28 protein-coding genes and 1 rRNA gene (1 of these 29 only partly in view) are annotated in these 40,949 nt (G+C 54.4%); 16 read left to right on the top strand and 13 right to left on the bottom strand.

The window, feature by feature from the left end; translation table 11 throughout:
- Positions 1-15: 15 nt before the first annotated feature.
- Both rrf and rlmM read left to right on the top strand, forming a co-directional pair.
- Positions 16-131 (top strand): 5S ribosomal RNA (rrf, locus tag D467_RS0110755).
- 193 nt (positions 132-324) lie between these two features.
- Positions 325-1,392, top strand: a complete 1,068-nt coding sequence (rlmM, locus tag D467_RS0110750) for a 23S rRNA (cytidine(2498)-2'-O)-methyltransferase RlmM (RefSeq protein ID WP_155826475.1) — start codon at positions 325-327, stop codon at positions 1,390-1,392.
- A gap of 149 nt (positions 1,393-1,541) precedes the next feature.
- Here the strand turns inward: rlmM and D467_RS0110745 are convergent, their stop codons facing one another.
- Positions 1,542-1,829: an antibiotic biosynthesis monooxygenase family protein gene (locus D467_RS0110745; protein WP_018917529.1), complete on the bottom strand. Its 288-nt coding sequence runs from the start codon at positions 1,827-1,829 to the stop codon at positions 1,542-1,544.
- Positions 1,830-1,858: 29 nt separating this feature from the next.
- Between D467_RS0110745 and tusA the strand changes: the two genes are divergently transcribed.
- Positions 1,859-2,110 carry a sulfurtransferase TusA gene (gene tusA, locus D467_RS0110740; protein WP_018917528.1) on the top strand — a complete coding sequence of 84 codons (252 nt, stop codon included), beginning with the start codon at positions 1,859-1,861 and terminating at the stop codon, positions 2,108-2,110.
- 93 nt (positions 2,111-2,203) lie between these two features.
- Here the strand turns inward: tusA and D467_RS0110735 are convergent, their stop codons facing one another.
- The 3 genes from D467_RS0110735 to D467_RS0110725 form a co-directional block, all read right to left on the bottom strand.
- A complete protein-coding gene (locus tag D467_RS0110735) occupies positions 2,204-2,899 on the bottom strand; it encodes a hypothetical protein (RefSeq protein ID WP_018917527.1) in 696 nt (231 codons plus the stop codon).
- Between the two features lie 111 nt (positions 2,900-3,010).
- A complete protein-coding gene (locus tag D467_RS0110730) occupies positions 3,011-4,009 on the bottom strand; it encodes a DUF3080 family protein (protein WP_018917526.1) in 999 nt (332 codons plus the stop codon).
- A gap of 3 nt (positions 4,010-4,012) precedes the next feature.
- Positions 4,013-5,431, bottom strand: coding sequence for an MATE family efflux transporter (locus D467_RS0110725; protein ID WP_018917525.1), 1,419 nt, complete (start codon positions 5,429-5,431; stop codon positions 4,013-4,015).
- A 139-nt stretch (positions 5,432-5,570) separates the two neighbouring features.
- Between D467_RS0110725 and D467_RS0110720 the strand changes: the two genes are divergently transcribed.
- On the top strand, positions 5,571-6,155 hold the full coding sequence (locus tag D467_RS0110720; protein ID WP_018917524.1) for an elongation factor P hydroxylase: 585 nt from the start codon (positions 5,571-5,573) through the stop codon (positions 6,153-6,155).
- Here D467_RS0110720 and D467_RS0110715 read toward each other — a convergent pair.
- Together D467_RS0110715 and D467_RS0110710 are read right to left on the bottom strand one after the other, a co-directional pair.
- Entirely contained in the window at positions 6,152-6,631 is a 480-nt protein-coding gene (locus tag D467_RS0110715; RefSeq protein ID WP_018917523.1) for a hypothetical protein, read from the bottom strand. The two genes, D467_RS0110720 and D467_RS0110715, sit on opposite strands and share 4 nt — an antisense overlap.
- A gap of 13 nt (positions 6,632-6,644) precedes the next feature.
- Positions 6,645-7,496 carry a TatD family hydrolase gene (locus D467_RS0110710; protein ID WP_018917522.1) on the bottom strand — a complete coding sequence of 284 codons (852 nt, stop codon included), beginning with the start codon at positions 7,494-7,496 and terminating at the stop codon, positions 6,645-6,647.
- Between the two features lie 244 nt (positions 7,497-7,740).
- Between D467_RS0110710 and D467_RS0110705 the strand changes: the two genes are divergently transcribed.
- From D467_RS0110705 to D467_RS0110685, 5 genes are read left to right on the top strand one after another with little or no spacing between them, the layout of a single operon-like run.
- Positions 7,741-8,970: an ABC transporter substrate-binding protein gene (locus tag D467_RS0110705; protein ID WP_026285721.1), complete on the top strand. Its 1,230-nt coding sequence runs from the start codon at positions 7,741-7,743 to the stop codon at positions 8,968-8,970.
- A gap of 37 nt (positions 8,971-9,007) precedes the next feature.
- Positions 9,008-10,564 (top strand): fatty acyl-CoA synthetase, encoded by a 1,557-nt coding sequence (locus D467_RS0110700; RefSeq protein ID WP_018917520.1) that lies wholly within the window; start codon positions 9,008-9,010, stop codon positions 10,562-10,564.
- Between the two features lie 2 nt (positions 10,565-10,566).
- Positions 10,567-11,709, top strand: coding sequence for an acyl-CoA dehydrogenase family protein (locus D467_RS0110695; RefSeq protein ID WP_018917519.1), 1,143 nt, complete (start codon positions 10,567-10,569; stop codon positions 11,707-11,709).
- A 45-nt stretch (positions 11,710-11,754) separates the two neighbouring features.
- A complete protein-coding gene (bktB, locus tag D467_RS0110690; RefSeq protein WP_018917518.1) occupies positions 11,755-12,942 on the top strand; it encodes a beta-ketothiolase BktB in 1,188 nt (395 codons plus the stop codon).
- 41 nt (positions 12,943-12,983) lie between these two features.
- Positions 12,984-14,636, top strand: a complete 1,653-nt coding sequence (locus tag D467_RS0110685) for a fatty acid--CoA ligase (protein ID WP_018917517.1) — start codon at positions 12,984-12,986, stop codon at positions 14,634-14,636.
- On the opposite strand, the gene D467_RS0110680 is transcribed toward D467_RS0110685, so the two are convergent.
- Entirely contained in the window at positions 14,637-15,635 is a 999-nt protein-coding gene (locus D467_RS0110680; protein ID WP_018917516.1) for an AraC family transcriptional regulator, read from the bottom strand.
- A gap of 144 nt (positions 15,636-15,779) precedes the next feature.
- On the opposite strand from D467_RS0110680, the gene D467_RS0110675 reads away from it, so the two are divergent.
- Positions 15,780-17,699 (top strand): ATP-binding cassette domain-containing protein, encoded by a 1,920-nt coding sequence (locus tag D467_RS0110675; protein WP_018917515.1) that lies wholly within the window; start codon positions 15,780-15,782, stop codon positions 17,697-17,699.
- A gap of 69 nt (positions 17,700-17,768) precedes the next feature.
- On the opposite strand, the gene D467_RS0110670 is transcribed toward D467_RS0110675, so the two are convergent.
- Positions 17,769-18,221 carry a universal stress protein gene (locus tag D467_RS0110670; protein WP_018917514.1) on the bottom strand — a complete coding sequence of 151 codons (453 nt, stop codon included), beginning with the start codon at positions 18,219-18,221 and terminating at the stop codon, positions 17,769-17,771.
- 147 nt (positions 18,222-18,368) lie between these two features.
- On the opposite strand from D467_RS0110670, the gene D467_RS0110665 reads away from it, so the two are divergent.
- Positions 18,369-18,914, top strand: a complete 546-nt coding sequence (locus D467_RS0110665; RefSeq protein WP_018917513.1) for a hypothetical protein — start codon at positions 18,369-18,371, stop codon at positions 18,912-18,914.
- Here the strand turns inward: D467_RS0110665 and slyA are convergent, their stop codons facing one another.
- Complete coding sequence (gene slyA / locus D467_RS0110660; RefSeq protein ID WP_018917512.1) at positions 18,915-19,403, bottom strand: transcriptional regulator SlyA; 489 nt, start codon at positions 19,401-19,403, stop codon at positions 18,915-18,917.
- A 73-nt stretch (positions 19,404-19,476) separates the two neighbouring features.
- A complete protein-coding gene (locus D467_RS0110655) occupies positions 19,477-20,631 on the bottom strand; it encodes a DUF5924 family protein (RefSeq protein ID WP_018917511.1) in 1,155 nt (384 codons plus the stop codon).
- Positions 20,632-20,903: 272 nt separating this feature from the next.
- Here D467_RS0110655 and fadB point away from each other — a divergent pair, with 272 nt between their 5' ends.
- Both fadB and fadA read left to right on the top strand, forming a co-directional pair.
- Complete coding sequence (gene fadB / locus D467_RS0110650; protein WP_018917510.1) at positions 20,904-23,081, top strand: fatty acid oxidation complex subunit alpha FadB; 2,178 nt, start codon at positions 20,904-20,906, stop codon at positions 23,079-23,081.
- Positions 23,082-23,105: 24 nt separating this feature from the next.
- Entirely contained in the window at positions 23,106-24,284 is a 1,179-nt protein-coding gene (gene fadA / locus D467_RS0110645) for an acetyl-CoA C-acyltransferase FadA (RefSeq protein ID WP_018917509.1), read from the top strand.
- Between the two features lie 76 nt (positions 24,285-24,360).
- Here fadA and D467_RS0110640 read toward each other — a convergent pair whose 3' ends face one another.
- The 3 genes from D467_RS0110640 to D467_RS0110630 all read right to left on the bottom strand — a co-directional run bounded on the left by D467_RS0110640 (position 24,361) and on the right by D467_RS0110630 (position 28,080).
- Positions 24,361-24,831 (bottom strand): flavodoxin family protein, encoded by a 471-nt coding sequence (locus D467_RS0110640; protein WP_018917508.1) that lies wholly within the window; start codon positions 24,829-24,831, stop codon positions 24,361-24,363.
- Positions 24,832-24,973: 142 nt separating this feature from the next.
- Complete coding sequence (locus tag D467_RS0110635) at positions 24,974-26,314, bottom strand: HlyD family type I secretion periplasmic adaptor subunit (protein WP_018917507.1); 1,341 nt, start codon at positions 26,312-26,314, stop codon at positions 24,974-24,976.
- On the bottom strand, positions 26,311-28,080 hold the full coding sequence (locus D467_RS0110630; RefSeq protein WP_018917506.1) for a type I secretion system permease/ATPase: 1,770 nt from the start codon (positions 28,078-28,080) through the stop codon (positions 26,311-26,313). The genes D467_RS0110635 and D467_RS0110630 overlap by 4 nt, the downstream gene beginning before the upstream one ends.
- Before the next feature lie 632 nt (positions 28,081-28,712).
- Between D467_RS0110630 and D467_RS0110625 the strand changes: the two genes are divergently transcribed.
- The 3 genes from D467_RS0110625 to D467_RS0110615 form a co-directional block, all read left to right on the top strand.
- On the top strand, positions 28,713-39,956 hold the full coding sequence (locus D467_RS0110625) for a carbohydrate-binding protein (RefSeq protein WP_155826474.1): 11,244 nt from the start codon (positions 28,713-28,715) through the stop codon (positions 39,954-39,956).
- Positions 39,957-40,215: 259 nt separating this feature from the next.
- The gene (locus D467_RS0110620) at positions 40,216-40,587 is read left to right on the top strand and encodes a thiol-disulfide oxidoreductase DCC family protein (protein WP_018917504.1); all 372 of its coding nucleotides are present in this window, start codon (positions 40,216-40,218) and stop codon (positions 40,585-40,587) included.
- 49 nt (positions 40,588-40,636) lie between these two features.
- Positions 40,637-40,949 carry the 5' portion of a hypothetical protein gene (locus D467_RS0110615; protein WP_244147822.1) on the top strand. It continues 245 nt past the right edge of the window, so only the first 313 of its 558 coding nucleotides appear in the window; the start codon lies at positions 40,637-40,639; the stop codon falls past the right edge of the window.

Below are 40,949 nucleotides of genomic sequence, written 5' to 3'. Positions count from 1 at the left end.
ACATTGACAGTTACGCCTGACGACCATAGCGAGCGTGAACCACCTGATCCCTTGCCGAACTCAGTAGTGAAACCGCTTAGCGCCGATGGTAGTGTGGGGTCTCCCCATGCGAGAGTAGGTCATCGTCAGGCACTTATTGTGAAAAATCCCCCGCGGCTTGCGCCTCGGGGGATTTTTTTTGCGTGGAATTTAAAGCGCCGTTTAACGGCCAGTAAATTTTTAGCGGATAGGCTTGGTGTTTATTATAAGTGCTATGATGCGTCCCCAATGACTACATCAAACGGCTATTGCTTTTGAGTGATGGGCGCAAATAGAGGTGAAGTGGTGAGTGAAACGGTACCTACGTCGTGGTTAGTCTACTGCCGTCCTGGCTTTGAACATGACGCGCTGGCTGAGATGCAGCATCATGCAGAGCTTGAGGATGTCACCTGTGAACCTGCTTACGGGGAAGGGTGGGTTAGCCTAACGCGCACCGACGATGAGCCCGTTAATGATTTACACCGCCAGGCCGCGTTTAAGAAGCTTATCTTTGCTCGCCAAAGTTTAGCCGCCTTACCGGCGCTTACTTTGTCACGCGATGACCGGCTGACCGCTATTTTAGATCAGGTAAAAGCCAGCCGCTGGAGCTTTGAAGAAATCTGGCATGAAACGCCCGATACCAATGATGGTAAAGCATTGGCGGGGCTTATTAAGGCCCTTACCAAGCCACTGCAAAGCATGCTGAAAAAACGCGGCGCGCTACGCGGCAAGGCGGGCGGGCGTCGGCTACATATCTTCTGGACCGATGGTGATCGTGTTCAGCTGGGTATGAGTTTCCCCGGTAATCGCAGTGAGCTGCTTAACGGTATTCGCCGGTTGCGCTTTCCAACGCGTGCGCCAAGTCGCTCTACGCTTAAACTTGAAGAGGCGTGGCACGAATTTATTCCCCGTGAAGAGTGGGATGAGCGCCTGGGGGATCATATGCAGGCTGCCGATTTGGGCGCCGCACCGGGTGGCTGGACATGGCAGTTGGTACAGCGCGGTATGTATGTATATGCCATTGATAACGGCCCGATGGATAAGCAGCTGATGGCCACCGGTCAGATTGATCATCTAAAAGAAGATGGCTTTACGTGGGAGCCGCCCCAGCGTCTGGACTGGTTGGTGTGCGACATAGTGGATAAGCCTGTACGCGTGCTCGCCATGGTGGAGCGCTGGTTAACACGCAAATGGTGCCGTGAGGCCATTTTCAACCTGAAACTGCCCATGAAAAAGCGCTGGGATGAAGTAAACCGCTGCCTGTCAAAGCTGGACGATGCCCTGGAAAGTGCCGGCGTCCGTGCAACGGTCACCTGCCGGCACCTTTATCACGACAGAGAAGAAGTGACTGTGCACGTAAGGCTAGCCCATTAGGCGATTATTAGGCCCTGTCTGAAAAGTGCCTGCGCTCGATAATACGGCGTTAAAAATCGGCTCAGAATACTCATTTACACGAGTAAATTCCGTGTCTTCGCCGATTTTTGCCTTGTCTTATCTTCGCTCGTCTACTTTTCAGACAGAACCTAGTAGCCCGCTTCGTAGATACGGACAGTCTCGTCTTCTGTTAAGAGCGGTAAAATACGCTGCATGGCAGTGGCGCGTGCTTCACTGGCGTGCCATTCTTTCCAGGCACGTAAGTCGCGCCACTTGGTAATCATTAAACGGCGATCAGTATGGCCTTGTTGTACCAGCGTTTCGCCGCTGACAAAGCCCCTAACGCCAAGAGAGACACGCATGGCTTCTCGCGCTGCTTGTTCATACTCATCTTCCAGGCCGGGCATAATGCGTCGTTCGATGATAACTTTAATCATGCTATCTACTTCCTAAACCGAGGATATGAATGGCTGACAATACCGAAGCCTCACCCCGTCATGACACTCTGCTGGACACTACCGGCCTGTATTGCCCTGAGCCTATTATGCTGATGCATAACAAAGTAAGAGACATGGATTCAGGACAAATTCTCAAGGTCGTTGCAACCGATCCGGCTACTACGCGCGATGTCCCCAAGTTTTGCCAGTTTTTAGGCCATGAGCTTGTGCAGAGCAGTGAGACAACCGACGGCTATATTTACTTTATACGTTTAGCCTGATGAAGTGCAGCCTGTGCGAGGCAAGAATCGACTAATGGCGAATGAACCCCGCACGGCGCCTTGCTCATCAATAAGCCTGTTTCAAGAGGTGGTTCATTCTTCAGGAACCACCATCATCGCTAATGCTTCAAGGGTCGCAGGATCTTCTTCAAGAATGCGGTTGGCGATGTGGCGTTGAAAGAAATATACGCTTTGGTGGTGGGCGCGGGCGCAATAAAGGCAGTTATCGCCTAATAGAATTGGCGTCATCGTCGCCTTTTGCTCATCGGCTAATAAGGCATCAACTGAACCGTCGCTGTATAAGCGCCACCCGTAAACAGGCTTCATATGCCAGGGAGCATTGGGGTGGTTCATACATAGCGCATGAGTGCCTAAAGTATCGGGGAGCTGTTGGATAAGCGTGACTTCGCCAGACGCCTCATACTCAAAGTAATCCGCGGCAGCCGTCAGCTCATAATATTTATGATCAGGAGGGGTATCGAATATCTCTTCCGTTTCCGGGTCACGATAGCCAATAAAAAAGCCGTTTTCCTGACTATTGACCTCTTGGCAGGCGGTGAGCGTTTCCATCCACGGCACTAGCCCCACGACATTGCCATCTTCTCTTAGCCCCCAGGCTAAGATAGGCATGCCATAAAAGACATCGGGACTTTCCGAGAGTTGATAGACCATTTCCAAGCCATCTAACTCGGGAGCCAAACGAACCAAGCTTTTTTGCGCCTGCTGACGCTGACGCGCGGTAGCCAGGTCAATGACCTGGGCAGAGCGGGGTGACTGGGATACGCCCATGATGTCCCTCCTTGTGCTGCGTGGTCACGACATTGACAAACAATAAGATGCTTACCGCATAGTTCACCAATAGCACAGGTTGACCGCTAGGTTAAGAGGAAATCGAATAATTTAATCGTTTACGCAAACGGGGTGCTTATCTCTAAGCATTTGATGGTGTTCTCTGGCCTGAAGGTACTGCTGCCAGGGAGCCTGGGGATGACTAAGCGAGAGCCACTGAGCCTGATAAGACTTTATAGCGTCAGGTGGCTCGACAGGCTGGCTGGTGATGAGTGTATTAATAGCCGTTAGCCACTGTTTCGCGCTGTCTTCAAAGCTATCGAGCGTTTGCATGTCCCACGGCGTTAGGCACGTTTCACTCGTTGACTCATGTTGAATTAAAAACTGGTTAGCATCTTGTAAGCTTTGCGCGGCCAGCAACAGCGTGCGCAATATTTCGGCAGTCAAAGAGCGCTCTTGTAAATGCTTAAGATGGTTTTCAAGCCGGGAGGAGTCCTGCTGCCAGGATTGGCTAAACTGGCTATCTACCATCTGCTGTAAATAAACAACCGTGGCAAACTGCTTATCAAGGTTGGGAAGGCCGCTAATCACCAGTGGATGGCTTGCCCGTGAAAAGCTATTAATCCACTCCTCAGAATCAAAAATTGCGTTCCAACTAACGGCGGGCAGCTGAGCTGTTTTGAGGAGGGTCAGCTGCTCAAGGCGCTCTCTATCTTTTTCACCTAAGTGATCAGGAATATCGCTTTCCCAGCATGCATCTAGACGTTGCCATAGCTCGCGTTCATATAACCAGTGCTGGCTTGGCGGCGCCACACGGCCTAGCTGATTATTACGCGCGGCAATGAGAGAGGTGATCTGGCACTCGCGCAGTGCGTAGATGTTTAACATGCCATCACGGGTTTCTGCGACCGGAATCAACCGCTCCCGGCGTTCAGGAAACGCGCCGATATTGGGTATTTCCGTGCGTTCAATTGCTTTAGAGGACAGGTCTTCGGCAAGCTGCTGATGATAGGCTATCCATGGCTGCTCGGCGTCCTTGCCCTGACAGCCTGCCAGCAGCAGGCTTACACATAGCGCCAGCCAATACCGAGTCCTCATCCAGTGAGGCATGATTTACTCCTGTCGACTGATCCATTTTAAACGCCAGCCGAGTAGAACCGTTGCGGTACTTAACCCGGCAATCAAACCGATCCAGTACCCGTGAACCCCGAGCGGTTCAGACACACCGTTGATGCCATGAGCACCCAGCCAGTGGCCGCCGCCTAGGCCCACAATCCAATAGGAAAGCACCGTGATGACCATGACGATACGGGTATCTTTATAACCCCGTAGCGCGCCTGCAAGGTTCACCTGCAGGGAATCCGACAGCTGGAAGATAACCGCTAACGCCACGATGGAAAGCGCAAGCGCCTGTATCTCTGAGTTCGAGGTATACAAAGCAATCACCGGCTTTGCCGTTACCCACAAAAAGAGGCTGTTGAAGGCTGCAATGAGCACGCTTACCACAACGCCATTCCACGCGACCTGACGGGCCAGAAACGGGCGATGCCTGCCCAGTGTATTACCCACGCGTACTGTTAGCGCCATACTCAGCGACAGCGGCAACATAAACAGGATAGAGGTGTAGCTTAGCGCGATTTGGTGAGCCCCTACGGTTACCTCTCCTAAGCTTGCGACAAATAGGGCGATTAAGGTGAAAAGAGTCACCTCAACAAAAATGGCCACGCCAATCGGCATGCCCACAAAGATAAGCTCTTTAATGCCTGCCAACTGAGGTGGAGTAAAGCGATGCCATAGCGACACGTTTTTATAAGCACGTCCACGGCGGGTATACAGCAGCATGGTGAACATCATGGTCCACATGGAGATTGCGGTCGCGATACCACAGCCAAAGGCGCCCATAGCCGGTATTTGCTGCAGGCTATCAGGCACGCCGCTGCCCAGCAGGTCAACCAGACCATCGCCGCCGTAAATCAGCAAATAGTTAGCTGGAATATTCACAAGAAGGCCAATAACACTGATCCACAGTGATGGCCGCGTATGATTCATGCCGTCTGAAAAAGCACGTAACGCCTGAAAAAGCGCGATGCCGGGCATGCCAAAGGCCACAGCGGAAAGGTAGGCCGCTGAATCCTGCGCGACTTGAGCTGGTACATCCATTAATTCGAAAATGGGCATGACGCTGGTTCTAAGCAGAATCGCGGCGATAATGCCCAGTACTAAAGCCACCCATAATCCCTGATGCACCGCCGGGCGAATGGCATCGTTGCGCTGCCCGCCGAGGTGATACGCCACAATCGGCGTAAGCCCCATGAGCGTACCCGTCATGAATAGCATCAACGGTGCCCATAAGCTTGTACCCACGGAGACCGCTGCCAGCGACGTAGCGTTAAAGCGTCCCGTCATCATGACATCGACTACCCCCATGCCCGCCTGGGCAAGCTGCGCGCCACAAATGGGCAGCGCCAAGGCAATCAAGGCACGTGTTTCGGGCCAATAAGTGGTTTTGATGTCGTTAGCAAAGCGGGCCAAGGAAAGGCTCTCCGTCAGTAAAGTAAGCTATAAAACGCCGCTAGATTAGCAGGACTCGCTGGTTTTTGCCGTTTAGACTTCAGCCTACCTAACGAGGGCCGTTATACTAGGCAAAAAGGGCTTAAATAACGAGGATATTGTGGTTCACACACAAGACAAGTGGTTGCTTGAAGACATTACGGCACTCTTTGATGGCATTTTTATGCCGCGCTACCAAACCCGGTTAGTGCGCGGTAAGGATGAACCACTTTATCGGCCTGCTGATGAACAAACGCCTTATCATCAAATCATCTTTGCGCGGGGGTTTTACGCCAGCGCCCTGCATGAAATCAGCCACTGGTGTATTGCCGGTACCAAGCGCCGTCAGCTGGAAGACTATGGCTACTGGTATTTGCCCGATGGGCGCAATGCCCAGGAGCAAAGCGCTTTTGAGCAAGCCGAAATTGCCCCTCAGGCGTTGGAATCACTGTTTGCCGACGCGTGTGGGCGTACCTTTCATGTCAGCGTGGACAACTTGGGGGGTGATGTTGAAGTGGATCGTGACGCATTTGCCAAGAAGGTAAACGCCCGAAAACAGCGCTATTTACAGGAAGGCCTGCCCACGCGCGCCAACGCCCTTTACGTGGCGTTGACGTCGTTTTATCAGCGCGAAGAGTCACTTGCCGCTGCGATTGCCCAAGGCCAGGCGGTTCTGGATCAAACGCCTGTGGCCGTTAATGCTTAATCCGTATCGGTCAACCGCTGGTGCAAGGAAAGCATGACTTCAAGCTCATGCTCTGGGCGCATGGGCTCCAGGCCCAACTCGCTGAAGGTCTCGCGTCGCTGGCGGTGCCATTCGCCCGGCTCAAGTGAGGGGTAGAGCACCGGGGCAGGGGCTAGCTCAACAAATGGGTCCAGCCCGTAAGTATCAAACAGCCGTGCAAGTGCGGCTTCTTCGTCGCCGTTATCGCTTGTGTAAAGCGTCGCCGAAAAATGGTCGTTCTCGAGCTCGCGAATCACTTCAAGGGGGCTAACGCCCAGGCTCTCAAGCTCCTCGATGCTATAAGCGCCCATGGCATTGGTATCTTCCTTGATCCAGCTGTCGTCTGGTTGAATCAAGGTTTCTTTAACGCGCCCGTCGGGTAGTGACCAAGCAATGGCAAGGGGAAGGCCGTCGTCTTCGCCCGTTTCAATGGCAATAAATCCTGGGTAATCGGCCACGCTCGTACTCCTTTCAAGATTCTGTGGGCAGGCGGAAAAAACGCTGTGCAGTTCGTGTCGTGGCGCTGCCTAGTTCAGCTTCGCTGATACCGCGCCACTCGGCAATTTCTTTTACGATCCACGGTAGAAGCGCTGGCTCATGGCGGCGTCCCTTTAGCTTAGCGGGCAGGTTGCGGGGCAGCAGGTAAGGGCAGTCGGTTTCCACCATCAAGCGCTCCAGAGGAATATCATTAACCAGCGGGCGCAAATGATGGCCGCGACGCTCGTCGCAGATCCAGCCGGTCAGGCCAATATGCATATCCAGGTCAAGATAGCCGTGCAGCGTATCGCGGTCAGCGGTAAAACAGTGCACGACAGCGTCGCTGATATCATCGCGCCAAGCGGTGAGTATTTCGCGCATTCGCACGCCTGCATCACGCTCGTGTAAAAAAAGCGGCAGGCCACTTTCCACGCCCAGCGCCAGCTGCGCTTCAAACGCATGCTCTTGTTCGGCTGGTGTGGAAAAGTTGCGATTAAAATCCAGCCCGCACTCGCCCACTGCAACGACCTGGGGTAACGCATGTAGCGCCTTCATCTTGTGCGCCAGTTCTGTACTCCAGCCGCTGGCATCGTGCGGGTGAACGCCCGCCGTTGCATACAAGCCTGGGTATTGCTTCGCAAGGTTTACCGCCTGCTCGGCATGGGCCAAGTCTGTGCCGGTCACAATCAGCGTTTTGACCTGTGCCGCCTGAGCGCGCGCAATAACATCGTCAAGATCGCGATCAAAGCTCTCGTGCGTCAAATTAGCGCCGATATCCACCAGCGGTGAAGGAGAACGAAACTGAAGCGCTTCAGGTAAAAAACTATCGACAGTCGATGAAGCCAAGCGTCACTCCTTTGTCGAGAAAGTAAAAACGTCGAAAAAGCAAAAACGCCATTGTAACGCTAAGCGCAAGTATCGACTAATGCGCGAAGATTCCCTCGGGTGTCAGCAGCGAATGGCACGAATTGCAAAAAATCTGGCTTGATAGGTAAACAGGCGAAAGGTGTTTACTCCTACTATGGAGAAAGCCATGCACTAAAGCGTACTTAAGGCTTATCCAATAACAACAACACATAGGTAAAACGCTATGCGACTATCACGCCATTTTGCTATTTCCACCCTATCTTCAGCGGTTCTACTAGCGAGCTACATGCCAGGCGTCGCTGCGAACGAGGGTATTTCTGACAATGAGATCCGCATTGGATACTTAGCCGACATGTCAGGTGTCTACCGTGACCCGATCGGGCCGCTAGGGCAAGACGCTATTGAAATGGCAATTGAAGATATAGGCGGTAGTGTGCATGGCGCTAAAGTGGTGGTCTTTAGTGCGGATGACCGTAACAGCCCTGATGTGGGATCGAGTGTTGTACGCGAGTGGATTGATGAGCGTAACGTCGATATGGTCACGGGGTTGGTCGCTTCATCGGTCACATTAGCCGCTGTCAAACTACTCGAAGACGCCGATAAGCTGGGTTTGGTGAACGGTGCTGTTTCGTCAGGCGTTACGAATGAGCACTGTTCTCTCAACCATATTCATTGGGTTTACGATACCTGGGCCATGTCCAACGGAACGGCCAAGGCGATTACCCAAGAAGGATACAAAAACTGGTACCTGCTAAGTGCAGACTATTCGTTTGGCCATTCGCTTGAAGCAGACGTTGAGCGCGTTGTCACACAAAACGGTGGCACGGTGGTTGGTCGTGCCAGACACCCCTTCCCAAATAATGATTTCTCTTCATTCATGCTGCAGGCCCAGGCATCGGGTGCTGACGTAATCGCATTAAATAATGCCGGAGGCGACACTATCAATGCGGTGCAAACAGCCGGTGAGTTTGGCATCACGCAGGCAGGGCAAATCCTCGCCGGCATGGTGTTATTCAGTACGGATGTGCGAAGTATCGGTTTAGCCAACGCCCAGGGGCTGCAATTTACCAAAGCATGGTACTACGACTTAAATGATGAGACCCGCGCATGGGCTGAACGCTTCCGGGAGCGCACCGGCAGCATGCCTACCATGGTGCATGCAGGGCTTTACTCAAGCACCCGCCATTATCTGGAAGCCATCGAAGCCACAGGCACTGACAATACCCAATTAGTACGCCAACAAATGGTGGATACACCGATCAACGATATTTTCGCGACCAATGGCTACATTCGTGAAGACGGACGTATGGTGCATGACATGTACCTTGTTGAAGTGAAAACCCCCGAAGAATCTGCAGACGAAGACGACCTCTTTCGCATTGTGCGCACGATTCCTGCAGAAGAGGCATTTCGGCCGCTTTCTGAGAGCGTATGCCCATTGGTGAATAGCTGAAGTGTTGCCAACGAAACAAAAACATAAAGGTCTTGGCATGTCTGATACACATTTGATTCAGAGAAATACGATTGGCGCTGCGTTAAATCGTAGTGCTCGAAAATATTCACAGCAGCCCGCGCTGACGTTTGGCGAACGTATATGGAGCTATCAAGCTCTTAACGACGCTGCTAATAATGTGGCTAATAGCCTGTTAGCGGCTGGTCTTGCCCCCGGTGACCGGCTGGCCGTATACGGTAAAAACTCGGATGCCTACGTAATTGCCTGGCTGGCTGCCACCAAGGCAGGCCTTGTGCATGTGCCTATCAACTTTGCGCTGAGCAGCGATGAGCTGCGCTATATCCTTGAACAGTCTGGAGCGAAGGGGCTGCTTAGTGATATTTCCCTGGCAGAAAAAGTCGCGCAGGCAACACAAGATTTCGGATTGGTGCTAAGTGGAACGCTGCATGCCGCAAATCCTACCCCCCAGGAAAGCAGTTTTGACGTATTGGCCATGGCGTGTTCAACGCAGGCAACAAATGAGCCAGAGGTGGCGCTGGAGGGGGCTAGCTTAGCGCAATTACTCTACACCTCGGGTACAACCGCGGCGCCAAAAGCCGCAATGATGAGTCACCAAGCGTTAATGGCTGAATATATGGCGTGTATGGTGGAGCTGGATATAACGGGCAGTGAGGTGATGCTGGCAGCGCTGCCGCTTTATCATTCGGCACAGATGCATGTCTTTTTAATGCCAGCTTTGCTATTAGGCGCATCCGTTTATCTACTGGAAGCGCCGCTGCCTGAGAGTTGCCTTTATGCTATTGCCGAACAAAAAATTGCCTCGTTCTTTGCTCCTCCCACGGTTTGGATCAGCCTGTTACGCCATGCCAATTTTGATCAGTTTGATTTAACCAGTCTGAAAAAGGCTTATTACGGCGCCTCTATTATGCCGGTACCGGTACTGCAAGAAATGCAGCAGCGTTTCCCTGGCGTTGGGCTTTATAACTGTTATGGACAGAGCGAAATTGCGCCTCTGGCGACGGTCTTGCGACCAGAAGAGCATCTTGAGCGCCCCGCCTCCGCCGGGAGGCCAATATTAACGGTCGAAACCCGAATAGTGGATCTGGAGTTGAATGATGTTGCGCCTGGTGAACACGGCGAAATTGTTCACCGTTCTCCGCAATTGATGACGGGGTATTGGGATAAGCCCGAAATGACTACAGAGGCTTTTCAAGGCGGCTGGTTTCACTCCGGCGACATGGGGTATTTCGATGCAGAAGGGTACTTATATGTTGTTGATCGTATAAAAGATGTCATTAATACCGGTGGCATATTGGTGGCCAGCCGCGAAGTGGAAGAAGTGCTGTTTAAACATCCCGCAATTTCGGAAGTAGCAGTAGTTGGCCTGCCTGATGACAAGTGGATTGAAGCTATTACGGCAGTGGTAGTAGTGAAGGAGGGACAATCCGTTAGTGAAAGCGAGCTTATCCATCATGCCAAAAGCTCAATAGCTCCTTATAAAGTCCCCAAGCGAGTGGTGTTTGCAGAAGCGTTACCAAAAAGTACCGCCGGTAAAATTCTTAAACGTCATTTGCGTGAAGAGCTCAAGGAGTAAACATGGACGAGCAAGCGACGGGGCTGTTTCACTCCATGATTTCGCGCTGTTTAGCGCAAGAAGTCGCTCCTTTCTATGAACAGTGGGAAGCCGAGGGTGAAATACCTCGTAGCCTTTGGAGAGCGTTAGGAGCCGCAGGTTTTTTGGGGATCGACCTAGATGAGACTTATGGCGGCGCAGGCGCGGATATCGCTATTACTCAGTTGGCACTAGAAGAGATTTCTCGGCAAGGCTTTGGTGGGCTTGCCAGCGCCTACAATATTCACGCCAACATCGTAATGCCTTACTTACAAAATTTAGGCACAAGCGATCAGTGTCAAAAATGGTTACCTGCTATGGTGCAAGGCGAGTGTTTAGGAGCCATCGCCATGAGTGAACCCCACGCAGGTAGTGATTTGGCCGCGATGAAAACCCGCGCTACCAAAACCCCTGAAGGCTGGGTATTGAACGGCAGTAAGCTGTTTATTACCAATGGCCAGGTGGCGGATATGGTGATTGTATGCGCAAAAACCGATCCGAGTGCAGGAGCAAAAGGGGTCTCATTGTTTTTAGTGGACACTTCGTTGCCTGGCTTCTCGCGTGGTAAACCCATTAAAAAGATTGGCCAGCATGCCAGCGATACGGCGGAGCTGGCGTTTGATCAGCTGGAGCTTACCAATGATGCCCTGCTCGGCGATGAAGGCGCCGGTTTCCGCTATCTAATGCAAGAACTTCTACGTGAGCGTTTAGGGGTGGGCGCTCAAGCGCTGGGGGCGGTCGAGGGCGCTCTGGCATTGACTCTTGATTATGTTGCCCAACGCCAAGCTTTTGGCCAACGGGTGGCCGATTTTCAGAATACCCGCTTTACGCTGGCAGAAATTAAAGCACAGCTTGATATGGCACGTGCCTACTTTAATCACTGTGTTGCCAAGTATCGCCAGGGCAGCATGAGCAGTACCGATGCGGCAATCCTGAAATTACAGCTAAGTGAGTTGCAGTGTCGCGCCGTTGATCGCTGCCTGCAGTTATTTGGCGGCTACGGTTATACCCACGAATACCCAATTTCAAGATTTTATTTGGATGCACGTGTGCAAACGATCTATGCCGGAAGCTCTGAAATCATGAAAGAAATTGTGGCGCGCTCACTGTTGGGTAAAGCGGCTTGATTGATCCTTGCTACGTGAATACCTGCATGACACTAGGAGATCTTTATGCGGCTTGATGATGTGGTGATTTTAGAGGGAGCCCGTACTGCTATTGGCGATTTTAACGGATCGCTTTCGTCTATGGCGCCTTATGAGCTGGGCGCAATCACGGCGAAAGAGGCATTATTGCGTGCGAATGTCTCAGGTGACGATATCGACCACGCGGTGTATGGCCATATTATTACCACCGGCCCACAAGATGCTTATCTGGCACGGCACATCGCCTTGAAAGCTGGTGTTCCCAAGGAAGCTGGCGCGTTTAATGTCAACCGGCTGTGTGGCTCTGGCGTTCAGGCGGTCATCTCTGCTGCCCAGCAGATTGTCATGGGGGATAGTCGGTTAGCGCTAGCGGGTGGTGCCGAATCGATGTCGCGGGGCGCTTATTTACTGCCGCCGCAAGCGCGTAATGGCATCCGCATGGGTGATATAGCCGTACAAGATTTGACTCTAGGTGTGCTTAGCGACCCGTTTGGTAGCGGGCATATGGGAGTGACCGCTGAAAATATTGCCCAGCAGTATGGTTTAACCCGTGAACAGCTGGATCAGTTTGCACTTGAAAGCCATCAAAAAGCTGCCCGGGCAACGGAGGAAGGTCGCTTTGCGGCACAAATAGTGCCGGTTGACGTTGTGCAGGGCAAGCAATCCGTTCGCTTTGCCGAGGATGAGCATGTGCGCAGTGGCATCCAACTGGCAGATTTAGCCCGTTTAAAACCTGCCTTTCAAAAAGAGGGCCGAGTAACCGCAGGCAATGCATCGGGAATTAACGATGGGGCAGCAACACTGGTACTTGCCCATATTGATGAAGCGAAGCAGAGAGGACTAACGCCCAAGGCGCGCCTGCGCGTGGCAACGACTGCCGGTGTGGAGCCCTCGCTTATGGGGCTAGGGCCTATCCCGGCTGTTAAGCGCTGTTTGCAGCAAGCCGGGTTGAGCATTCATGATATTGATGTGATTGAATCCAACGAAGCATTTGCCGCTCAAGCGCTTGCCGTTGCCCAGCACCTTGAGTTTCCTCTGGATAAGCTTAATCCCAATGGCGGTGCCGTTGCCCTTGGCCATCCGGTTGGCGCAACCGGTGCGATATTAATTCTTAAAACCATACATGAGCTTGGGCGAATCAACGGGCGTTTCGGTCTGATCACTTTGTGTATTGGCGGAGGGCAAGGCATTGCGCTGTTAATTGAGCGTTGGTAATGACCTATACCCAGACAATAATAAAATCTAAGGAGCTTTTTATGCCGACGGTAACACCAAAAATCCTACCAGCTGCGCCTAGCGCGACGAACCCGCCGCTAATGATTGGCGACTTGCTTGATTCAGGGCTTCGTATGGCGGGCAATAACCAGATTGTTTATCGTGACCAGCGTCGGCATAGCTATCAAATCTTTCGTGAGCGGGTGCATCAGCTTGCCCATGTATTGTCCGCTCAAGGCGTTAAAGCCGGGGACGTAGTGGCCGTGTTGGACTGGGATAGCCACCGCTATTTAGAGTGTTTTTTCGCGATTCCCATGATTGGCGCTGTACTGCATACCGTCAATGTCCGGCTCGCCCCCGAGCAGATTCTTTATACCATGGAGCATGCGGAAGACGTTTTTGTATTAGTGCACGAAGACTTTGTACCGCTTTTGGAGCCCCTGGCTGAAAAGCTGCCCCGTGTACGTGGCTATCTACTATGCCAAGAGACTTTAAGCCCCGTTAGCACATCGCTGCCTCTAGCGGGGGAGTATGAGAGCCTGCTAAGCGAGCAGCCTCACGATTATGAATTTCCCACCTTTGATGAAAATGCAGTCGCAACGCTGTTTTACACTACCGGCACAACGGGCAACCCTAAAGGGGTCTTTTTTACTCATCGGCAGTTAGTGTTACATACCCTGGGTGAGGCGAGTACATTTCAGGTGCCGGGTTTCGCGCTACTCAACCGCGATAAGGTGTATATGCCGATCACCCCGATGTTTCATGTTCATGCCTGGGGTGTGCCTTATACCGCCACATTGCTTGGGGCCACACAGGTCTACCCAGGGCGTTACGAACCTGAAATGCTCGTGGCGTTACTGGTCAATGAGAAGGTCGATTTTTCCCATTGCGTGCCCACGTTGTTGAATATGGTGGTGAGTTCCGAAGCCGTCGCCTCAAAGCGCGTTGATCTCTCGGGTTGGAAAGTACTGGTTGGCGGCAGCGCGTTGACACAATCACTGGCACGGCGTGCCTGGGAGTTGGGAATCGATACGCGCAGTGCTTACGGTATGTCGGAGACCTGCCCACTTTTAACGGCCGACATCTTGCCTTTTCACATTGAGCAGGCGGATTTTGATACCCAGCTTCCATGGCGGTGTAAAGCAGGGCTGCCGATACCACTGGTAAAACTGCAGGTGGTTGATCCAGACGGCCAACCGCTACCTCATGATGGTAAAAGCGTTGGTGAAGTGCGGGTGCAGGCACCTTGGTTAACTCAGGCTTATTACAAAGAAGAGGCGCGCAGTAAAGATCTATGGCGCGATGGCTGGTTGCATACGGGGGACGTCGCAACACTGGATGAAAGCGGCTTTTTATCGATTAGCGACCGTATTAAAGATGTGATTAAGACGGGTGGGGAGTGGCTCTCATCGCTGGAAATTGAGAGCTTCATTAGCCAATGCCCTGGCGTAGCCGAAGTCGCGGTTATTGGGGTGGCGGATGAAAAATGGGGAGAGCGGCCTGCTGGACTTGTGGTTCCTAGCGATCTTAACAACCCACCGACCACACAAGACGTAACAGAATTTTTGGAACAGTTTGTAGCACAGGGAAAGCTTAATCGCTGGGCAATTCCCACAATGATCCGGTTTGTCGATGAGATTCCTAAAACGAGCGTCGGTAAGCTGGATAAGAAGCGTATACGTTCCGAATTATAATTAATTAACTGCCAGCCCCGTCGTTCGTGCTTTGCGGTACGCGGCGGGTGAATTGCCGGTCCAGGTTTTAAACGCCCGGCTAAAGCAGGCCAAGTCTTCAAACCCTAGCGCTTCAGCGATATCTATTAAAGGTTTTTCACTTCGCGTCAGTGCCTGCACGGCATAGTCACGCCGGTACTCATCTTTTACTGCCTGAAAGTGAGTACCTTCCTGCTGAAGGTGGCGCGATAAGGTACGCACTGACATATGCAGAGCACGAGCAACGTGTTGCACGCTGCCTGAGGTTGCTAAATGGCGGGCAAGATGTTCGCGTACCCGGTGGCTAAGCAGCCGATCTTCAAACGATACATAAAACCAATCCGCTGGCGCATGCCGTAAAAAAGCGCCTAGCTGCTGTTTGGTTCGTCGGATTGGATGATCCAGAAGCGTTGAATCTATAGACATCGCCGTTTGGGGCTGGTCGAAACGTACGATACCCGGATAAAAATAAAGATAGTCTGCACTATGAATGGGCTGCGCGTAGGCGCATTCCATCAAGATTGGCGGGATTTTACTGGCGATTAACCACGATGCAATGCCATGAAACAACTTAAGCATTAATTCATGAATTAAAATACGACTGCCCTTTAACGGCGCATGCTCTTTTAGTGCCATGCGCGCCAGGCCATTAGCAACTGAAAACTGATAGCTAAAGTCATCAAGTAAAATATGGAAGAACTGCGTATAACGGTGCAGCGCCACCTGTAAGTTTGGTGCATCCAGCATGCTTAAGCAGAGCAGTTTAAGCGTGCCGCCACGAAGCGGACGAGCAAAGAAACACGGTGTTTCATCGTCTAGGTCAAACACCAGAAGACGATAGAGTTCGGCAAACTGCTCAACGGTGACTCGACCATGAGGGGCATCAATTAAAAAAGGCGAAATGCCAGCTTTTGCCAAATAATGAGCACGTGGCTTTGTTGTGGCAGGTAGGCCACAAAAGAGTTGGTTAACAAAATGCATCGAGACGGTAACGGTCACTACGTGTTCGCCTCCCTGGTCTTTATCTCAAACGTTAGCACGATGATGCATTTGGCTCTATAAGGACCACGCGCGTAATGAGTGCATGCGTTACACTGTGCGCCTCACGACGAAGGAGGATACTGCGTGACCTTGTTACGACTTGAACAGCTGCAACTTGCCTACGGCACCCAAGTACTATTGAACCGCGCCGATCTTACGGTAGAAAAAGGCGAGCGGCTGGCGCTGGTCGGGCGCAACGGCACCGGTAAATCTACGCTTTTAAAGTTGGTCGCTGGTGATATTCAGGCGGACGACGGTTCGATCTGGCGGGCGCCGGGCCTGAAAATAGGCGTACTGGCTCAGGAACTGCCTGAGTCTTCGGGCATGACCATTTTCGATATGGTGGCCCAGGGGTTGCCGGAAGCAGGCGAGCTGCTCTCCGAGTACGATCATCTTATCAATGATCCCGACCCTGACATGGATCGCATGGCGACTTTGCAAACGCGCCTGGAAGCCATCGATGGCTGGTCGTTTCATCAACGTATCGACACGGTGCTTACCCGCCTGGGCCTGCCGCCCGCTGCTGAAATGAGTTCGCTCTCCGGTGGCTGGCGTCGGCGTGTGGCGTTGGCTCGCGCATTGGTCTCCGAGCCGGATCTGTTGCTGCTCGATGAACCGACCAACCACCTGGATCTGGATACGATTGCCTGGCTTGAAGAGCAGCTCTTGGCGTTTAACGGCGCGGTGCTGCTGATTACCCACGACCGGGCATTCCTCTCCAAATTGGCGACCAATATTTTGGAGCTGGATCGCGGTCAGCTGGGACGCTACCCCGGTAAGTATGAAGAGTACCAGGCCCGCAAGCAGCATGAGCTTGAAGTAGAAGCGCGGGAGAACGCCGAATTTGATAAAAAGCTGGCGCAGGAAGAGGCCTGGATACGTCAAGGCGTCAAGGCGCGGCGTACCCGCAATGAGGGCCGTGTTCGCGCACTTGAAGCCATGCGCAACGAGCGCAGCCAGCGACGCGAACGTCAGGGCACGGCCAATCTAACCGTGGATCGCGGCGAGCGTACCGGCAAGCGGGTTGTTGAGCTTAAAGGCGTTACCCAGCGGTTTGGCGATGATGTGATCCTGAGCAACGTCAACCTTGAAGTAATGCGGGGTGATCGTATTGGCTTCTTGGGCCGCAATGGTGCGGGCAAGACAACGCTACTCAAAATTCTGCTTGGCGAACTTGAGCCAACCGAAGGTAGCGCACAGCTGGGTACCAACCTGAAAGTGGCCTATTTTGACCAGCTGCGTGCCGGGCTTGAGCTGGAAAAAACCGTTTATGACAACGTGGCCCAGGGCAGTGACCGGGTAAGCGTTGGCGGTAAAGACCGCCATGTGATGAGCTACCTGCAGGACTTCCTGTTTACCCCTGAGCGCGTGCGCCAGCCGGTCAAAGCGCTCTCGGGCGGTGAATCCAATCGCCTGCTGTTGGCCAAGCTGTTTACTCAGCCGGCCAATGTGTTGGTGCTTGATGAGCCGACCAACGATCTGGATATGGAAACCCTGGAGCTGCTTGAAGAGCTGCTGCTTGATTTTGATGGCACGCTGCTGCTGGTGTCTCACGATCGAACCTTCATGGATAACGTCGTGACCAGCATGCTGGCCTTTGAAGGCGAAGGTAAGGTACGAGAATACGTCGGTGGCTATACCGACTGGATTCGTCAGGGTGGAACGCTTCCCCCTGCACCCTGGGAGGGGGCGGCCCGTCAGAAAACGGAACCTACCTCATCAGCACCGGCTAAAAAGGTTGAGGCGCCTGCGGCTGCGCCGGCCAAGAAGACGGTTAAGCTGTCTTATAAGCTGCAGCGTGAGCTGGACGCGCTGCCCGCAGAGATTGAGCGTCTAGAAAGCGAGGTTGAAACCCTGGAGCAGGAGATTGGTGATCCGGCTTTTTATCAACAGGACGCTAGTCATGTAACCGCAAGACTTCAAGCGCTTGAGGCTGTTCAGCAATCGCTGGAAACCGCAATGGAGCGTTGGATGGAACTTGAGGCAATGGTTGCAGGTGATTAAAAAAGAAGGCGCCGCAAGGCGCCTTCTTTTATGTTCCTGGGGATACGTTTTACAGCGTTAGCTCACGCCTTACTCGACGCTTTTTTCACCCTTGTTGCCAACACGTACGGCAAGCACGTCACATTGAGCGCCGTGTAACACTCCGGTCGAAGTAGACCCCAGCAGTAGGGCAAAGCCATGTCGGCCATGGGAGCCTACCACGATTAAATCGACATCATGGTCAGCGGCAAAACGGTGAATTTCAGTATCCGGCATGCCTACCACAACGTGCTGGTCGGCTGGCGCGATATGCGGAGTGGCAATTTCGGCCAGGCGCGATTTGGCGTGCTCATCCAACTGGTCTTGTATGCTGGTAAGATCCATCGGAATATCGCCGCCATAGGCAAAACCGAGAGGCTCCAGGGTATGCATGATGGAAATTTTGGCGCCGTTATTGCGTTCAGCAATCACCACAGCGCGTTCCAGAACTTTGTGAGAGTCCTTGGTTAAATCGACGGCAACTAGAATATGGCGGTAGCTCATGACACTTCTCCTCAGCAGTGAGTAACAAAGAAATCGCTTTGTTTAATAATTATTACTTTAGGTGGCGTACCTTGTCTTCACAACGACCTGCGTCATGGTTTTTTTAAGTAGCTAAGTTAGTGTGGCTTAAGTGAGGTTAAAGTAGCAATGGAATGGTTAATAATTATCTTTGTTTTGATCTTCGTCTCAGCGCCGGTCATGTGGCTAAAACCTAGCCCGCGCCAAAAACGCCAAGGGGTATTACGCAACTGTGCCGCTGATTATGGCATTAGCGTTAAGCTTGAAAAGCCACCGCTGCATCATTTTAAAGGTCTGATGCCAGCCTACCGGTGGTATTACCCGCAAGCAGCCCCAGGCCCTGATTTTTTACTGGTGCGTGACAGTAATGCAAGCAGTGCGCTGGAGCGTTACTGTGCCGGATGGCGCTGGCGCATCGCACCGCTGCGACCCTTGCCGCAAGCGGCAGAGCAAATTTTGAAGGAGCTGCTTGAGCGCTTGCCTCAGGATGCACTGGTCGTGGAGTCTAGCTCAACCGGGTTGGCGCTATGGTGGTGGGAATCACAGACGGCGGAGCGTTTGAGGGTCTACGCAGCTGCATTCGATCAGCTGCGTAGTGAGCTTGGAGGGTTAGCGGACGATCCGATCCAAAAAGGGTTTGATGCACCTAATCGTGATGCCTCCCTCATTCCTTGATTAAGCGGGTGTTGAGGAGGCCATTGAAGAAGCCTGCGTCTCAGGCGGTGTCTCCTGGTCGCGGGCTTGGATGGCAAGTCCGTTAGATTCAATAATGGTCAGCCACTCATCCAACTGCTCAATATTTTCATCACTCAAGCCTGCCAGCATCTCAGTGCGTGCTTCTTTGGCAACGCTATCAATCTGCTCAAGAAGCGGCATGGCATCTGGAGTAAGGAAAATGCGCTTGCTGCGACGGTCGCTGTCACAGGCGCGTCGCTCAACCAGACCCTGTTCTTCAAGCTGACCAAGTGTACGCACCAGTGAAGGCGCTTCTACGCCAATCACACGGGCCAGATCACACTGTGGATGGCCTTCACCCAAACGCCAGATATGATACAACGTGACCCAGCGCGTTTGGGTTAGCCCCAGCGGGGCCAGCCTGCGATCCAAAATCGAACGCCACAAATGCGGCAGGCGTGCAAGACGAAAACCAATCGATGAAGCCATGGGCAACTCGCTACTAAAAAGTGAGAGGATGAATTGTCATAAGCAATGGCTCTGATTGCAAGCATAGGTCAACTTAGTCATCCATTGATACCTCGGAATTATCCCGCCCGCCGGGCACAAACCGGCGTAGATTAAGCCCGCTCAAACCGCTGGGGCGAATAGTACTATCCGCTATGGAGGCTTTTTGCGGGTCTTCCGATACCGTAAAACGGATAAGCCCCAAGCGCTGGCCGCTATCGGTCATGATATCCACTCGCCAGTCGCCGGTGGGGTCTTCCGGGAAATTAAGCTTATGACTCCACGCTCGATAGCCCTGCTCGCGGCCACCATTAATATCCAGCGTGACGATATCCAGGGGCTCACCATTGTGCCGCCAGGCATGGTAGATCGTTTCGCTCAAGCCGCGCGGGGCGCGTATGGCGGTATAGACATACAGGCCGTTTTCACGAATAGCCTGTGGAGTAAGCGCGATCGAGCCCTGAGGCGTGCGCTGTTGAATATTGAGCGCAGGAGAAAGCGCGCTGCTGGTCATCCAGAGGCTCGCGGGCGGCACCCAGATGCGACCTAGCCAGGCAGCATAAGCAAGCACTAGCGTTAACCCTAAAAAGGCGCACCAGCGCTTTAACGAGCGACGTTTAAGTAAATGCCAAAAGCTGGGCAGCGCAACCAGCACCATCAGCGACATCGCCAGAAAAAGGCTTTGGCCGGTGGTGAGGTGCAGCATGATCGGTAGCGTCACCAGCACTACTAAAAAAACGCAAAGCGCATGAAAAACAAAATACAGGCTGCGCCACCGGCCAGCGACTTTGTAATACAGTGGATCAATAATCGAGAGCAGCGCCATTACCACCACAAATAAAGCAAACAGGGTTTGTCCGCTGTTCCATACCGTGGTAATTAAAATAAACGGCAGCGTGAAAAACAGCGTTTCCTGGTGAATCATCTGGGCAATAAAGGTGGTGGCACCCCTGGGCAGGGTAGGGTGCCCGCGCCGCGCTAACCAACGGCCAATCAAGCTTTCGGAAAGTAATAGCACCCAGGTAAACAGCAGGCCAAGCGCCAGGGCCGCGCCTAGCCACTGCTGGCGGTCAACCAAGAAAAAACTACCCAGCCCCGCGGCAAACGCCATCGGTGGCCATAGCCAGCTCCAGGGTTTTAGCCGCTCGATCAAACGCTCAACAAATTGTTGAATAGCGTTGACACGCGAAGGTGTTAGCAGTGCGCCCATAAAATATAAGACTCTAAAATAAAACGACCATGATCCTTGGGTTCTCGACAAAAGTCGACGCTCGGCATGCAATAGCCTGAAAGTGTCCTCAATAGCGAACGATAAACGCTTAAAACGGGTCGCAATAAGGCGGGGATTAGCCAAAAGTCAGGGCTTGACGTTGTTCGATTACTCAACCAAGCTAATGCTATCAAACGACCGTATGAAATGTTCGGCGAACCTGCTGAGAACTTGCTGACAGGGCGCCAGTTCAACTTGTGGAGAGAGCACGGATGATCTATCAAGGCAACGCCATCACGGTGGAGCGTCGTGACACCCTGGGTGGCCATCATATCGCACGGCTCATTTTTGATTTAAAAGATGAGTCCGTAAACAAGCTTTCCAGCGCTGTTGTTACCGAGCTTGGAGAGGCCGTTAGCGCTCTTCAGGCGGAAAACGACTTGCAGGGCCTGATGATTGGTAGCGGCAAAGACGCGTTTATCGTCGGGGCGGATATCACCGAGTTTCACAGCCTGTTTACCAAGGGTGAAGCGTACCTTGAGGAAATGAACCTCAAGGTACACGATATTTTTAATGCGATTGAAGATCTTCCTTTCCCAACCGTTTCGGCCATCAATGGCCTTGCCCTCGGCGGCGGTTGTGAAGTGCTGCTCACTACCGATTTTCGCGTAATGAGCGAAAAAGCCAAGATTGGTCTACCCGAAACCAAACTGGGTATTCTCCCGGGTTGGGGCGGCTGTGTGCGCTTACCGCGGTTGATCGGCGCTGACAATGCGGTTGAGTGGATTGCCGGTGGTACCGAAAACCGCGCCGATGCGGCTTTGAAAGTAGGCGCTGTGGACGCAGTGGTTAGCGCCGAACAGCTAGACGAGGCGGCGCTGGATATTCTCGACCGCGCCAATAACGGTGAGCTTGATTATCAGGCGCGTCGCGCAGAGAAAAAAGGCCCGCTTAAGCTCAACGCCATTGAGCAGATGATGGCGTTTGAAACCGCCAAAGGATACGTCGCGGGTAAAGCCGGTCCGCACTATCCCGCGCCGATCGAAGCCATCAAGGTTATTCAAAAAGGGGCGGGTGAAGAGCGCGGCCGCGCCCAGGCCATCGAAGCGAAAGCCTTTGCCAAGCTGGCGATGAGCAGCGTGGCCTTTAACCTGGTCGGTCTGTTCATGAACGATCAGGTGGTGAAAAAGAAAGCTGGCAAGTATGAAAAGCAGGCCCAGCCGGTCAAGCAAACGGCGGTACTGGGGGCGGGTATCATGGGCGGCGGTATCGCCTACCAAAGCGCTTCCAAAGGTACCCCCATCCTGATGAAAGACATCAAGGATGAGGCCATTGAGCTGGGCTTGAAAGAAGCTCGCAAGCTGTTTGGCAAACAGGTAGAGCGTAAAAAACTCACCAATGAGCAAATGGCCGAAAAGCTGACCAACATCCGCCCCACGCTTTCCTACGGTGATTTCGGCAATGTCGATCTGGTCGTCGAAGCCGTGGTGGAAAATCCCAAGGTTAAAGACGCGGTGTTGACCGAAGTCGAAGGCATGGTGAGCGAAAATACTATCCTTGCATCCAATACCTCGACGATTTCGATCAACCGCTTGGCCCAGAACCTTAAGCGTCCGGAAAACTTCTGCGGCATGCACTTTTTCAACCCCGTGCACCGTATGCCGTTAGTTGAAGTTATTCGCGGTGAGAAAACCTCTGACGCCGCGGTTGCTGCTACGGTTGCCTACGCCCGCGCGATGGGTAAAACGCCGATTGTGGTTAACGACTGCCCAGGCTTTCTGGTTAACCGCGTGTTGTTCCCCTATTTTGGCGGTTTCAGCTTCCTGGTAGAGCAGGGCGCCGACTTCCAGCGCGTTGATAAAGTCATGGAAAAATTTGGATGGCCAATGGGTCCTGCTTACCTGCTGGATGTGGTGGGTATGGACACAGCGGTTCACGCCAATGAAGTGATGGCAGAAGGCTTCCCTGATCGTATGGCGCGTGAAGGCAAAACCGCGATTCAGGTGATGTATGAAAACGAGCGCCTGGGCCAGAAAAATGCCAAGGGCTTCTACGCCTACGAAGAGGATAAAAAGGGCAAGCCCAAGAAAGTGACCGACGAACAGGCCTACGCGCTAATCAAAGAGGTCGTTAAAGAGCAGAAAGAGTTCTCCGACGAGGACATCATAGCGCGCATGATGGTACCGCTTTGCATGGAAACGGCGCGCTGTCTTGAAGACGGCATCGTTGATACGCCTGCTGAAGCCGATATGGCGCTGATTTACGGAATTGGGTTCCCTCCCTTCCGCGGTGGTGCGCTGCGTTACATTGATGCCATGGGCGTTGCTGAATTCGTCAAACTGGCTGAAGGATTGGCTGAAGAGCTCGGCCCGCTTTATGCGCCGACGGACAAGCTACGCCAGATGGCGCAAAACAACGAGCAGTTTTACACCGCCCCCGGTCAGGCCTAAGTCACCGCGAACAGGAGAAATAAGATGAGTTTGAATCCCAGAGATATCGTGGTGGTCGACGGTGTACGTACCGCCATGGCAAAAGCCAAGCACGGCGCGTTTCGTAACGTTCGTGCGGAAAACCTGTCCGCTGCGGTCATGCAGGCGTTGTTCACACGTAACCCCAATTTAGATCCTTCGGAAGTGGATGATGTGATTTGGGGCTGTGTTAACCAGACTCTTGAGCAGGCCATGAACATCGCGCGTAATGCGGCGATCATGACCGGCATTCCTCGCTCGGTACCGGCGCAGACGGTTAACCGCCTGTGCGGCTCTTCGATGACCGCGCTGCATATTGCGGCGGCGAATATCAAAGCGGGTATGGGCGATTTTTATATCATCGGCGGCGTTGAACATATGGAACACGTGCCCATGGCCCATGGTGTCGATGTGAATCCGGCGATCAGCAAATACGCTGCCAAAGCCTCCATGATGATGGGCCTGACCGCTGAACTACTGGGTAAGATGCACGGCATCACCCGGGAAGATCAGGACAAATTTGGCGTGCGTTCGCACCAGCGTGCTCAGGCGGCAATGGAGAAAGGCTACTTCGATAACGAAATTATCGGTGTTGAAGGTCACGATCAGCGCGGTTTTAAAGTACTGTTCAAAAATGACGAAGTGATCCGCTCCGATGCAAGCCTTGAGTCCATGGCGCAGCTTAAGCCGGTGTTTGATCCACGCAGTGGTACCGTGTCGGCGGGTACGTCGTCAGCGCTTTCAGTGGGCGCTTCGGCCATGGCTATCATGAGCTACGAGCGCGCCCAGGCGTTGGGCCTGGAGCCTATCGCTAAAGTGCTTTCCACCGGTGTGGCAGGTTGTGATGCATCGATTATGGGCTATGGCCCGGTGCCAGCCTCTAAAAAGGCGCTGAAGGCCGCTGGCCTTTCGTCGGATGATATCCAGACCGTGGAGCTTAACGAAGCTTTTGCAGCGCAAAGTCTGCCGGTATTAAAAGACCTGGGCTTCCTGGATGCCATGGATGAAAAGGTCAACCTGCATGGCGGCGCGATCGCACTGGGTCACCCGCTGGGCTGTTCAGGTTCACGTATCAGCACCACGCTATTGAACGTCATGCAGCAGCGCGATACCACGCTCGGCTTGGCGACCATGTGTATCGGCATGGGGCAGGGTGTGGCAACCGTATTTGAACGTTTGAAGTAAGCGAGCGCTTGTAGTAAATAAACGGCATGAAAAGACAAACGGCGCCTTAGGGCGCCGTTTTTTGTGAATAAGGCGCTCAGATAATACCTGCTTCCAGGCTGGCCGCCATTGCCAGTCCCAGCTCCTCGCACTGGTCAATGAATCCTGCTTGAAAGTCTCCCCGACAAATAAGCGGGTCTTGCACCAGCCTCCAGCGCAATCCTTTGGTAATGCTTTCAATGGCCCGCTGGGTGCCGGTGCCATCATGACCAGCCCGAACGTAAAACGCGAACGGCAAGCCCTCGGTTTTATCCAGGCACGGGTAGTAGCACCGATCAAACACATCTTTCATCAAACCCGCCATATAGCCCAGGTTTTCAGTCGTGCCCAGGATAATGGCGCTAGCGGCATTGATGTCGTCAGGCTGTGTTTCAAGCGGGGTAAGAGAGCGTACTTCCACGTTTTCTACGTCGGGATTGGATGCGCCATTAATCACGGCCTCCAACATCTTTTGAGTGTTCTCAGAGGGCGCGTGGGCAATGATCAGCAGTTTCTTGCTTTCAGCCATAGTGGTCTCTACGCAGCGGATAATATGATAGACCGTATCGCAAACGGTAGAGAACAGCCACTGCCGAAAAAGCCAGCCAGTTTGTAAGAAAGCGCGAGGCGGAAGTGCGCTTCTAGATATGCCGCCTCGGCTGGGTTATCGCTTAATCTTCACGAATGGCACGGGCCAGCATGTCGGTCAAAGGTTTTGCGATGTAGCTGGAAAAACTTCTTTCCCCCGTTCGTAGCATCACCTCAGCAGGCATACCGGCGAGTAGCTTCATGGACTCGGTCATGTTTTCTTCACCGGCGCTGGTCACACGCAAGCGGACCTTGTAATAACGTGCCCGGGTAGCCTCATCCTCGAAGCTGTTGGCGCTTACGTGGATAACTTCGCCGTCGATGACATTGGATAAACGCTGGTTGAAAGCGCTGAAGCGAATTTCCGCCGGCTGACCTATGTAAAGGTGATCGACATCATGGTCAGCCACTTTGGCCTCAATAATGAAGCCGACATTAGTCGGCACAATATCAAGCAGCGGGTCGCCAGAGCGGATAACGCCTCCCAGCGTATGCACCATCAGGCCTACCACCGTGCCGGAAACCGGCGCCAGTACCTGGGTGCGGTTTACCTTATCCAGAAGCGCACTCAGACGCTCTTCAGCATCGGCAACTTCGGTCTGGGTCTGGCGTAGCGCCTCGCCTACCTGTTGCTGAAACTCCTGCAGGCGAACCTGCCTTTGCAGCGCGTTCTCGCTGATTTGAGAATGCAGGCGGGCAACTTCAGATGCATGTTGAGCGTTAAAACTCTGGTACTCCAGGCTCTCACGTTCCAGTTCGCGCATTCTCTGACTGCTGATCATGCCTCTTTGAAACAGTTGGCGGTGGCTGGCAGCGTCACCTTCGAGTGAACTGATGCGCCGTTGGTTGATGTTCTGAGTATTGGTCAAGCCTTCTATCTGCTCGTTCATCTGCACAATCTGCTCATCTAGCGAGGCCAGGGTGCTGGATAAAGATTCGCGGCGGGAGTCAAATAAACGGCGCTGGACATCCATTACTTCTTGAACCCGCGGGTTTTCGGATGCGGTCAGCTCCTCAGGAAAGTTGAGCGTCTCAGCATCGCTTAGCTCAGCCAGAAGGCGCACTTCGGTCGCCCGGCTAATCAGATAGTTAGAACGAGTGACCTGCAGCTGAGAGCGCGCCTGGGTATCGTCAAGCACCATCAAGACATCGCCCGCTTCAACGTGGTCGCCGTCCTCAACCAGGATGCGCTCGACGATACCGCCTTCCAGATGCTGCACCGTCTTGGTAAAGCTCTCGACCGAGACAGAGCCTGGCGCAACCACCGAGACGGCCAGGTTGGCGAATACCGACCAGCTGCCAAAACCGCCCACGGCAATAATGAGGATGGCGATACCCAGCCGTCGGTAGCGCCTGTCTTCCAGCGGTAACTCATCGTTTGCCGCTTGCGGCATGCTGAAACCTGGGGGCTTTTGCATATTCATGACTGGGTGTCCTCGCTGCTATTACGGCCGCGTGCACTGGGTTTCAGGGCGGCCACGCGCTGGGGTTGCACAGGGCGATTTCCATCGGCGGTCATCTTGGTGACGGGCGCCATTCGAGTAGGCGGTTTGAGCGAAGAGATCTGGCCTTCTCTAAGCACCAGTACCTTATCGACGTTATGCAGCAGGCGTGACCGGTGGGTAATGATCAGTGCCGTGGTGCCCTCCTGGCGTAGGCGGATCAAACAGTTGGCAAGCGATTGTTCGCCCGCTTCGTCCAGGTTGGCATCCGGTTCATCCAGTACTATCAGCACTGGCTGGCCATATAGCGCCCGTGCCAGGCCGATGCGCTGGCGCTGGCCTGCCGAAAGAGCGTTTCCGCCATGGGATAACCACGTGTCGTACCCGTTGGGTTGCTCCAGAATCATTTCGTGAACACCCGCCCGCTGTGCCGCGAGCACTACCGCCTGGGCATCTACTTCATCGAAGCGGGCAATATTCTCAGAGATGGTGCCGTCGAACAGCTCGATATCTTGGGGCAGATAACCGATGTGAGCGCCTAACGCTGCGCGGTTCCACTGGGTGATATCGGCGCCATCAAGGCGCACACACCCAAACTGGCTTGGCCAGATGCCAAGTACCACGCGGGCCAGCGTTGTCTTGCCTGATGCGCTGTGGCCAACGACGGCCAGATGCTCTCCTTTGGCAAGCACCAGGTTGATATCGCGTAGCGTCGCTAACTTCTGCCCGGGAGGTGCTGCGGTCACGCCCTCTAGCACGAGGCGCCCTTTGGGCTTGGGAAGCGGCATACGCGGCTCTTCAGCTGGAATGGTATGAAGCAGCTCTTCAAGGCGGGCGCGTGCGGTACGGGCACCGGAGTAGCCCTTCCAACCATTGATCATCTGATCAATAGGCGCCAGCGCGCGTCCCATCAGGATAGACCCGGCAATCATCATGCCGGGGGTTAAGTCGCCGGCCAGTACCAGATAAGCGCCCAAGCCTAGAATCAACGACTGGAACATCAGTCTGAGCACTTTAGAAGTGTTGGTTATCAAACCGGCCCGGTCGCTGGCTTTGGATTGTAGAACCAGATACTCGCGATGCCGCGCGCTCCAGCGACCCATGATGCCGGGCAGCATACCCATGGCGTGAAGCACTTCAGCGTTTCTAAGGTTGCTGTTAGCTAAGTCCTGAGCGAGTACGTGCTGGCTGTTGGCGTCGTTTAACAGCGATTTGGTAATCATCTCGTTGATAACGGCCAATGCCGCCAGAATAATCCCGGCGCCTAGGGCGAAAAGCCCGAACCATGGATGAAACATCGCCAGAACGGCGATATAGATAGGCACCCAGGGCGCGTCGAAAAAGGCAAACAGGCCGTTGCCGGAAAGAAATTGGCGCAGCGTTGTAAGGTCATTTAGCGGCTGAGCCGAAGGCTTACCGGGCATCATCAGAGTGCGTTTGAACATCGCGGAATAAAGCCGCTGACTAATCAGTACATCAAGCCGGTTGCCAACCCGCACCAGGATTCGAGAGCGCATTAATTCCAACCCGCCCATGACCACAAACAGGAACACCACGACCAGAGTCAGCATCAGCAGCGTTTCCTGGCTGCGCGTGGTAATAACCCGGTCGTAGACCTGCAGCATATAGAGTGGTGGAACCAGCATCAGTAAGTTGATAAACAAACTGAACAGCCCAACGTAGATAAAGCTGCGCCGACAGGTATTCAGCACCTTCTTAAGGTCTGAGTCTTTATATAGCTTCGACATGGCCTAGCTCCAGGGCATTGTTGTAATTGCTCTTGCGGCCCCGTTTCACGACAACGGCAAGGTTAATCTTGCGAGTCTATGAGCAGGATTGGCTTGAGACGCTAATCGCCTGTTGGCTAAATTTACCAAGGTATTTTGTGTGTCTGATTTTGAATATTTTTATTATTGAGTTGTTAATCAGCGTATCAGGTTTGTTTTAAAATCAAGTGACCAATTTTTTAGTTTTATTTGTTTTGAATACTAATTATTTGTTTTTTTATCCTGCACAATTTTTTACGAAGCGATAAGACTATTTTGGTAATTAAAACCGCTTATTTTTAATCTGATGTTTCATTCGTATAGAGTTAGGTTTAATTATGTATTTTTTTTAATATATTGATTTTAAAGAGTTTTAAAAAAGATATTTACTTATTTTTAAGTGCTTTTCTGGTAAATAAGTATGTCAAATACCCCAGCTTGTCACTCTAGAAAGCCCGGTTAGACTCTCGAATAGCCAGCTCTCTTCTCAGCACGGTTAATACTAGACGCGCGCTTTACGCTCACAAGCTTGCTAAGAAAAGGAACGGTTAATGGGTGCTCATAAGTGCATATCGAGTGCGCTTATAAAAATAATTAAAGCCAAGGGGTAGACCATGTATTCAATGTCATTTGTTGCCGGCCAAGCGAACACTCTGCTGAGTTCCATTAATGAAGGAGGTCGCTTTAGCAGGGATACCTTCCATGACAACCAACTCCACGTAACGCCATATGCTTCTTCTTGGGAATCGTCTATCCATTCGCTCAGGATGGTCTGGGAAGATGGCCACAACGAGATTGCAACATTTGAGAGCGTGGAGCGCCCCTTTGTTTTTGAGGATTTACCCACGCCTGCCCTAGGAATGTTAAAGCTTCGCCTGGAAGCGTTGGATGCGTCTGGTCAGGTGTTGCCCGGCTCGGATATGGACATTGAGGTTGATGTGGCGGCAGAGAGTGAGCCCATTGAGCAGGCTGCCTCTGAAACAGTGTTGTTACAGGCGGATGAAAGCCCGATGGCCGCTTTGGCCGTAACGCCCGACACTTTCTCGCCACTGCGCATACAGGCCGAAGATGTTGATGCGAGTGACGGCGCCTGGGCGGCCATTTCGGGTCCTGGCATTAACGTGGTCAGCGACCCCGTTCTGCAGCCGAATGCCGTCAATGCCGATGGCCAGGCTTATGTAGACTATGGCGATGGTATCAACGGCGGTGAGACGCTGACGTTCACATTCAGCGTTGCCGAAGCGGGAGAGTACGAGTTAGGGCTGGGCTATGCGCTTAGTCAGAATGATGACGGCTCTGATCGAAACCGCCCCTTGCGCTTGGACGTTAACGGCGAGCTGGTGGATCGCATGTTCGATCTTCCCAGCACCACGCTGAATGCCACTTCAGCTGATTTTAGCGAATTCGGCGAGCGTACCGTTCGCGTGCAGCTTGAGGCCGGTGAAAACACAGTCACCTTTACGTCCAACGGCGCCAGCGGGCCCAACGTCGACTATCTGGAAGTGCGCGCGCCGAATCCCGACGTCTATGTGATTCAGGGGGAAGACCTGGTGCTTTCTCCAACGGTTGATAACGACAACAGTGCAACCAACCGGGTAGTGACCGTCGACAATATTGCCGATTTTACGAGCGGCAGCGAAACTTTCCGGGTGGGTGCCGAGGGCGCAAGCTATCTTGATTGGGCCTTGAACAATGCCAATGCTTACGGTGAGTTCACGCTGGATGTCGCTACCGCAGGCACTTACAGCGTCACGGTGACCTATGCAAGTAGCTCCGGTCGCCCGTTGGATCTTTCCCTGGTTGATGCTGGTTCGACTACGCCATTAGGTACTTTTAATTTCGCCGCAACGGCGGAGCCCGGCTACTATCCGGATGACGTCAGTGATGTGCCGACGGCCAACCAACCGGCAGCACCCACTAGTGGGAATCCGACTCGCCAGACCGAATGGGAAGGCTGGTCCACCGAAACCCTTGAGATCACGCTGGATGCCGGTAGTAACACCCTGCGTCTGGGGGGCGGTGCCAACGGCCCTAATATTGATAAGATCGAGGTGGCGTTGTTGGAAGCTGCTCCGCCAGCCTCGACCATTCTAATAAGCATCGCTGACGCTGATCCAGTCGTTGAGAGCGGTGATGAAGGTGTTACTACGCTTAACTTCGCCTTGAGTACTTCAGAGGCTTTCAGCGGCGATGTGGAACTGGCCCTCGACATTGACGGCAGTTCCGAGACCCGCACGGTCACCTTTACCGACGGAGTGGCTACCCTCACAGTCGATGTAGCCAATGATGCTGAAGACAATGGCACTGAGACGGTCGAGATTACGCTTACCGGCGCCACGGGTGACGGCTTCGCTATCGACAGCGCTGCGGCCACGGCTACCGGTAGCGTAAGTGAAGATGACACCAACGACGTGATCGAGTCGTTTACTGTGCAAGGTGAGGACGCGATCGTGACCGACGTGGGTGGCACCGCCCAAGGGGCCGTGACACGTACGGTGGATGCGAACAATCCCGATGACTTTGGTAACTATCGGGAAGGTGCGGTAGGCGGCGCCTATATGGATTTCGGCGCCGATGCGGGCGACCAAATCACGTTTAATATTGATGCGCCCGCCGCTGGCACCTACACCGCCACCATTCGCTATGCCAACGGTGGAACCGCGCCTCGGCCATTGGATCTGGCGGTTAATGGCGCAGGGCAATCCCAGGTTGCCTTTACCAATGCTCTGGATGATGGCGTCAACGACCCTTGGGATGCGTGGCTTGAGCAGGAAATACAGGTAACGCTTGAAGAGGGCGCCAATACCTTAACGCTGACGATTCCCACGGCGGCCAACGGTGGTGTGGCTAACGGCCCCAATATCGATCAGATTGTATTCGACTTTAACGATGGCGAAACGCCTCCCGCGCCGTTTGCCTTCGATATTCAGGGCGAAGCACTAACGATCGATGATGATGAGCCGACCCCTGATACGCTGGTGCGTGACGCCAGCAATCCTGAAACCAACGAAGCGGCTGGCCCGGATGGGCTGTGGGATGGCTATACTGGCACCGGTTATCTCGACATGGGTAACGAGGTTGGTGATGCGGCTTTCTTCGACGTCGCCGTTGAGGCAGCTGGCACTTATACCCTGACGGTTCGCTATGCCAACGCAGGCGGAAATGGCGCCGACCGGCCCATGGATATATTGGTCGGCGGCGCTTCCCAGGGAAGTATTGCCTTTGCCGCGACCGGTGTGGACGCCGCTGGATGGCAGAACTGGACAGTGGCAGAGATCGAGGTTGAGCTCGCGGCGGGCAACAATACAATTCGGCTAGAGAACCTGACTGCCGCTGGCCCTAATATCGATAGCCTCAGCGTGACTCGCGAAGGGGTTGCGCCGCCGCCAGTAGTCGAGCCCGTTGACCGGTTCTCGGTCAAGATCAACTTCCAGCCCGAAGGTGTCGCGGTACCGGAGGGCTATATTGCCGACCACGGCAAGGCGTTCGGCACCCAGTCAGTGACCATTGATGGTCAGACGTATCAGTATGGCTGGGTAACCGAAGCCTCGATCTATGACAGTGAGCCCGGCACGACGCCGCTGGATATTAGCGAGCTGACCAGCGTGGCGGTCAACGACCGCACCGACGACATCGCGGGTCTCGACCCACGCCAGGGCACCTATGCCCATTTTGACCAGCCCGGAAGCAACTATGTACGCGCCGGCTGGGAAATCGAGCTTGCCGACGGCTACTATGAGGTCACCATTTCGATTGGTGATACCTCAGGCCCTTACGACAGCCGCAATGTTCTGAACGCGGAGGGCGAGCTGTTCAATGACCCCTTCACGCCTTTCCGGCCAGATGACTTCCCGGCGGATAGCAATCCGGCCGATGACACCGACGGTGTGCGTTCTGACCTGGTGACTCGCATCGTGCAGGTCACCGACGGTCGTCTGACGCTGGACTCTATGGGGCTGGATAATGAGAACACCGAGATCCAGTACATCGAGATCCAATCGCTCCCGGATCTGACCCCGGATGATGACCGCGCAGCCCCGGAGGACTATGCCTTCTTCACCGACGCACGGGCCATTGCCGGTGTCGGGCAAAACGAGGTGGAGTTTGATCTTGACCCTGAAGATGGCGCTATCCCCACCGGCGTTGATCCATCCTCGGATATCTTCGTGGGAATCTCCGTGGTCGACGGACGTGGCGGTGCTTTGCTTGAGAGCCTTAACGACGGCTCCGTGAAGCTGTTTGAAACGGTCACCGGCGAGGAAGTTTCCTTCAACGTCAATACGACGGGCGGTTTCGATTCGCTGACGATTTCGCCCAGTGGTATGCTCAAACCGTTCACCAGCTATACCCTGGTGATCGATGGCTTCCAGGACCGTGGCCCCAACGATGACGCTTCGGCGCCGACCCGTGAGTTCCAGAAGTACACCAACACCTTCGTCACTGGTGAAACGCCCGAGGTGGTGCCTCGCGATGTGGCCTTCAACGATGTGGTTGAACTCAACGGCGCCGCGGATAACGCCTTTGGCTTCACGTCGCTTGAGATTACTTCCGACGGCTCGACCATGTACGTGGCCACCATCGGCGGGCAGATCCTGCGCTTTGATATAGACCCAAGCGACGGCTCGCTGGTTAACCGCCAGGAGCTTTCACTGCCGAGCGATTACTTCTTTGAAGCCGGCGCTGAAAGCGGTAACGACCGACGGGGCATTATCGGCCTGACGGTCGATCCCACCGATTCGAACGTGCTGTGGATTACCGATAATTATCCGATCCCGCTCAACGGGCGCGATAACGGCGTGCCGGAGTTTAGCGGTCGCGTCACCAAGATCACCCTGGATGGCGGCAGCGATTTCTCAGGTGTCGCCGAGCCCTACATCACTGGGCTGCCGCGCTCCAACGGCGACCATGTGACCAATAGTCTCGAGTTCCGCGCTAATCCCGACTATGACGCGGCCACCAACCCCGACGTGCCGACGCACCTGCTATATCTGATTCAGGGCTCCAACTCGGCCATGGGTGAACCGGATAGCGCCTGGGGCAACCGCCCCGAGCGTCTGCTGAACGCTGCCGTAATGGAAATCGATCCGACCCGCGACGCACCTCCTGGAGGCTTTGATGTCTCCACCGAACCTGTGCCCAACAATGGCCAGAACACACGCTACAATGACCCCGACGGCCATCCCAAGGATGATCCTATCCCCATGGGCAACGGCGAATTCCTGGTGTTCGACGAGCGTGGTGTCGCCACGGTGCAGGATGCTGACGGCAACGTGCTTCAGAGTTTCTACGACCCCTACGCCGAAGACGCGGTGCTGACGATCTTTGCCACCGGGGCGCGGAACGCCTATGACCTGGTATGGCACTCCAACGGCTTCCTGTATGTACCAACCAACGGCTCGGCGGCAGGCGGCAACGTACCGGACGACCCTTCAACGCCTGAAAACGAGCGTTACACCAACGTCGAGAAACAGGACGACTATCTGTTCAAGATCGTTGAAGGGGGCTACTACGGTCACCCTAATCCGCTGCGCGATGAGTACATCATGAATGGCGGCAACCCGACGGGCGGCAGCGACCCCAACCAGGTTGACCGCTATCCGGTAGGCACCAACCCCGAGGGCACCTACGATATCTCCGGTGTTTATTCACTTGGCGAGAACCGCTCACCCAACGGCGCGGTGGAGTACACCAGCGGTGTGTTCGGCGGCAACCTGCAAGGTAATGTGCTGTTCACCGAGTACTCGGGTGGCGACGACATTCGCTCAATCACGCTGGATGCTAACGGCAATGTGATCGGTGATGACGTGCTGCGTGATCCTAACGGCAACGTTATCAGCTATGTAGATCCGCTGGATATTATCGAGAACCCGGTCACCGGACAGCTCTACGTGCTGACACTGAACCGCGGTAATGGCCAGAGCCAGATCATTCGCTTAGACCCGGCGCCGGGTGGAGTGGTGGATCCGGTTGATCCCGAGCCAGGTGATTTGGAATCGCTGCTGATCATTCAGGCTGAAGATAAGACGCCGGATGACGGCACCGCAGTGACGATCGCAACGGGAGCTGGCGCCCAGATCCAGATCCGCGATGCCAGTAATCCGGAAACCACCCAGGGCCTGCCCAACGGCCTGCGCCCGGGATCCTTCGGTGTGGATGGCAATACCAACGATAACGACGGTGTTCTGGGGGGGTACGCCGACTTCGGCTCCACTAACGTCGACTTCCTCACCTTCACGTTCGATCTGAGCGCCGCTCAGGCAGGCGATTCAGTACTGAGGCTGCGCTATGCCAACGGTGGCGATGCCAACCGTCCACTTGAGGTGTTCGTCAATAACATAAGCGTCGGCGTGTTCGACTTCAGTCCGCCGCCAGGGTTGACCAGCGACGCGGCCTGGGCCGAGTGGCTGACCGAAGACGTGGCGGCCACGTTGGTTAGCGGTCAGAACACGGTGCGCCTGCAAGCCACCGCCAATACCGGCCCCAATATCGATCAGCTGGAGATCCTGCGAGCTGAGCCGGATACCACGCCGGACGTGACTCAGTATGAAGCCGAAAGCGCGACGCTTAATGGTCCGCTGGTCGTGCTTTCGAGCAACGATGATCGCAACGCCTCCGGTGACGGCTTCGTCGACTTTGATGGAACGGGTGATCAGACGATTAGCTGGACCATTGATGTCAGCGAGGCGGGCAGCTATGACATTGGTTTCCGCTACGCCCTGGGTGCGACCAAGGCCGACCGCCCTCTGGGCCTGACTATCAACGGCGTCGATCTGGGGCAGCTGAACTTTGAAGGTCAAAGTAACGCCGCCGAGGATAACTGGTTCTTCCAGAACACCCTGGTCACCCTGCAGGCGGGCAGCAATACCATCACCCTGACTGCGCCGAACGCCGTGGGTCCCAATATCGACCTGTTGCAGGTGCCGAATGCGCCGACTGATAACTTCGTTCCGCTGTATGCCGACGTTTCGGATGGGGCACGTATCGAGCTTGAGAGTGGCGATAGTGCTCGCACCATTAACGAGCTGACCGCCGACTTCTACTTCACGGTCGATGCCGATGGTCTCTATCGCCTGGATCTGGCAGCGAATGCCGGGGGTGACGATGGCCAGGGGTTGACTCTAACCCTGAACGGCCAGGCGGTGAAAGTATTGGCCTACCCGGGCGTGGGAGAGGCTGGCGAAGAGGGTGTTTATGTCGAACTCAAGGCGGGTGTGGAGTACAACCTGCGTGCGGTTTCCACGGCCGATGGCGCCGATGATCTGGACTATTTGGATGTAATGCCGGTCTCTGGCAATGACAATGCCGATATCGCGGTACAAAGCGGCGATGCTGCCTACTTCTCTGATCGACTGCACTTCAGCTATCTGGAGAACAACAGCGCCTCGAACCCCAATCGCGACTTCAAGGAAAGCGCGACGGTCACGATCTCCAACACCGGCAGCGATGTGCTGGAGATACTCGACGCCGATATCGAAGGTCCATTCGTGCTGGAAAATCCCAGCATCTTTGAAGACATGACGCTCGCCGCCGGTGAATCGCTCGAAGTAACGGTGCTGTTTGATCGCGCCAGCTACACGGCGCCTACCAACGACGCGGGTGATGGTGTATTCGAAGGCCGTATTCGTCTGGTCACTAACGACGCTGATTCGCCGGTTGCCGAAATTCATATGGCCGGCTTCTGGCAGGCGCGTGACGAGGGCGGCTGGGAACCCAACGTCAATGAAGTATGGGAAGTGTTCGGCTTTGGTAACCGTATCGATGGCCTGACCACGGTGGGCGGCGGTGAGAACTCCGTGCTCAACGATTTCGATCTATATCGTCCCGTTAACGATGATGAAGTAATGTCGCGTTACTGGGCGTTGGCAGACGGCGCCGGGGAAGCCAAGATTACCCAGCTGGCGGCCTACCATGGTGATGGAGGTGCGACGCTAGGCATCCATAATCCGGGTAATAAAAATCAGGACATCATCTTCAGCAACCATGCGGGAGATAACAACCAGTCCCTTCTGCCGGTGAAAAGCAATGGACAGTTCGCTACTGCGAGCTTCTCGCTTGCCGATATTCCCGGCAGCTGGGCCGGTCAAGGTGTGTTTGGCATTGAGGTGGCCAACCTGTCCACCGACCCGTCGTTGAACCCTCAAGGAGGTGGTACGCCGCCAGCCGATGCCGAGGGTATCGAGCGCGGCTACACCGTGCGCATGTTCCGGGCGTTGGATGCCAACGGCAACGTGATTCCCAATACCTATCTGGGCATCATGGATTACACCGGCATCAACTACGACTACAACGACAACATGTTTCTCATTGAGGGCGTGACGCCGGTAACCGGTGGTGAGCTCACGGTGATCAATAACGACGGCGTGCCGTCCAATGATCGCCTGGTAATGTCGCGCATTGAAAACCCGGCTAACGCCGCGCAGATGGTGCACGACGAAGTGACCATCACGCTCAGAAACGATGGCTTCGAGAACCTGGATGTCGAAAGCATCGAGGTCAGCGATACCACGTTGTTCGAACTTACCCAGGCCTTCTCAGCGGTAACGCTGGAGCCGGGTGAGGCCATCGATGTGACGGTGCGCTTCATCGCCAATGACCCGAACGATGCAAGCCTCTATGAAGCGAGCTTGATCATCAATTCAAGCGATGCCGATGAGGGCGAGAAAGTTATACAGCTGGCGGGCCTTGCTCAGAACCAGTCTGAAAGCGGTCAAGAGCCCCTGGTTCAGGAAATCATCAACGCCTTTGGCTACACCACCAATGTGGCCGAAGGGCAGATGAACAAGGGGGGGTTGGTGGAAGCCAACGGCGACGAAATTCTGGCACCGTACTTCCAGCGCGCTGAGGGCAGCTCACCGATCAAGATAACTCAGCTGGCGGCCTATCATACCCAGGGCGATGTGGCCCGACTGTTCATCCACGATGTGGATAGCCGCAACCGCGATGAGATTCTGGCCCACGATGAGGCGGATGGTCAGACGCTGTTGCCGCGCACGCTCAACAACGGCAACCAGCTGACCACAACCACCTTGGATCGCGATGCGCCGTTTGGCTTCTTCGCTGAAATATCAGGTCGTCAGGGGTACATTTCCTGGTCGGATCCGGATGCCAACCTCTACGAGGACACCGTTGATGCCATTGGTAACCCGGGCACCAATCTTAACTGGGACGCAAGCGACGGCCATTTGATTCGCGTGTATATCGCCAAGGACGCTGCGGGCAACGTCATTCCGGACACTTATATCGTGATCCAGGACTATGCCGGGGTGAACTACGACTACAACGACAATATCTTCCTGGTGGAGAACGTTACTCCCTATGACCCGACGGGGGCGGAGGATGCCGATGGCAACGGCCGGGTGGATCTGTACGACGACGATAACAACGACGGCGTGCCGAACTTCCTCGATAACCCTGAACCAATCGGTCAGACCGCCTTTAATGCTAGTGAGACCGCCTGGGTGGTGGGCAGTGAAGGCTTAGCGCTGGAAGCGAAACTGTATGACAACGGCGGCCAGGGCGTGGCGTATAACGACACCACGCCCGGCCATCAGGGCGCGCCGTTCCGCTCCGACGAGGCGGTGGACATCTCGATCGGTACCGAGGCGCTGGGTTACATCGCTAACGGTGAGTGGGTCGAATACACCCTGAATGTGGAAACGGCGGGTACCTATACGCTGAGCTTCTCAACCTCTGCGACGAGCGGTGGCAAGACCATTACGGCCGCGTTCGAGCAGGATGGCGAGTTCTACACCCCATCACAGGTGCAGAACCTTCCCAATACCGGCAGCTTCACCAGCTTCCAGACCGTGGGTCCGCTGACCTTCGAGCTGGAGGAAGGAGAGCAGGTACTGCGGCTGACCTTCAACGGCGGTCAATTGGATCTGGCCTCGTTCAACCTCGACTTTGTAGCGCCTGCCGACGATGGCCAGAGTGCTTACAACGATACCCAGACAGCCTGGGAAGTGGGTGCCGATGGGCTGACTCTGGAAGCACGCTTCTATGATAACGGCGGTCAGGGCGTTGCCTATAACGACTCGGATGCCGCCCACCAAGGCAGCTCTTTCCGCTCCGACGAAGCGGTAGATATCTCTACTCCCTCACAGGCAATTGGCTTCATAGAGAACGGTGAGTGGGTGGAATACACCATCAACGTAGCGGAAGACGGCGTTTACGACCTCGGCTTCCTGACCTCCATGGCTTCGACCAATTCGGCTGCCCGTTCCATTACCGCAAGCTTTGCCAAGGGGGATACGCCCTACGTAACGGCGTCGCCGGTAGGAGTGTCACCAACCGGAAGTTGGACGACGTTTACCCCGACCGCTACCACGCAGGTCGCGCTTGAAGCTGGCGAACAGGTGCTAAGGCTTACCTTCAACGGTGGGTCGATGGATCTGGCCTCGTTCAACCTGGCGCCCGTCGATCAGACGCCCGCCAACCAAGCGCCGGTGGTCGAAGCAGGCATTGACGACGTCATCTTGGTGGAAGGCGATGCAATAAGCTTCAGCCTGCCTGCCGATGCGTTTATCGATGCCGATGGCGATAGCTTGACGTATACCGCCAGCGGCCTGCCCAGCGGAATATCCATGTCCTCGGACGGAATTTTCTCCGGGACGGCTACTGCAGCGGGAAGCTTCGACATTATCGTTACGGCCTCTGATGGCCAGGCCAGCGTTCAGACAGGCTTTACGCTGGCAGTAGAAGAAGCCCCCGTAGACGACGGTCAGCGGGCCTTCACCCCCAATGGCGAGGCATGGCTTGTGGGAGGCAACTTCAGCCTCAAGGCCGCGAACTATGACGAGGGAGGACAGGGGGTTGCCTACAACGATGCCGATGACTACCAGATCGGCACCGAGATGCGTCCCGGTGATGGCGTGGATATCGTAGGCAATGGCGATGCTATCGGCTGGGTGGATGAGGGCGAATGGGTAGAGTACACGCTCAATATTCAGCAGGCCGGTGTCTATGACATGTCATTCCTGTCAGCACTTGGCGAGGCTGGCGGCTCTCAGCGCAGTATCACGGCCACCTTTACCCAAGGTGACGGTACGCCCTACGCATCAAGCGGCCCGGTGGCGGTATCACCAACCGGCGGCTGGAGTAATTTCCAGCCCACCGATGCCTCGCAGGTCGCGCTTGAAGCTGGCGAGCAGGTGCTGCGGCTCACGTTCAACGGTGGATCGATGGACCTGGCCTCGTTCACTCTGTCGCGTGATGGGCAGCAGGCGTTCAACGCGGAGGGAACCCCGTGGCTAGTGGATGCCAATGAAGGGCTGACACTTGATGCGGTTAATTACGATGAAGGTGGCCAAGGGGTTGCCTACAACGACGCGGATGCCTACCAGATCGGCACAGACGTGCGCCCTGGCGACGGTGTGGATATCGTCGGGGAAGGAGAGGCCGTCGGCTGGGTGGATGAGGGCGAGTGGCTGGAGTACACCATTAACGTCGAGCAGGCGGGAAGTCATACCCTGTCGTTCGTTACCGCAAGTCCCGACGATGGACGCACCATTACCGCGGCGGTGGAGCAGAATGGAGGCTTCTATGAGCAGGCCAGCGGCTCGGTACCCAACTCCGGTGACTGGGGCGTGTATGTCGATGGACCTTCGCTGACGCTGGACTTAGAGGAGGGCGTTCAGGTTCTGCGCATTACCTTCAACGGCGGCTCCATGGATCTGGCGTCTTTCCAGATCACCCGGGATGCGGGCGCAGAATCGGCCAGCGCTTCGAACATGGGTATGATGATGGCCATGGCCTCTGAAGCGAATGATGCTTCATATCTAGATGAGGAGGTAGCGGCACTCAGTGACGATGTCAGCATCAGCGGGGTACAGGAAGATGCTCAGGGCGCATTGATGTAACGTACATAAGTAGTGCTTCGTTAGCACTTCCGTGGTGCTGATGACATAAGTGCTTATGACATAGGTTCTGATGAAATAGATGCTGATGAAATAGAAGGTGTTAATAAAGCCTGCGAAGCCGTTCATTTGGCATCGCAGGCTTTTTTTATTGTCGTTTGGCGGTTAACAGCGGATGCTTTCCGAGTTGCTTTGCATTGGGGGTTGTCTCTGACGGGGTAAGTGCCACACTTAACCGTTAAAACATGACCTAGAGCTGACTATGCCTAATCACGATGTCATCAATGTCTATTACGATGCGGTTTGCCCCAGCTGCCGCAAAGACAGACAGCGCTATGAGCGTTGGGCGGGCGAAGGGGCAAGCGATATTCGCTGGTGCGATGTGAGCGAATATCAGCAGGCGTTGCGAAATAAAGGGATAGCGCCGGAGGCGGCCTTAAGGTCGCTACATGTTGAGCAAACCGACGGGCGCATCGTTGAGGGGATTGATGCCTATCGGCTATTAATGGCGCGTGTTGCATTGTTGCGCCCAGTGGCCTGGGTTATTGGCTTGCCGCTTATTAAACCCGGGTTACGCAAGCTGTATGATGGCTGGGTAAAAAGACGTTTAAAACGCCAGGGGCGCTGGTCATGATGTTAGTTATGGATATGGCAGGCCTATTGTGAGGGAGTGCACAGGGAGCATGAAAATGCAGCAAAAAGTGTTGTATGTCTTACTGCTGGGAAGCGTATTGTTAGCCGGGTGTGCGGGCAATCAGCGTACATCCGCGCCCGAAAATCCGCGCACGGTTGACGTTCCGGTTTCTCAAACACCACCCACGGCAGCGCCGATCACCTACGCCAATACGGCTTCGGCGACCGACTGGGTGCCGCCACTATTTGTAAGTCCTGAAGAAGGGGCGTCTTACTATGTGAGTCGGCTTTCCGACCGACGCTTTGTTTCCACCTACGGTGATCGTGACAATCCACGGGTGTGGTATATCGCGGCAGAACGAT

The organism is Vreelandella zhanjiangensis DSM 21076 (assembly GCF_000377665.1).
Lineage (GTDB): Bacteria > Pseudomonadota > Gammaproteobacteria > Pseudomonadales > Halomonadaceae > Vreelandella > Vreelandella zhanjiangensis.
This window is presented reverse-complemented; position numbering and strand designations above follow the sequence as displayed.

Coding starts and splice junctions, on each gene's coding strand:
- fadB (WP_018917510.1), top strand. CDS start 20,904: ATGATCTATCAAGGCAACGCCATCACGGTGGAGCGTCGTGACACCCTG.
- D467_RS0110640 (WP_018917508.1), bottom strand. CDS start 24,831: ATGGCTGAAAGCAAGAAACTGCTGATCATTGCCCACGCGCCCTCTGAG.
- D467_RS0110620 (WP_018917504.1), top strand. CDS start 40,216: ATGCCTAATCACGATGTCATCAATGTCTATTACGATGCGGTTTGCCCC.
- D467_RS0110745 (WP_018917529.1), bottom strand. CDS start 1,829: ATGATTAAAGTTATCATCGAACGACGCATTATGCCCGGCCTGGAAGAT.
- bktB (WP_018917518.1), top strand. CDS start 11,755: ATGCGGCTTGATGATGTGGTGATTTTAGAGGGAGCCCGTACTGCTATT.
- D467_RS0110680 (WP_018917516.1), bottom strand. CDS start 15,635: ATGCATTTTGTTAACCAACTCTTTTGTGGCCTACCTGCCACAACAAAG.
- D467_RS0110655 (WP_018917511.1), bottom strand. CDS start 20,631: ATGGGCGCACTGCTAACACCTTCGCGTGTCAACGCTATTCAACAATTT.
- D467_RS0110695 (WP_018917519.1), top strand. CDS start 10,567: ATGGACGAGCAAGCGACGGGGCTGTTTCACTCCATGATTTCGCGCTGT.
- D467_RS0110635 (WP_018917507.1), bottom strand. CDS start 26,314: ATGAATATGCAAAAGCCCCCAGGTTTCAGCATGCCGCAAGCGGCAAAC.
- D467_RS0110665 (WP_018917513.1), top strand. CDS start 18,369: ATGGAATGGTTAATAATTATCTTTGTTTTGATCTTCGTCTCAGCGCCG.
- D467_RS0110735 (WP_018917527.1), bottom strand. CDS start 2,899: ATGGGCGTATCCCAGTCACCCCGCTCTGCCCAGGTCATTGACCTGGCT.
- D467_RS0110685 (WP_018917517.1), top strand. CDS start 12,984: ATGCCGACGGTAACACCAAAAATCCTACCAGCTGCGCCTAGCGCGACG.
- D467_RS0110730 (WP_018917526.1), bottom strand. CDS start 4,009: ATGCCTCACTGGATGAGGACTCGGTATTGGCTGGCGCTATGTGTAAGC.
- D467_RS0110625 (WP_155826474.1), top strand. CDS start 28,713: ATGTATTCAATGTCATTTGTTGCCGGCCAAGCGAACACTCTGCTGAGT.
- slyA (WP_018917512.1), bottom strand. CDS start 19,403: ATGGCTTCATCGATTGGTTTTCGTCTTGCACGCCTGCCGCATTTGTGG.
- D467_RS0110630 (WP_018917506.1), bottom strand. CDS start 28,080: ATGTCGAAGCTATATAAAGACTCAGACCTTAAGAAGGTGCTGAATACC.
- D467_RS0110700 (WP_018917520.1), top strand. CDS start 9,008: ATGTCTGATACACATTTGATTCAGAGAAATACGATTGGCGCTGCGTTA.
- D467_RS0110705 (WP_026285721.1), top strand. CDS start 7,741: ATGCGACTATCACGCCATTTTGCTATTTCCACCCTATCTTCAGCGGTT.
- tusA (WP_018917528.1), top strand. CDS start 1,859: ATGGCTGACAATACCGAAGCCTCACCCCGTCATGACACTCTGCTGGAC.
- D467_RS0110670 (WP_018917514.1), bottom strand. CDS start 18,221: ATGAGCTACCGCCATATTCTAGTTGCCGTCGATTTAACCAAGGACTCT.
- fadA (WP_018917509.1), top strand. CDS start 23,106: ATGAGTTTGAATCCCAGAGATATCGTGGTGGTCGACGGTGTACGTACC.